We start from the raw sequence: 56923 nt of genomic DNA, 5'->3' as shown, positions 1-56923 counted from the left end.
CGCTCGACACCGTCGTGCCGAGAAAGAACGGCATGAACAGCGAGCGCACGATGTCAACGTTGATGGCATTCATGGCGGCGATGCCGGATGCCTGATCGATGCGGCCGAGCGCGGTCATGATGAAGGTCGAGAACGCGAAATAGAGCCCGCCAACGAGGCCACAGCCGATCGCCGAGAACCAGAGCAGCCCGGTCGTGAGAGCCTGTCGCATGCCGTACTCCAAAAATACGATAAGTCCTCGTATTTGATAAATGCGATAAACTCTCTTATTTCTGACGTCAAGAGCTCATCGGCGGGAACCAGGATGCGCGAACGGAATAATAAGACGAGCAAGGCGGCGAGCGAGGCCGGACGCCGAACTGCGTTGGTGCCCACCCAGGAGCGGAGCCGGGAACGCTTCGACCGGATTCTGTCCTGCGCGGCCGATATCCTCACCGACAAAGGCAGCGACGCCTTCCGCATGAGCGACATCGTCGAGCGCACGGGGATCGCGTTCGGCTCGCTCTACCAATATTTCCCGGACAAAAGCGCGATCATCGGAACGCTGGCCGAGCGCTACAACGCAATCGGGCGCGACTGCGTCCGGCGCGATCTTTCCGACATGACGGCCCTATCCGATCTCCACGCCGCGCTATGTCGCATCATTGACGGCTATGAGCAGATGTTCCGCGAGCATCCCGTGATGCATCACATCTGGCAGGCGACGCAAGCCGATCCGATCCTGCAGAAGATCGACGAGGAGGATGTCGCCTATCTCGCCGGCCTGCTCGGCGACGCACTACAGCGGATCGCGCCGAAGGTACCGATTGCCACCCTCACCTCGTTCTCGCAACTGACCATGGTGCTGATCGCAGCCGCGGTACGTCATGCGATCACCCTGCCGCCTTCGGAAGGCCGTCGGTCCCTCGCGTTGTTCAAGCAGATCCTGCCGCGCGATCTTTCCGCGGTGGAACAGCTCGCTGGGACCAGGGCCAGGCGCTGACATTTGCCCGTCAGGACAAGCTGTTGTTATGCTGCGCGCTGCCGGCAAACCTCCTCCCGTTCCGTGAATTGATGATGCAAAGCCCAAGACCCGTCCGAATCCGCAAACTCCTCGCCGACCTCGTCGCTTTCGACACCGTCAGCGATCGTTCCAACCTGCCCCTGATCGCACATATCGAGAGCTACCTTGCGGCCCTCGGCGTCAGCTTCGAGCGGATCGTCGATGACACCGGGCAGAAGGCCTCGCTGTGGGTCACGATCGGCCCCGCCGATCGCCCCGGCCTCGTGCTGTCCGGACACACCGACGTGGTCCCTGTCGTGGGCCAGGACTGGAGCCACGATCCGTTCAAGCTGGTCGAGCGCGATGGCAGGCTCTACGGCCGCGGCACCACCGACATGAAGGGATTTGTCGCGGTGTGCCTTGCCATGGTGCCGGAGATGCTGGAAGCCAAGCTGACAACACCGATCCATCTTGCGATCTCCTACGACGAGGAGATCGGCTGCGTCGGCGTGCGGCCGATGCTCGGCGGGGTCGCCAAGAAGAAGGTCAAGCCGCTTGGCTGCTTCGTCGGCGAACCGACGCAGATGCAGGTGATCATCGGCCACAAGGGCAAGCACGGCGTGCGCGCCACCTTCCGCGGCCTTGCGCGTCACTCCTCGATCGCGCCGGACGGCGTCAACGCGATCGAATACGCAGCCGAGCTGATCACCGAAATCCGCCGCCGCGCGGTAAAGCTTGCGAGCGATGGTGCGCGCGACGATCTCTACGACGTCCCGCACACCACGCTGCTCACCAGCATCGTGCACGGCGGCGCCGCGCTCAACATCGTGCCGGATCACTGCACGGTCGAGTTCGAATGCCGCGGCATCGGCATCACCGAGTCCAAGCAGGTGACGGACGCGATCATTGCCTGGGCGAGAGCCGAACTCGAGCCAGCGATGAAGAAGGCGCATCCGGAGTGCGGCATCGATTTCGAGGAGATCCTCGACTACCCCGCCCTCGACACCAGCGCCGACGCCGCGATCGTCACGCTAGCCAAGAGCCTCGCGGGCCGCAACGACCACGCCAAGGTCGCCTTCGGCACCGAGGCCGGCCTGTTCGTCAGCATGGCCGACGTGCCGTCAGTGGTGATCGGCCCAGGCTCGATCGCACAGGCGCATACGCCGGACGAGTTCGTGGAGATGGCGGAGCTGGAGAAGTGCGCGGGATTTGTCGAGAGGCTGATCGCAAAGTGCGCTGAGGGCGTCGCGTAAAACTCCGATGAGTTGGAACCAATCCGAAATTATTGGAGCGCGCTGGCAAATTCTTGAAACGGCAAAGCGCGTGTTGTCCGGAAAGGCTTCTACGATCGAGGGGGCGCGCATCATCGCGGGGTGTCGGTTCAAAGCGAAGCTCGAAGACGACGCCGACATTCTGCCGTTTGTCGGAATTGACTCGGAAACCGATGCACTCCCGCTCGGCCACGATCGAATCCACTGGCAGGCACAGGCACTGGCCGATTTGCAGCCCAAGATCGACGAAGCCCAAGCTTGGGCGCGCGACCTTGCAACCAGCCATTGTCAAAACCTTATAGCGCGCGAAGCGGCCCTTCTGCGTTGGCCAGATTAGACCGTCAGATGGCACAACGAGCCGTGCCCGACCTACGAAGCCTTGGTGTATGCAGTATCTCGTGTCCCGGACGCGGTGCGGCACGAAGTGACGCGCCGCAGAGCCGGGACCCAGAGGGATTGGCGGCACCGCCCAAATATGCAATCCTAGGTCGTGACGTTCGTCAACGCCGGTTGCATGGACATGCCCTTCTTCGTTTACATCCTCGCGAGCAAGCGAAATGGTACGCTTTATGTCGGCGTCACCAACGACCTTCCTCGCAGAATGGCGGAGCACAAGGCCAAACTCATACCCGGCTTCACGCGGCAGTACGACGTGACGTTGCTCGTCTATTTAGAGACCTTCGACTCGGTCCTTGAAGCTCGGGCGCGCGAACATTCGCTTAAGCGTTGGCGGCGCGCCTGGAAGCTCAAGCTGATTGAAGAGCTCAATCCTGATTGGCGCGATCTGACTGATGAGCTGAATTCCCTGGCGACGTGACTGGGTCCCGGCTCTGCGGAGCAGCACTTCGTGCTGCACCGCGTCCGGGACACGAGAGGCGCGTAACAAAAAAGCGCGGCCGCACCGGCCGCGCCCTCGCCTTCCCTTAAACCGCGCCCGCCTTTTGCGCGTATTCCCATGAGGCCTTCGACAGCGGCACGGTGCGCTTGGCGGATTCGAGGGCCTTGGCGTTGGCGGCGGTGCCGTCGCGGATGCGGCCGGCGATACCCTGGGTGATCCCCGCGAGCCGGAACAGATTGTAGGAGAAGTACCAGTTGAGATCCAGCACGTTCATCTTGGTGACGTTGCAGTAGATCTGCGCCGCTTCTTCCAGGCTCGGGATGTTGAGCGCCTTCAGGTCGACGCCATGCAGGCCCGGCATGATCCACTGCATCAACAGATAGGTGAAGTCGGCCATGGGATCGCCGAGCGTCGACAGCTCCCAGTCCAGTACGGCCTGCACGCGAGGTTCCGTCGCGTGGAAAATCATGTTGTCGAGGCGATAGTCGCCATGGACGATCGAGACGCGCGCCTGTTCCGGCACGGTCTTCGGCAGCCACTCGGCGACCTTCTCGAACTCCGGAATGTGCTGGGTCTCCGACGCCCGGTACTGCTTGGTCCAGCGGTCGATCTGGCGCGCGAAATAATTGCCGGGCTTGCCGAAGTCGCTAAGGCCGATCGCGTTGGGATCGAACATGTGAAGCTTCGCCAGGGTCTCGATCTTGCTGGTGAAAATCTTGCGCCGCGCATCCGGGTCCTGGCTGGGAAGAGCCGGATCCCAGAACACGCGGCCCTCCTCCATCGACATGATGTAGAAGGCAGCGCCAATGATGCTGTCGTCCTGACAGAGCGCATAGGCGTGCGCGACCGGAAAGCCTTGCTTGCCGAGCGCTGCGATCACGCGATATTCGCGGTCGACCGCATGCGCCGACGGCAGCAATTTGCCGAACGGCTTTCTGCGCATCACGTAGGACCGGTTCGGCGTGTTCAGCCGATAGGTCGGGTTGGACTGGCCGCCCTTGAACTGCAGGACGACCAGCGGGCCCTCATAGCCTTCGACGTTGTCGCGCATCCAGGCATCCAGGCGCAGCTCGTCGAAACGATGCCGCTCCTCGACCGGCTTGGTGCCCGAGAACTCCTCGTCTTTCCTGACGCCGTCAGCCACGATGACGCTCCCTCTTCGCTCGGTGCATGCTACCCGGTCACGCCTGACGCACTTGCGTCAAGCGGTCGCCGAAGCGGATCATGCCCTGTCGTTTCTTCAAGTCGGGAGCGCCAAAGGAGCTCTCCCTCCCAGAGATTCCGTTCCGACAAATCGGAACGGAATCTCTAGATTCTTGTTTTGACGCGTTTTCTTAGCGCGAACCGGTGTCCACTTCGCTGGAAAACGCTCTTAATGACCGGGAGAGTTTGCATACTTCCGGATTTCAAGTCTGGCAATGGCGCGATTGTGCACCTCGTCCGGACCATCGGCGAGCCGCAGCGTGCGGATGCCGGCATAGTCCTTGGCAAGCCCGGCCTCGTCGGAGACGCCGGCGCCGCCAAAGGCCTGAATCGCCTCGTCGATGATCTTCAGCGCCATATTGGGGGCTGCGACCTTGATCATCGCGATCTCAGCCTGCGCGGTCTTGTTGCCGACCTTATCCATCATGTCGGCCGCCTTGAGGCAGAGCAGACGCGTCATCTCGATGTTGGTACGGGCCTCGCCGATGCGCTGCTCCCACACGGAGTGCTCGACGATCTTCTTGCCGAAGGCGGTGCGCGACATCAGCCGCTTCACCATCTTCTCCAGCGCCTCCTCGGCCTTGCCGATGGTGCGCATGCAGTGATGGATGCGGCCCGGACCGAGGCGGCCCTGCGCGATCTCGAAGCCGCGGCCTTCGCCGAGCAGAATGTTGGACGCGGGAACGCGGACGTTCTCGAGCAGCACCTGGGCGTGGCCATGCGGCGCGTCATCGAAGCCGAACACGGGCAGCATCTTCTCGACCTTGATGCCGGGCGTGTCGAGCGGAACCAGGATCTGCGACTGCTGCTGATGCTTTGCGGCCTTCGGATCGGTCTTGCCCATCAGAATCGCGATCTTGCAGCGGGGATCGCCGACGCCCGACGACCACCATTTGCGGCCGTTGATGACATAATGATCGCCGTCGCGCTCGATGCGGGTCTCGATGTTGGTGGCGTCGGACGAAGCGACCGCGGGTTCCGTCATCAGGAACGCGGAGCGGATCTCGCCGTCCATCAGCGGGCGCAGCCATTTCCGCTTCTGCTCCTTGGTGCCGTAGCGGATGAACACTTCCATGTTGCCGGTGTCGGGCGCGGAACAGTTGAACACTTCGGAGGCCCAGGAGATGTGGCCCATCTGCTCCGACAGCAGCGCGTATTCAAGATTGGTCAATCCCGCGCCGCGGAATTCGTCGTCCTCATGCTCGGACGGCGGCATGAACATGTTCCACAGACCCTCGGCCTTCGCCTTCTTCTTCAAATCCTCGAGGATCGGGATCACCTTCCAGCGCTCGCCGCTGTGATCCTGCTCGTTGTAGATCGGAACCGCCGGGCGCACGTGCTTGGTCATGAACGACTGCACGCGATCGAGCCATTCCTTCTGCTTGGGCGACAGATCGAAATCCATGGGACGCTCCTCGTCTTTGTTTGCCAAGCGATTTTGCTTTGCAAAGCGGTTTTGCGCCGAACTGTCCTCCCGTCGCGCGCGCCCCGCAAGCCATTCGGCAAGTTGCAGATGCGAGGCGCGGAACCATCGCCGCGAGCGCGGCTCAATTCCATCAAGCGGATTGACTTTTCCCGGCCTTCAAACGATAGTTTCATACAACTGTTTGAATTGCAACTCCCTCCCGCGAGGGCAACCATGGCCAGCGATCACACAAGGACCGCCATTCTCGCCGCCGCCGAACGGCTCTATGCCGATCGCGGCTTCGGCGACGTCACGCTGCGCGACATCGTCGCGGACGCCAATGTCAACCTAGCTGCGGTGAACTATCATTTCGGCTCGAAGGACGAACTGATCGCGGAGTTGTTCGTGACGCGCTCGATCGCGACCAACCGCGAGCGCCTGCGCGAGCTGAAGGCGGCGGAGGAGCAAGGCGGCGGCAGCGCGCCGATCGAGGTGATCTTGCACGCACTCGTCGGCCCGACGCTGCGCGGCTGCCTTGGCCCTGAGAACCAGCGCTCGACCGCGGCGCGCTTCATGATCCGCGCCTCGATCGAATCCGTGCCGCCGATCCGCCGTATCAAGAACCGTGAGATCGACCATCTGCGGAAATTCGTCGGCGCGATGCGCAGGTCCCTTCCCGACCGCAGCGACGTCGAAATCTACTGGGGCCTGAATTTTGCGCTCGCGATGGCACACCACACCATCCGAGAGAGCGAGCGGCTGACGAAACTGTCGGAGGGCAAATGCGATCTCGACGACGTCGAGGACGTGATCGCGCGTGTGGTCAGCGTGGCAACGATGGCATTGACCGCCGGCAAGGTGGAGATGAAGGCCCCGGCGCGCGCGCTCGCACGCGACGCGCGCTAAAACCTCAGACCATCGCGATGCAGTCGATCTCGATGTCGAACGGCCCGGTCCATTCGGGGATACAGACGAAGATCCGCGCCGGCGGCTGCTCCGGGAAGTAGCGCGCATAGATCGCGTTGAAGACGGCGAAGTGTCGGGCCGAGGTGCAGTAGACGTTGCACTTCATGACGTTATCGAGCGAGGCGCCTGCCGTCTGAAGGCACATCTTCATCTGCTCCAGGATCAATTCGCTCTGCCGCTCGATCGGAACGGATGCGATCTCGCCCGTCTCGGGGTCGAACGGCGGCAGGCCGGAGACGAAGATCATGTTGCCGGCGCGCGTGACGGGCGAGGCCGGCGCCTTCCAGCGATCGAGATAGGTCGAGATCGGTTCGACGCGGAGCGCTTCGCGTTTCATGGGTGGCCACCCTCGGTTCAAGCGAGATGGCAACAGGCTACGTCGTCATGCAGCCGGCATGCTTCGCTTGAGCTCGAACTGTGGTCGCGCGCTGGGCTATACCCGCTGCGGCATCTCCTCGGCCTCTTCCTTTGCGAGCAGCAGCAGCATCTCGATGCCCATGTCGCCTTCCTGCGGCGAGCGGATGAACTCGATGGCGCTGGCGCTCTTCTGTAGCGCCGCGATAACGGCGACCGCCTGATTGGCCGTGGCTGCCTCCGTCGCGAGGACCGCCTTCTGGTTCTTGGCCTGGAACCCGATCGTGTAGGACATTCGTGACTTCCCCCCGAACGTTGATGCGAGAGACGACAAGATCGAATCAGAGTCTGGCGAAAAGTGGAAGCCGGGTCGACTACGGACCGGATTCATCTGGGGATTGCCGGCAAGCCTCACGCAAGCCCGAGTAGCGCCCGCGCATCCTGTGCGGTCGCAATGGAGGCACCGAGGCTTTTCAATATGCCTGCCGCATGTGTGACCAGTTCCGCGTTTGTCTTCGCCAGCACGCCCTTCGACATATAAAGATTGTCCTCCATGCCGACGCGGACGTGGCCGCCGAGTAGGTAAGCTTGCGCGACCATCGGGAACTCGGCGCGGCCGATGCCGAAACCGGACCAGATCGCGCCCGGCGGTAGCAGGCTGCGGGCGTAGAACATCGTCTCGGGCGTTGCGGAGAAGCCGTACTTCACCCCGAGCACGAGCGAGAACAGGCCCGGCCCCTTCAGCGTCCCGTCGGCAAAGAGGTCGCGCGCGAGGTGGCAATCGCCGGAATCGAACAGCTCGATCTCCGGCAACACGCCGGCCGCCTTCATGCGCTCGGCCATGATACGGACGTTCCGCGGGGTGTTGATCACGACTTCGCCGCCGGAGTTCATGGTGTTGAGGTCGAGCGTGCAGATGTCGGGCTTCAAGAGCTCGATATGCTCGACACGCTTTTCGGGCTGAAGCAGCGTGGTGCCGGGGCCGGCGACGCGGGGATCCTCGATCGACGGAACAAAGCGGCCGCCCGGGCCGGTCGTGAGATTGATGATGAGGCTCTTGTTGCGGGCGCGGATCTTCTCCATCACCTCGCGATAGAGATCGATCGACATCGAGGGACGGCCCGTCGCGGGATCGCGCACGTGGATGTGAGCGATGGCAGCGCCGGCTTCGGCTGCTTCCAGCGCGGATGTCGCGATCTGCTCGGGCGTGATCGGCAGGTATGGCGACTGCTCGGGCTTTGTGAGATTGCCGGTGATCGCGCAGGTGATGATGGTCTTGCCGGTGGTCATGCGATGTTGCCCCTTGTCCGTAGTTTTCGCAGGTCCCCTTCCCTTCGCCCTTGTGGGCGAAGGTGGCGCGGAGCGCCGGATGAGGGGTTCTCACCACGATCTCATTTTCGGAAGCAGACCCCTCACCCGTCTCGCCGCTATGCGGCGAGCCACCCTTTCCCACAGAGGGAGAGGGCAAAAGAGAGCCGCTAGATGATGCCCTGCTTTTTCAGCGCCTCGATCTTGCCGGCATCATAGCCGAGCTTGCCGCCGAGCACCTCCTGGGTGTGCTCGCCGAGCAGCGGCGGCGCGCGGTAGTCCGTGATCGGGGTCTCCGAGAAGGTCAGCGCGTTGCGGATCAGCGAAAGATCGGGCTCGAAGGGATGGTTGACCTTCACCCGCATGCCACGCGACTGCACGTGCGGATCGCTAAACACCTGCTCGAAATTGTTGATCGGACCTGACGGCACGCCGGCCTCCTCCAGCTTCTCCAGCCAATAGGCCACCGGCTTCGTCAGGAACAGGCCAGCGAAGATCGCCATGATCTCCTTGCCGTGCACGACGCGGTCGTTGTTCTTGATGAAGCGCTTGTCGCTCGCGAGTTCGGGCTCGCCGAGCACGGCGCAGGTGCGCTGGAACTGGCCGTCATTGCCGACCACCAGCATCAGTTCGCCATCGGTGCAGCGGAACACACCGGCCGGCATGCCACCATTGCCCCAGGTGCCGCGGCGCGGCGGTGTCTTGCCGTTGACGAGGTAGATCTGCAGCCAGTGCGACAACGATGCGATGACGGTATCGAACAGGCAGACGTCGATGTGCTGTCCTTCCCCGCCATTGGCGTCGCGATGGTAGAGCGCCGAGAGAAGTCCGATCGAGGTGTTCATGCCGGTCATGTAGTCGACGATCGACGGGCCGACCTTCATCGGGCCCTCGCCAGGCTCGCCGTCGATGTGACCGGTGACGCTCATCAGGCCGCCCATCGCCTGCAGGATAGCGTCATAGCCCGCGCGCGGCGCGTAGGGCCCGGTCTGACCGAAGCCGGTTACCGAGCAATAGATGATGCGGGGATTGATCGCCTTGATCGTCTCGTAGTCGAGGCCGTAGCGCTTAAGATCGCCGACCTTGTAGTTCTCCATGAAGACGTCGACGTCCTTTGCAAGCTGCCGGATGATCTCCTGCCCTTCGGGCTTGGCGATGTTGACGGTGACCGACTTCTTGTTGCGGTTGGCACAGAGGTAGAACGAATTGTTGTTGTTCGCCTTGCCCTCGGGGTCGGTCAGGTAAGGCGGGCCGAAGGCGCGCGCGTCATCGCCGGTGCCCGGCCGCTCGATCTTGATGATCTCCGCACCGAGATCGCCCAGCATCTGGGCCGACAAAGGCCCGGCGAGCACGCGCGTGAGATCAAGGATCTTGATGCCTGAAAGCGGCAAGGCCGACATGTAGGTTTCCTCCGGGAACTGATCTTGGCGCGGCAGCTGAAACCCTGGCCGCACTCTCTGCGGATACACCATTTTTGCGTCCCGAGCACTGCACTGGCGGCATACGACCATCCCCAGCCCGGCAGCCGAAGCGGCTCTCGCGGCGCCGAATTTCCGCGCCGCGAATATCGTGCCTGTGCGTCAGATCGCGGCTGCCGCAGCCATGCTCGGGCGCCGGCGACTGAGCAGGACAAGGATCAGCACCGTTGCACAGGAACAGGCAAAGGTGAGACCGAGCGCGCCGCGGCTGCCGAACTGGGTGAGCAAGCTGACGAGCACGGGCGGAGAGATGGCGGAGGCGAGATTGAGCGGCAGCGCGATCATCGACATCGCCTTGGCGAACTCGGCCTGGTCGTAGAACACGAGCGGGATCGTTGCCCGCGCCACCGCCATCGCGCCGCTGCCGGCGCCGTAAGGCAGGATGAAGATCGCCACCGCCCAGGTCGCCCCCTCGCTCACCATCAGCAGCAGCATCGCCACCGGGAGCGCCGTGCCTGCGACGAGCCCGGTCGTGATCCCGTCCCATCGTCCTCCTCCGAGGAAATCGAGCCCGCGGGCGCTGACCTGGATCACGCCGAGCATCGAACCGAAGGCAATGGCTTGCGCCGGCGCCAGCCCCTCCGCCCGAAGGAGCTCGATGAGAACGGCGCTCAGGCCGAAATTGACGAAGGCGTTGAGCGTGATCGCGGCGACGACGAGGCCGAAGGTGCTGCGGGGAATCGCAGGCGCATCGACGCCTTGTGTCGGCTCACCGCCGTTGTCCTTCGCGACGCTCCGGCGCGGGGCCGCGAAAGCATAGAGCGGCAGCGAAACGAGGATCAACATCGCGGCGTAGACGAGGCACGTCCCGCGCCAGCCGACGAGGCCGCTCAGAAACGAGGTGGTCGGCCAGAAGATGCTGCTGGACAATCCCGTCACCAGCATGAGCGCGCCGATGGCGCTCTTGGCCTGCCGTCCGGCGACCTCGTTCAGCATGATGTAGGTGCCGGTGGACAGCGTAGCACTGCCTGCCATGCCGAGGACGATCCAGGCCGCGAAATAGAGCATCGGCTCGCGCGCAAAGGACAGCAGAACGAAGCCGGGCGCTGCGACGACCGTTCCGGCCATCATCACCTTTCGCGCACCGTGCCGCGCAAAGGACTTGGCGAGCCAGGGGGCACAGAGCCCCATCGCGACATAAAGGACCGATGTGCCGGAGAAGACTGTCGGCAGGCTCATGCCGAGATCGGCTGCGAGATCGCGGCCCACGATCGCGGGAAGGCCTATCGTTCCCCATCCGATGAGTTGGGTGATCGCGAGCACCGACAGTGCGCCGATGAGCCCGCCGTCAGATTTCAAGAACCGCATTCCGCCAGTCGCCCGCCCCAAAGGTGCAGATCACGCCTATGAGGCATGTCTAACCGCAGACTCGGCGAACAGGAATATATCGGTTCCGAATGGCACCGCGGCGTTAGCCGCAGACCGGCTCCGCCGAGCGATGTCTCCTTCGGGACCGCTCAGGAGGTGTGGCCGGGATCGATGTGCCTGGGCGTCTTCTTGTCCCGCTGCGGGGTCATCTTGGCGGGATCCGGCGCACCGGGCACGCCACGCGGACCGAGCTGGTCCCGCTGAATGTCCTCTTCGGACCGGGCCGGCTCGACGCCATTCGGCTCGCGGGGCTTGGTCATCACGGCCTCCTACTGCACATCTCGGCGCACTAGCTGCCGAGCGCGTTCTCGCCTATTTCGCGGCCGGGCACGCTGACGTGAACCTCGTGTCCCTGGCGAAGCGCCAGCGAGGCAGCTGCCACCGCGGATTCGAACGCGGATTCCTTGGTTGCGTATTTGCCGTTGACGTTGCCGTCGTGCAGCACGCCCCATTCATCCTGGATCGGCACGACGGCGTATTGAGCGAGACCCATTGTCCAACTCCTGGCTTGGCTTTTGGACACAACAACGCCGCATCGGGCTTAACGTTGCGTGACCTGCGACTGCGCGGAGGTGACGCGCCACACGGTATTGCCGCTGTCGTCGGCGACCAGCAGCGCGCCGGTCTTGTCGATGGCGACGCCGACGGGGCGGCCGCGGGCCTGGTTGTCGCTGTTCAGGAAGCCGGTGACGACATCCTGCGCCGGCCCGCTCGGTTTGCCGTCGCTGAACGGCACGAACACGACCTTGTAGCCATTCAGCGCTTGCCGGTTCCAACTGCCGTGCTCGCCGACGAACGCGCCGCCGCGATAGGCGCCCGGTAGGCTGGTGCCGGTATAGAAGGCGAGGCCCAGCGGCGCGACATGCGAGCTCAGCGCGTAATCCGGCACGATCGCCCCGGCGACGAGGTCGGGCCGCTCCGGCTTGACACGGGGATCGACGTGTTGGCCGTAATAGCTGTAGGGCCAGCCGTAGAAGCCGCCCTCCTTCACCGACGTTATGTAGTCGGGAACGAGATCCGGACCGAGCTCATCGCGCTCGTTCACCACCGTCCACAGAGCGCCGCTTTGCGGCTCGAAACTCAGGCCGTTCGGATTGCGCAAGCCACTCGCAAAGATGCGCCAGCGACCGGTGGCACGATCGACCTGGAGGATCGCGGCGCGATTGTGCTCCGCCTCCATGCCGTTTTCGGTGATGTTGCTGTTGGAGCCGACACCGACATAGAGCGTCGAACCGTCCGGGCTCGCCACGAGACTCTTGGTCCAGTGATGATCGATCGGGCCGCCCGGAAGCTGAGTCAGCACCGTGCCGGGCGCGGTGATCTTGGTGTCACCCTCGGTGTAGGGATATCTGACGATCGCGTCGGTGTTGGCGACATAGAGATCATTGCCGACCAGCGCGACGCCGAACGGCGAATTGAGATGATCGAGAAACACGCTCTGCGTATCCGGTACGCCGTCGCCATTGCTGTCGCGCAGCAGCGTGATGCGGTTGCTGGGGCCGGTATCACCGCCGGAGGTCGCCCAGGACTCGACCCAGTTCATCACGATCTCCTTGGGCCGCTTGATCGCAGCGGCCTTCGGCGCCTTGGATTCCACCACCAGCACGTCGCCATTGGGGAGAACGTAGGGCACGCGCGGATGCTGCAGCCCCGTCGCAAACGGCTTGGCCTGCAAGCCCTGTGCGACGGTCGGCGCCTCGTCCTTCTTCCAACCGACGATGCGGGCGATGTGCATCGGCGGCAGCAGAAATTGCTGGATGTCCGGCAGGCTCGGATTGGCACCTATTTGCGCCTTGGGATCGCCGCTGCCGTCATTGCAGCCGGCGAGACACTGCAGCGAACCGCATAGCAATAAGCGGGCAAGTGTGGACGTCATTGCGCAACTCCCACGCCATGGCGATAGACCATCGCCCAGCCGAGCCAGCCGGTGACGGGCAGGATGAGGACGGTGAGGACCGACAGGATGAGCCCCAAAGGCCACACCGAAGTCCAGGCGTCACGCGTATGGATCAGCGAGTTGAAGAACGCCAGGATCAGCACCACGGCGTTGCCGATCAGATGTGGCCAGGCCGGGGTCTGTGCCCTGACCAGGCGATTGCCGAGGAAATCGGTCAGGCCCGCGATGGCCGCCAGCACGCCGAAGATAACGCCGACGAGCAGAAGCCAGGCGGAGAAATTCGCCCACATCATCTCGGCGGTGACGACATAGGCGATGTCCGTCAGCAGCGCGCCGATGAAGCATGCGATCGGAATCGGCACCAGCATCGGATGAATGGGATGGCCTGCGATCTGCGCCGTGGAGCGCACGCGCACAATTTCTTGCACGGTCAGCCTCGTGTGATGTCTCGCCCTCACGACCGGCCAACTCGTGCTCGTAGTGATGGTTCCTAAGCAGATCTGCTCCTCCAGATGCGGAGAGAGTCCGGGAACCCTTACTTCGTTCGATCCGCGCAGAATAGGAATCGCATTATCGTAATTGCGCGAACCGGCTGAGATTACGCGCAGAGTCGTTACTCGCGATAATCGCCGACGGGCCGCGACAAGTGGTGGCGAGGACGTTCTAACGCGAACCCGAATTTTCCAGCGGATTGACGAGCCCCGGAGGCAGCCTGAAATTGGCAGGCTGCGCGCCCGGCCCTCCTGGGCCTGCCGCCCGGTCGATCGGCGGGCTCATGTTGGCGGCAGACCGCGGCGTGCCTGGGGAAGGCGCAACCGGAACGGGCGACGGTCCCGCCGGCATGGGGCCACTCCGCGCCACACCCGCTTTCGTCTCCGGCGGTATATCCAGCACCGCAGTGTCGAGCCCATTTGCGAACTCCGCCTGACGCCGCTCCACGGCGCGAAGTATCCATCCCTTGTGGCTTTCTCCGGCCCTGAGCCGGACTACCGATTTGCTGGCCGAATCCATGAACAGGCCGATCTTCTCGCTGCCGACGACGGTGCCGAGCAGAGACAGTTGCGGCTTCTCGGGTTCAGGCGGCTTTTGCGGCGGAGCCGCCTGCACGGGGGCAGGCATTGCCACCGCAGCGGGCGCAGGCGGACGCCGTGTCGGCGCAAACAGCGGCCGTTCGCGGCTCGCGGTCAGACGCCCGAGCGGAATCGCCCACAGCGGATTATCGCTGACCGCCCCGGGCGCGGATGCAGGAACCGGTGGCCGCTCGACTTGAGGCGGCGGTGATACGACGGTCGGCGCCGGAGCGACCGGCTTGGATTCAAACAAGTCGTCGGGCGAGCCCGCGGGAAGCCGATCCATCGACCCGGCCGCGCTGACCGCGAAAGCCCGGACAGTTCCCATGGCAAGGACGCTGGCGAGCAAAGCAACGAAAACGCGCATCGACATGGCACCGGCCGCCTCTGATCGACCCCGAGCGATAGCCATCGTACTTATCAGAGATGTGACAAGTGCGGCGCGAGCCCTGCAAGGCTACTGCGCGGGAACCGGTGCGCCGGCCAGAAAGGCCTCATAGGCCCGCTTCAAACCGTCTTCGAGCGAGATCGTCGCGCGCCAGCCGAGCCTTTCGAGACGGCTGACGTCGAGCAGCTTTTGCGGTGTGCCGTCGGGGCGCGCGGTATCGAAAGTGATCTCGCCGCGATAGCCGATGATATCGGCGACCATGCCGGCGAAGTCGGCGATGGTGATGTCCTCGCCGGTGCCGATATTGATCAGCTCCGCGCCGGAATAGGTCTTCATCAGGTGCACGCAGGCGTCCGCCATGTCGTCGGCATGGAGGAACTCGCGCCGCGGCGTGCCGGTGCCCCAGACCGCGACAGTCTTCGCGCCGGCGATCTTCGCCTCGTGAAAGCGCCGGATCAGCGCGGCGACCACGTGGCTGTACTCGGGATGATAATTGTCGCCGGGGCCGTAGAGGTTGGTCGGCATCACGCTGATGAAGTCGCTGCCGTACTGGCTGCGATAGGCCTCCGCCATCTTGATGCCGGCGATCTTGGCAATCGCATAGGGCTCGTTGGTCGGCTCGAGCGGGCCGGTCAGCATCGAGTCCTCGCGCAGCGGCTGGGCCGCGAGCTTCGGATAGATGCAGGAAGAGCCGAGGAACATCAGCTTCTCGGCGCCGCTTTGATGCGCGGCGTGGATCACGTTGGCCGCGATCGCGAGGTTGTCGTAGATGAACTCGGCGCGCAGCGTGGCGTTGGCGGCGATGCCGCCGACCTTGGCCGCGGCGAGGAACACCACCTGCGGCCGCATTTTCGCGAACCAGTCGAACACGGCGGCCTGGTTGCAGAGATCGACCTCATGCCGGTCCACCGTGACGAGCCTGACGTCCTCGCGTGCCAGCCGGCGCAGCAGTGCGCTGCCGACCATGCCGCGATGGCCGGCGACATAGACGCTCTTGCCCCTCAGCTCAAACGGTACGATTGCCATGTGCGATGTCCCGCTTGGCCTCGGCCAGATCGCTCGCCATCATCTCCTCGACCAGTTGGGCAAACGTCCGCTTCGGCTTCCAGCCGAGCTTGTCTCGCGCCTTGCTGGCGTCACCGATGAGAAGCTCGACCTCGGTGGGGCGGAAGTAGGTCGGATCGACCCGCACCACCGTCTTGCCACTCTTGACATCGACGCCGGTCTCCTCGACGCCCTTGCCGCGCCATTCGATGCGGCGGCCGACCTGCGCGAAGGAAAGCTCGACCATCTCGCGCACCGAGCGCATCTCGCCGGTGGCGAGCACGAAGTCGTCAGGCGCATCAGCCTGCAGGATCATGTGCATGCCCTCGACATAGTCCTTGGCATGGCCCCAGTCGCGCTTGGCCTCGAGATTGCCGAGATAGAGGGTCTGCTCGAGCCCGACCTCGATGCGGGCGACGCCGCGGGTGATCTTGCGCGTGACGAAGGTCTCGCCGCGGATCGGACTCTCGTGATTGAACAGGATGCCGTTGCTGGCGAACATGCCGTAGGCTTCGCGATAGTTCACCGTGATCCAATAGCCGTAGAGCTTGGCCACGCCATAGGGCGAGCGCGGATAGAACGGCGTGGTCTCCTTCTGCGGGATCTCCTGCACGAGGCCGTAGAGCTCGGAGGTCGAGGCCTGGTAGAACCGCGTCTCCTTCTCCATCCCGAGGATGCGGATCGCCTCCAGCAGGCGCAGCACGCCGACGGCATCGGCATTGGCGGTGTATTCGGGGCTCTCGAAGCTGACGGCGACGTGGCTCTGGGCGGCGAGATTGTAGATCTCGGTCGGCCGGATCTGCTGCACCAGGCGGATCAGGTTGGTCGAGTCCGTCATGTCGCCGTAATGCATCAGGAACGGCACGTTGCCGACATGCGGATCCTGATACAGATGATCGACGCGCGCGGTGTTGAACGACGACGAGCGCCGCTTGATGCCATGCACGACATAGCCGAGCGACAGCAGGTACTCGGCGAGATAGGCACCGTCCTGTCCGGTCACGCCGGTGATCAAAGCAACGCGCTCACCCATATACAGTACTTGCTCCCACGACAGCTCTCCGACGGGAGCTGTCTTCTACTTGCAAATCAAAGCCTTGCCCTTCTTTGACATATCGACCGCCGGGGTCAACCCAATACGGCAATACGATCGGGAATTTTTCCGAAGGACGCGGCGGCGGGACGGCTCAGCCCACGAAAACCGCGCGCGGGCCCTGCCAAATGCCGATCGCCACGCATCGGATGCTTCAAACTGGAAGTAAGACATTCGGAATGTTCGAATATTTTGAACAGCACTCGCATCGGTGAAGGCCGTTCGCTTGCCACCGATCGCGAGGTCCCGGCGCCCGCCAATTCAGTCCGAAACCCAAGGCGAATCGATGGACGCAGCACTGGATCCAAAAGGTGCGGCGCCAGCGATCCAGCCGCGACAGACAGCTACTTCGTATTCTGTCGTTGCGCCGAGATGCCGAGCACGAGGCGCAGCTTGCTATTGTCGGCGCTCCCTGCGGTCGGCTGGACCACGAGCTCGTCGATGAACAGGAACGGCATGCCGGCTTCCAGATCGTAAAGGAGCGGCTGAAGGGATGTGGCGGCGAGTTCGATATTGAACGTCGCCGAGACGAAGCCGGATTTGGCGAGCGGCCCCTGGACATCGACCTGCGAGGACAAGGTGTTTCCATTGACGCGCTTGGTCGCCCCGAGCACTCTTTGCAGCAGCATGGCGCTCGCGACCGACACCGTTTGTCCTTCGAGGAAGGGCGATCCCGTCGGCACGCTGACGTCGCTTCGGGCCGCAGAACGCTGCACGGGATGCCGGGCTTCCAGGGTTTGCAGTATCTCCGCAGCCGACACCGCGGAGTCGCGACTGCTCAGTATCTCGACCACGGTCTGCACCGTCGTGAAAGCGAACAGCACGACCATCGCCACGTAAGCCGCGACTGCGGCGATTGGAAACCGGGCAAGATATCCCTCGAACTTCTGCATGCTCATCATGTGCCCGATCCGAACTGCGGCTTGATCCGGGCCTCGATGTGGAAGCGCTCGCCGGGCTCGTTGGCGGCGCGCGTCGTCGGCGCAAAGAAGCCCGCGCTGGCGAAATGCGGCGACTGCTCCAGGATCTGGATCAGGGACGGTGCATCATGGGTCAGGCCCGAGATCTGGAGCTTGTCGCCCTCCATTCTCAGCTCGGTCGCGTAGGTGTGGTCGGGCAGCAGGCCGGACAATTCCTCCAGTGTGACCACGGCGGACGGCATTGTGTGCTTGCGGCGCGCGAGCAGCTCCAGCGCGGAGCCGCCGGGACCGCCCTGGCTGCCGCGCGCGATTGCTCGTCGCTCCGCGATCCGGCGCTGGATCTGCTGTTGCTGGGAGTCATATGAATCCGAGATGATCCCGCCGAGCCCGATCGACAGCATGGTCAGCACGCCGGTCGTCGCCAGTACCGCAATCAGCGCAAACCGTAACCGGCTGGAGCCGGCTTGCCCACCGAGGCGCTGGTCGTAGACCGCAATCCGCTCCACATTGGGAGCCACGGTCGAAATCTCGACCGCGGCAGCACCCAGATCGAGAACGGCCTGCCCAAGCGACGTGACCGCGGCGCGCGCCGTCGCAACCACGGTCAGCTCGACATGATCGTCGGCGGTCGCCTGCGGCGATGTCCAGTGAAACACGGCATCGCCCGGCGACCATGGCGTGAGCCGATCGATCTGGGCGCGAATGATGCCGTCGAGGAATTCGACCGCGCGGCCGGGCAGTTCCAGCGGCCGAAACACAAAGCGCGATGGCCTCAGCGCGAGATCGACCATCGCCCCTTTCATGGCCGCGGACCATTCCGCCGACAACGGCTCGCCGATCGTGCCTTCGACCAGGGGAATGCGGCAGGACGGCAGATCGGCATCCTTACTCGCTTTGGAGACGAGCCGCAGGGTGAGGACACCTTCATCATCCTCGCTGATCGCAATCTGCCGCGCGCCGCGCGCGCGGTCGAGCCTCGCAGTCACCGTGCGTGCAACCGTGTCGATCCACAGGGATAGCGCGGTTGCGATCTGATTGGGAATACTCATCGGCTCTCCATCGGCTTTGGCCGCCCTGCTCGTTCCGGATCGATCTCGTCCGTCCACGCCAGCATCCGGAATGCCTGCTTCTCGCCCGGCGCCGGAATCTGGATCACCGCTTCCGGCGTCCGCTGCCGGCCATCGGCAAGCGTGATCCGGATGCGGATCCGGTAGGCGTCGCTCGCGGAGACGGTCGCACCCGGCTGCTTTCCGCCAAGCGCACCGATCACGAATTCCGGATTGTCGGGCGGAAGGTCCGCGCGCTGCTTGAGGAAGGCGTCGAGCTTTGCCGGCGTCATGCCCGGCAGCGCGGCGATCACTTCCGGCTGTGCATCCAGCACGTTGATCTCCGCCATGCCGCTATAGACCGTGACGAAGGGCATCGCCCGCTCGACGAGCGCGACCGGCAGGCCAAGCACAAGCCAGAGTTCGTCCACGCTGCTGAACGGCCCCTGCCGCGGGACGTAGCTCACGCCAGAGGCGCCATAGAGCGCCTGCTCCGTATCCTGCCCGTCCTGCTTCGGCGTGCGCCGCCAGGCGACGACCCGCTCGGCATAGCCGTCGGCCGCCTCAGCCTCTGCACCGAGCGCCTGGAACAGGCCAGCGATCATCGGGCGCGGCGCCATGTTGAGATTGATGCGCGCGGCCTCCGACATGTACTCGACGCGTACGGTGGAATTCGTCAGGTGAAAGCCAAATCCGCCGTGGGTCGGACGGCGAGCCGTGGCGGGCGCAGACAGCTCGTAGGCGGCGAGCTCGACGCCGGCCGAGCCGAACATGTCCCATTGCGTCGCCACGTCGAGCGCCGCGATCGCATGTGCCGATTGCGCAATATAGATGGACGCGACCGTGGCAAGCGTCGCCAGCCCGGCGAGCAGCCACAAGGTGGCGACGACAATGAAGCCGTTTTGCGACCACGATTTGCCCTCATGTCGAGACCTCGTACCGCTCATCATGTCGGCCCCTTACCCGGCTGCGGCTGCGTGGCTTCCTGCTGCTGGCCCGACGGATCGGGCCGCGGCACGCCGGTCTCGATACGAATCCGCGCTGCGCTCGAAATCACGGTTCCGCGCGCGACATCCCTGATGTCGAAGCGCACCGAGGTCGGCAATTCCCCCGAACTGGGCCATGCGCTGAACCATTTACCATCTACCGCAGCATAGGCGAAGTTGATGCGGTAGGGCGCACGCAGCAGCACGACAGGATCGGCGAAGGGGATCAGATCAGTCTTGGGATCGCCGGGCGGCAGCAGCATGAAAGGTGCTCGCATGCGGACCAGTGCCGGACCGCGGCTGTCCGCCACCTCGGAGATGCGGACGAACTCCAGTCCCGGTCGGCCGTTCGGGCCAAGCACCGAACGGACGAAAACCACACCCTGCTCCGTGCCGCGGAACAGCGGCATGTTATCCGAGCGCGTCACATAGTCGGCCGCCGACAGATCCGCCGCGAGCCGATCCAGCGCGACCGCGACCTGCTCATTGCGCTGGGCGCGGATGATGCCGCGGTTCCAGTTTCGCAGCCATTGCCCCGTGACCGAGGCCAGCGCGCCGAGGATCAGTCCCATGAGCGCCAGCGAGACGAGCGCCTCGATCAGAGTGAAGCCGTGCTCCGCACGGCGCTGCCCGACGTATCGCAGGATCATCGATCCCCGCTCCTCGCCTGCAGGCGCACCGTCTCCAGCGACAGGACGGCGCCACTCGGCGATTGCACGCGCAGCTCGACGAGCTGCGGGACGAAGCGCGAGTCCGGCACGACCGGGACGTCGTCAAGGAACGGCGTCACGCGCATCTGCCAGCGATGTCCGGCGACGTGTCCGCGCAAATCCTCGGGCATCGGCGCGCCGGCGCTCGGCAGCGTGGATGCGACCAGGCGCGCGGTATCAACCAAGGCAACGCGCTGCTCGAGTTTCCAAGCGCCGCGCGCGTTGGTCGCAACCAGCGTCCCGATCGCGGCAAGCACGATCGTCACCAGCGCGAGCGCAACCACGGCCTCGATCATGGTGAAGCCCGCCTCAGTGCGTCGTCTAGAGAACCTGTTGCGCGACAATTTCGACGCCTCCCGTCAACCAGTTCACGCGCACCTCGACCGCATTGCCGAGCCGCGTCAGGCGTATCGTGCCGCCACATGACATGCCGCTCGAAAAGAAGCTGATGGTCGACAGCGCCGGCCTGCCGTTGCAGCGCTCCGGCAGCAGCGCATCGAACACCACGTCCTGCGGAACCTGGATGATCCAGGGACTCGAGCCCGACCTAACGCTGCGGGCCTGTGCATCCACCACCGCGTTCACCGCGTCGTAACGCGACAGTGCCGCGTTGCGGTCGGCCTTGAGCAGGGCCGCGAGCTCGATCGCATAGGCCTCGAGCCGCGCCCGCGACGTTGCCGAGGGAAAGCGCGGTAACAGGACGGCCGCGATCATCGCGACGATGGCGAGCACGCAGACCATTTCGATCAGGGTGAAGCCGGCTTCGCCCGCGTCAATTCTGTCCGGAGACGAGATCAGCAGAGGTTCCCGTGCCACCTTCCTGTCCGTCGGAGCCAAGCGAGCGGATTTCGTAGGGCGCGCGTTCTGCGGGCTGCTTGTAGACATAAGGGTTGCCCCATGGATCGTTGGGAACATTGCCGCCCTTCAGGTATGGGCCGTTCCACGACGCCACACCACTGACCGGACGCGCGAGCGCATCGAGCCCTTCCGAGCTGGTCGGAAAGCGACCCGCGTCGAGGTAGAACAGATCGAGCGCACTGCTGAAACTCTGGATCTGGATCTTCGCGGCCTTCACACGGGACTCGCTGAGATAGTTCAGCACCCGGGGGCCGACCAGCGCCATGATCATGCCGATGATGGTGATGACCACCAGCATCTCCACCAGCGTGAAGCCGTCCTCGCCGTGGCGCCGTCGGCGCCGGTTGCGTGGCACTTTCCTTGAAAAGCCGACCATGACCTGCCCTTCCCCTTTCATCCGACAACCTGTGTCACCGACAGCAGCGCCGTCATGACCGACACGATCAATCCACCGACGACAACACTGATGAGGATGATCGCCGCCGGGCCGATGATGGCCACGACGCGATCGAGCTGCCGCTGCAGCTTCTCCTCATAGAATTCCGCGACGCGGCCCGACAGCGTCGGCAACTGGCCGGTCTCCTCGCCGAGCCGCAGCATGCGCACCGCGACCGGCGGCAGCACGGCTGAGGCCGCAAGCGCGTCGGCGAGCCGGCCGCCATGACGGACACGGTCGGCCATCGCCGCCCAGGCGGCCACGTTACCAGTCGCGGTCATGATGTCGATCAGGATCCGCAGCGTCGCCGTCAGCGTCACGCCGCTGCCTAGAAGAATGCCGAGGTTGCGCGAGAATAGTGCCGCCCGATGAAATTCCACCACGGTCGAGATGACCGGCAGCCGCGCGAGCTGGGTCACGATGCTCGCGCGCACGGCGGGCCTTCGCCAGGCCAGCCAGCTTCCGATGACTGCGACGGCGACCAGGGCGCCGACCTCGAAGCCGTGACCGCGCAGCACATCCGAGAGCGTGAGGAAGATTTCGATGACCGGATCGGTTTTCGCGTTGAAGTCGCGCAGCACCGCCGAGAACTGCGGCAGCACGAACGTGACGAAGAAGATCAGCACGCCGCCGGCCGCGAGCAGCACAAAGGCCGGATATTGCAAGGCACCAGTCACCTTGCGCCGCAACGCCTCGGCCCGCGTGCGCTCGATCCCGATCGTCTCCAGAATGTGGTCGAGCGTACCGGACATCTCCCCGACCCGGACCAGTGCGACATACATGGCCGGAAACAGCGCCGGTTCGCGTCCGAGCGCTTCAGCGAAGCTCTCTCCGGACAGGATCGCCGTCTTGATGTCGTTGACGACCGGGCGCAGCCGGCCGACATCCATGTCGTTGGCAAGGAGCTCGAGCGCGTCGTTGAGACGGGCACCGGCCTTCAGCAGCAAGGCGAGGTCGCGAGTGAAGATGGTGACATCCGCCGGCCCGGGTTTCGACAGCGTCAGCGACGCCAGCGACCAGCCCTTGGCTTCCTCCTCGGGGCCCGCATCGATCGTGACCAATCCGAGATATTCGATGCGCTGCGCCACCTCGGCGAGGTCAGCGGCCGTGATCGAACCCGAGACCACCTCTCCCTTCTGCGTCAGCGCGCGATAACGGAAATTCGGCATCTCGTCACCGTACGGTGGTCACGCGAAGAATTTCCGCCGCCGACGTCATGCCGGACAGGCATTTGGCCAGACCGTCCTCGATCATCGTCGTCATGCCGTTGCGGATGGCGACCTTGTCGATGGATTCCCAGTCAGACTGTTCCTCGACGAGCGCGCGGACGTCCTCGTTCATCTCCAGAATCTCGAACACACCGATACGTCCGCGATAGCCGACGCCGCCGCAGCGCTCGCAGCCAACCGGCTCGAAGACGATGTTGCCGACCGCGAGGCCCACCGCCGCATAGCGCGGGTCGGCATCGATATCCGCGTGAGTCAGCGGCCGGCTGGTCTTGCAGCGGTCGCAGAGCTGGCGGACCAGGCGCTGCGCGATTACCGCGCGCAAGGTCGAGCGCAGCAGGAATGCCTCGATCCCGAGATCGAGGAGGCGCGGCACCGCGGCGGCCGCGGTTTCGGTATGCAGCGTCGTCAGTACGAGGTGACCGGTGAGCGCGGCATGGACCGCCACATGGGCGGTCTCGGAGTCGCGGACCTCGCCGACCATGATGACGTCAGGGTCTTGACGGACGAAGGCGCGCAGCGCGGTGGCGAAGGTCAGGCCGATCGACGGCTTGGCCTGGGACTGGCAGACGCCGGGAATTTCGTATTCGACGGGGTCTTCGATCGTCAAAATCTTCCGGGTCGGCTCGTTGAGCAGCGACAGGACCGTTGCGAGCGTCGTCGTCTTGCCGCTGCCGGTCGGGCCGGTGACGATGACCATGCCATGCGGAAGCGCCAGCATGCGCTTCAATTTGCTCTGGTCGCCGGCAAGGAAGCCGAGCTTGTCGATTGACAGCAACGCGCGATCGCGCGGCAGCAGGCGGATGACGGCGGACTCGCCATATTGCGTCGGCATGATCGCGACGCGCACGTCGATCTCCGCGCGCGCGGCCCGCACCCGCGCGCCGCCGTCCTGCGGCAGGCGACGCTCGGCAATGTTGAGGCCGGCCAGGATCTTGATGCGGGAGATGACGGCCTGCGGTGGAACGCCGTTCGGCGTCTGAACATTGCGCAGCAATCCGTCGATGCGCATCCGCACCACCAGCGACGAGCGGCCCGGCTCGATGTGAATATCGCTGGCGCGGAGTTCGACGGCGATTTCAAACATGTCGTTGACGGCCCGGACGACCGGGGCGCCGCTGGCGAGATCGCGCAGATTGTCGATGTCGTCGTCCTGCACGCCGCCCCTGACGGCGTTCTCGACGTCGGCGCTCTCCTCCTCGCCGAGCCGCTGGTCGAGTGCGATGGCGATGTCTTCGAATGAGGCGACCTTGATCGCCGGCGTCGTCCCCAGCACGATCGCGGCGGCCTGAATGGAGGCGCGGTCGGTCGGGTCGGCGAGCATCAGGGCCGGCGATCCGCCTGCGGGTTGGCACGGAAACACCGCCATCTCCCGCAGAAACCGGCGCGAAAACTGCTGCACCCGGGATTCCGCCGCCATCATCTCCTGAAGCGTGACACGCGGGAGCTCGAAGAAGCCGGCGACCTCGTCGGCAAACTCGTTCGCCGACAATTCGCTCATCTCCCACAGCTTGCGCAGACCGCCTTCGGCGGGGCCCGTCCCGTTCAGCCTGCCGAGCTTGTCCACTTCCGTCTTCAGGCCGGCCTTCTGGCTGAAACGAGCCGCAAACTCGTGCGCATTCGGAGAAGCCATGGACGTCGACCGGAGAACTCTGATGGCCGCAGCGCGGCGAGCGCGCCGTTTACCTTAGTTCTCCGATTGGAAATGTGACGCAATTGCCAAGCCGGCTGCGGACCGCACTGCGTGGCTTCATGACAGAGATAAAACAGCGTTGAGATTCCAGAGCTAATCGCGCCACGCGGCATCGGAACAACAATTCCGTTCGCGCGCCGGAAGGCGTCTCACAGCATTCGTAACACACGACTGTCACATGAGGCGGTTAAGCAAACGGCCTTCGGCCCGACCCGGATTGACGGGGACAACAATGGGCGGCGCGTGAGTGGGGCAGACAGTGAGCCGAGCAGCGTTCCGGATCGGCTTGGTTGTGCAATGCGCGATGGTCTGCGCCCTGCTCGGATCGTGCAACACGGTGAGCGGCATTGCGGACGCCGACACCAAGGATCCGGACGTTTTCGACAAGGTCCGGTCGATCGACCTCATGCCGCGCTATCCGAACCAGTTGCCGCAGCGCGAGCTCAGCACGGGCCCGCGCGCCAAAAATGCAGTTTATGCCGCCATTCCCGGCGATGATGCTCCGCCAGCTACCTCGTCGCAGCAAGCCGCGGTCAGCAGCGACCGGTTCGAGCTCAATTTCGACAATTCGCCGGTCGCCTCCGTCGCCAAGGTCGTGCTCGGCGACATCCTCGGCGTCGGCTACGTCATCGATCCGCGCGTCCAGGGCAATATCAGCCTCTCCTCGGGACGGCCGATCCCGAAATCGGACGTGGTCTTCGCGCTCGAAAACGCGCTTCGGATCGGCGGTGTCGCATTGGTGCGGGACGATACCGGCTACCGGCTGATGCCCCAGGGCGATGCGGTCGGCGTCGGGGCAGCGGATGCCTCGGATCGCATGACCCCGGGCTACGGCGTGACGGTTGTGCCATTACAATATGTCTCCGCGCAGACCGTCATCAAGCTCGTCGACAGCTTTGCCACCCGGCCCGGCATGATCCGCGCCGACCCCAATCGCAACCTGATCCTGATTCAGGGCTCGGGCAGCGAGCGGCGCAATGCGGTCGATCTCGTGCTGAGCTTTGACGCGGACTTCATGAAGGGGCAGTCGGTCGGGATCTTCCCGGTGCAGAACAGCAATCCCGGACCGATCATCGCCGAGCTCGAGAAGATCGTGGATTCCGGCGAAGGCGGCATGACGCAGAATCTGATCAAGTTCCAGTCGATCGCCCGAATGAACGCGGTGCTCGCGGTGACGCGCAAGCCGGAGCTGCTGCAGCGGATCGAGACCTGGATTCGTCGCCTCGACACCACCAATACCGGCCGCTCCGCCGTCCACGTCTATCGTGTGAAGTTCGGCGACGCCAAGCAGATTGCGCGCGTGCTCAATGACGTCTTCGGCGCCGGCAATTCGGGTGGCTCGACCTCCTCCCCGCTCGACAGCCCGAGCGGACAGGTTGCGCCGGGATCGGGCCTGTCGTCCAGCTCGAGCGGCGGCTCCGCGCTCAGCCGCCTGTCGGCTGCGCCCAATCAATCGACCGGAGGATTCGGATCGAGCGGACGGACCACAGGCAGCGGCGGCGCGACGGATTCGTCCGCCGGCAATCAGGCCAGTTACGGTTCATCGTCCGGCTCGCAGGGCGGCGGCAGCCTGTTCGACAATTCCGGCACGGGGCAGAACTCCGGACGGGGCGGCGCGGGTCCCGGCAACGTGCTTGATGGCGTCCGCATCACCGCCGACACCGTCAACAACACGCTTCTGATCTATGCAAGCCAGGAGCAGTACCGGATCATCGAGCAGACCATCAAGGAGATCGACCAGCCGCAGCTTCAGGTCGCCATCGACGCCACCATCGCCGAGGTGACCCTGACCGACGATCTCCAATACGGCGTCCAGTCCTACATCATGAGCCGCGACCTTGGCCTCAAGCCCGACACCGGCTCCGTCGGCTACAACGGCGCGAGCGCGCTGCTCAGCGCGGCGACCGATGTCGCGCTCCAGCGCGCGATCCCGGGCTTCAACTTCCTCGTCGGCTCCGCCTCGACGCCGAGGGCGGTGCTCAACGCCTTGCACGCGATCACCGACGTCAAGGTCCTGTCGAACCCGTCCGTCGTGGTGATCGACAACCAGATCGCCACCCTCCAGGTCGGCGACGAGATCCCGATTCAGACCGGGAGCGCGACCGTCTTGACCGGCAGCAATACGATCGCCAACACCACCGATTATCGGAGCACCGGCATCATCCTGCGCGTGGTGCCTCGGATCAACGCCAACGGAAACGTCAGGCTCGATGTCGAGCAGGAGATCTCCAATCCCGTCAGCAACTCGTCGTCGGGTTCCTCTTCGACCTCGACCAACTCGCTGACGCCGACAGTGTCGACCCGCAAGGTGCGCAGCTCTGTTGCAGTCGCCAGCGGGCAGACGGTGCTACTGGCAGGTCTGATCAGCGACAGCCAGACCAGGGCCCGCTCGGGCATCCCGGGCCTCGATCAGATCCCTGGCCTCGGCGAGGTCGTGTTCGGGCAGACCGACAAGCAGATCAAGCGCACCGAGCTCATCATCTTCATCCGTCCACAGATCATCCGCGACGGCGCAGACGCGCATTTCGTCGCCGAAGAGCTGCGGACCAAGCTACGCGGCACCATCAACGCGGTCGGACCGAAGCCGGGCGCGCCGTCGAGCTACCGCTGAGCCGCAACCGGCGCAGGAGCGTAACCATGATCAGGCCGACTGCCCTCCTCATCGTCGCCACGGTCCTGGGAATGGCCGCAACAGGCGCTGCCCGTGCCGACGGCGCAGGAAGCGCCGCGTTCACGCGCGGCGATTACAACAGCGCCGCACGCCTCTTGCTGCCGCAGGCGGAGCGTGGGAATGCCCGCGCCCAGGCCATGGTCGGATTCATGTACGCGACGGGGCAAGGCCTTCCGCAGTCCTATGATGCGGCGGGCTATTGGTACAGGCTCGCGGCCGAGCGAGGCGACACCACGGCGCAATATCTGCTCGGCCTCGCCTACGACAAGGGCCAGGGCGTACCGCAAGACGACGTCGCCGCCTATAAATGGCTCAACCTCGCGGCCGCGCATGCCCCAAAGCGAACGCGCGAGAACTTTGCCAAGCTGCGCAATGCGGTGGCCTCCAAGATGAGCCGCGGCCAGATCGCAGCCGGACAATGGCATGCTCTGCGGTGGCCCGAGGAATCGCCGTTCTGACAGCTCTGCGAACAGCGAAAGCCGCCCCTCACCAGCCGCTCGGCAACGTCGTCTGAAGCAGCCAGCAGATCCAGATCGCCGGCGCGAAGAACAGTCCGAACGGCAAACGCGTGCTCGGCCGCAGCCTGTGGCGCAGCGCATAACGGCGCACCGCGTAGGTCGCGAGCGCCGAGAGAGCGGCGATCTCGATCGCGATCGGCACGATTGGCCAGTCGAGCCAGATGCCGGCCACCGCTGCGAGCTTGACGTCGCCCAGACCAATGCCACGCCGCCGGCGCAGCCGAAGATAGGCGAGATGCAGGGCGAGGAACGCGCCGGCAAAGAAGACGGCACGCAGCACGGCCTCCGCCATCACGGCGAGATCGCCCTGCCCCAGAACCGCTGCATTGGCGAGGCCGAGCATGACCGCGGCGAGGTTGAGAGGATCCGGAATCAGGAATGACCTGGCGTCCGTGATGGCGATCGCCAGCATGATCAGCGCCAGCCCGCCGCCAAGAACGCCCGCCGTCCCCGCACCGACCATGACACTGGCCGCAACGGCGAGGACGCCGATCGCAGCGGCCGTGACCTTGAGGCCCAGGCCGGATCCGCCTTCGACATCGGGTTGGGAATTGTTCGCCGGCGGCGCGTCGGCAACCTGGCCGGATACTGTCTGCCCGAACATCACATCGTCCGCCGCTGTCAACTCTCCGTCCGAAACGCGATCCCGCACGGTCGCATCGAGGATCAGCTAGCACCGCGGAGCATTTCAAGAATGTGACACAACAGCGAGGTCTTAACGGAAATCACACCATGGCCGCCGCAGGGACGACCGCCACCGCGAAGATCGATGCAATTTGAAGCAATTGCCTAGGTGGGTCGCGAACGTCTCTGCCACCGACCCCATAAGGAGCATTGGGGGGCAACCTATAGAAGCTATAGAAGCTAGTAATACTTGTATGATGGAATTTCCGAGAACCTTCCAGCTTAAGATGCGGTTTTTGGGCTTCAAGTGACATTTCAAGAAACAGTCGCCGACATCGGGTCACGGGACGCAAGAGAGAATTCCTTTCCTCGCGAGCACGGTGACATCCAGACGGCAGTCGTGAACCTTGTCGACCGCGTGGCGCCGGTCGTTCCCGTCGCGCGTCAGCCGGATGTTGCGCGAGACATCGCAAGTGTGATCGCAAGCATGCCCAGCTCGATGGGCAACAACATGTTCGTCCGTCAAAGCATCATTCGCCGTACCACCGCGACCCATGATCATGTGGTCGACGGTTTGGCCGCGTGGGTCACTGTCCTCTTCGATCTCGCCAATTTGCAGCAGGATCGGGACAGGGCAATGGACCTCAAGACCGGGATCTCCGACGAAGCGCTCGACCGTCTTGCTCAGGCTCTTTCGAAATCGCGCAACGGCTGCATCCTTGCGGTGCCCCACATTGGAAGCCTCGAACTGTTCGCGGCACACCTCAAAGACCGCGGATTCGGCGTCGGCTTCGTGTATTCGATCGGCAACAAGCCAACACCGACCGAACAATGGATCTATCGAGGTCGGAGTGCCACGCGCGCCACACCGATTGCATTCGCGCGAAGGAACACCGGGGCCGAGATCTCCAGGGTGCTTCAGAACAACGGCGTCGTGTTCATGGTCGTGGATGTCTATCCCAGCGCCAAATACGCGGGAATAACCGTCAAGACCCATGACGCCGACTTCCGCTATCCGCCTGGGCCGGCGCGCTATGCGCGCGCAGGAACGCTGGTCCTTCCCGCCTTTGCATCACGCCGTGACGCCGAAGGTTTTTCGATGAACATCCTGGACCCCGTCGATTACCGCGCGGCGATGCCCGTTCGGGACGCGGCTTCCGACTTCACGCAAAGGGTCGCCGTTTCTGTTGACGGGTTCACGGCCGAGCTGCCTACGGCCTATTGGCTCTGGCACCCGATCCCCAATGATCCCTACCTTGCGATCGCACAACGTCAGCGACCGGACCTCCTGTCCGCGACGGTGCTCGGGGATGACGAAGCCGTGGCTCTGGCGGTGGAAGAGGCGGGCTTGAAGTGGACGTTATCTGGCATCGCCGATCACCTTCGGCGGGATGCCCCGCTCCATTCATCGCCCGCGCTCGCGGAAAGTCTCGTCTGACACGCGGTCGTGCGCATGCAGCAAGCCGGTGCACCCTGACAAGCCGCAAACACCCTTGACCGAGCAAAGCCCATGAGCCGGCCGCTTGTCGCGATCCTCGCCTGCACCGCGCTCGAGGCCGCAGGCATCGCGCTGATCTTCCCGATCCTGCCGAACCTGCTGCGCTCCATGGCTGGCGCGGACAACGTGTCCACGCTGTACGGGGTGCTGCTGGCGCTGCACGCACTCACGCAATTCGCCGTCACGCCGGTGCTTGGCGTCCTGTCGGATCGTTTTGGCCGCCGGCCGGTGCTGCTCCTTGCCCTTGCCGGCTCGACCATCGACTATCTGGTCATGACCTTCACGCCATACCTGTGGCTGTTGTTCGCAAGCCGGACGATCGCCGGGCTGACGGCCGCGAACGTGGCGATGATCACCGCCTACATCGCGGACATCACGCCGGAGATGATGCGCGCACGCCGCTTCGGCCTGTTCCAGGCCTGCTTTGGCGCCGGCTTCGTCATCGGCCCGGTCATCGGCGGCATGCTCGGCGACATTTCGCTGCGCGCCCCTTTCCTTGCCGCCGCAGCGTCGAGCGGCGTGAACCTCTTCATTGCCCTGTTCATTCTGCCTGAATCGCATCCAGCTGAGCGCATGCCGTTCGATTGGCGGTCGCTGAACCCGCTCGCACCGCTGCGTTGGGCGCTCACGTTTCGCGCGCTCATCCCGCCAGTGGCTGTCTTCCTGCTGATCAGTCTCGTCGGCCAGACCTACAGCACGGTCTGGGTGCTCTTCGTCACGGATCGCTTCCACTGGCGAGGGACCGATATCGGTCTTTCGCTGGGCATTTTCGGGCTGCTCGTGGCCGTGACCCAGGCCTTCGCCGTTGGTCCGGTCACACGATGGCTCGGCGAGCGCGGCACGCTCCTCCTCGGCATGGCCTGCGAAGCCGCCGCTCTCCTCACCCTCGCCTTCGCGAAAGTGAGCTGGATCGCCTTCGCCCTGATCCCACTGATCGCATTCGGCGGAATCAGCGCGCCGGCGCTGCGATCGCTGCAGTCGCAGGCGGTCGATCGCGAGCGCCAGGGGCAATTGCAGGGCGTCGTCGCCAGCTTCGTCAGCCTCGCCGCGATCTTCGGCCCACTCATCTTCGGTTGGATCTACGCCCTGTCGCGACCGGACTGGACCGGGCTCGTGTGGATCGTCGGAGTCGCGATATTCGCCCTCGCAGTGCCGATCGTCCTCACCGTGCCGAAGAGTGTTGGCCAGCGGACATAGCGGTCAGTATCACCCAGATACGTCGCCTCGAATACGCAACAGTTCGTCGCGACGCCTTGCCATGTCGCGCAGGTGACATAGGCCCATCTGCGCCATCTGGAGGTCCAATTCCGTGGCAATCAGCTCGATCACACGTGCGACCCCGCGCTCGCCGTCCGCGGCAAGACCATAGGCGTAGGCGCGGCCAAGCAGCACTCCGCGCGCGCCGAGCGCAAGGGCCTTCAGAACATCGGACCCGCGCCTGATACCGCCGTCCAACAGCACCTCGATATCAGACCCGACCGCGTCGGCGATGCGAGGCAGCGCCGCAATCGTGGACGACGCGCAATCGAGTTGGCGTCCGCCGTGATTGGAGACGACAATGGCATCCGCACCGACGCGGACGGCCTCGGACGCATCGATCGCATTCAGGATTCCCTTCAGTACGAGCTTTCGCGGCCAAAGCTTCCGAATCCACGCGATGCTCTCCCAGGTCATTGAGGCATCGATATGCGCCGCCAGCCGCGCGGCTTGTTCGAGCGCGTTGCTGCCATACTCCGGCAGGCCGGCCAGATTGCCGATCTCAGGGATTCCACGGCGCAGAATCCGCGCGCACCACATCGGCTTGCGCGCCAAGGCGAGAGCGAGACGCGGCGTGACCTTCGTCAGACTTCGGAATCCGTTGCGCACGTCCTTTTCGCGCAAGCCGCCCACGGGCGTATCGACGGTCACGCACAGCGCCTCGACGTCAGCAGCAATCGCAGTTTCGATCATCCGCCGGGCAAGCTCGCGCTCCCTGAGCACATAGAGCTGGAACCAGAGCGTGCCGCGAGTTGCAGCCCGCAGCTCCTCGAGGGACGTGATCGCGAAGCTCGACAGGCAGTAGGGGATGCCGGCCGCGTGGGCAGCCCGTGCAGCCTTGATCTCGCCGCGTTCGGAGAAAAGGCCGGAGAAGCCGACCGGGCCAAGCGCGATCGGCAGCGCCCGGCGCCGGCCGAGATAATCGACCTGCAGATCGCGGCGCGAGACGTCAATGAGCACGCGCTGCTGCAGCTCGATGCGCCGGAAGTCCGCGACGTTGCGACGTGCCGTCTCCTCACTGAAGGCCGCACCGTCGATATATTCGAAGAATACTTTTGGCAGCCGTCGCGCGGCCATCGCCCTCACATCATCGAGATTTGCAACGGCCATATCAGCGCGCGGCTGCAATTCTTGCGCGGAAGTCTGCCTGCCCCTGCATGATCTTGTCGATGAGCGCGTCCAGTGCCCAGAACCGCTCACGAATATCGAAGTCCACGGCCCGGCTCCGGATGCATGAAAACGTGCCGAGCCTCTGATGATACAGCTTTGCCAGCTTGGGATATCCCATCGGCTCAGCCATCGCGGCGAGCGCGAGGTAGACCGAGAGATCGTCCGCCAGGGCCGGATGCTCGGAGCTGTGCGTCAGCAGCCACTTGTAGAGATCGGGGTGAAAATTCGTGAACACCCCAGTGAAACCGGCAGATCCGCACCTCATGGCGTCAAAGGCAATCGCTGCATTGGCGTTGACGATGGCGAGGGAGGAATTCTTGGTCAGCGCCACGCGGCGTTTCACGGTCGCAAGGTCGCACGACACATCCTTGAGGATCGCAAAGCGCCCACTCTCGGCGCAGAACGCCAGTTCTTCATCGGTCAGGAGCCGGCGGAAGGGCGCCGGGCATTCGTAAAGTCCGAGCGGAAGATCGGCGGGCAGCGCATCGAGCAAGCTGCGCAGATTGTCCATGAATACTGTGCCGCCCTGCCCCTTGGGATCGAATCTGTTCGTCACCAGGACCAATCCGTCGACGCCGGTTGCGGCAATGGAGGTCAGCTCGGTCGATTGATCGTCACGCGATTCACTGACGTGGCCGGAGGCTATGACCGGCACCCTGCCTGCCGCTTTTCGGACAACGAAACGAGCCAGCTCGATACGCTCTTCGAGGCTCAGGAATTGCATCTCGCTCGACTGAGCCACGGCGAACAGCGCATCGGCGCCATTTGCAATGTACCATTCGATGAGGTTTTCAAGTCCCGAATAGTCGATTGCATCCGCTTCGGTGAACGGCGTCAGCATCACCGGAATGATGCCCTGGATGGTTGCAGTCACGAGCTAGCTCCAAATAGGTTGAAATCGGTGAAATCGAAAAGCCTCTCACGGAAAGACAAATGCGCAACTCCGCCGGCGCCGCTCACGACAGAGCCTCGGCGGTCGGCATGCCTTTTTGCGCGCCGTGCTCCAGGCATGCCAGGGAGGCGCCGCGACAGGCGCGCGCGAGCACCTCGCTCCAGTCGCGGCCCTCGTCGAGCCCTGCCGCCAGAATGCCGACGAACGTGTCGCCCGCGCCTGTCGTATCAACGGGTCGTATCCGGTCCGCCGCGACCGCCTGGCGCGCACCGTCCGGATGGAAGGCGCACGCGCCTCGCGCTCCCGCCGTCACGATGCAGGTCACGCCGCCGGTGGATGCGAGAAAGGCCGTGGCCTCCTCAAAGCTGTCACCGGCCCACCCCAATCGCGCTGCCGCGGCGCAGGCCTCGTGCTCGTTCACGACAAGAACGCTTGTCGCGTCAAGCAGCGCGCGCAGCTCCGCCGCGCCCAGGCGGTCCGGCACTGGCGCGAGATTCCAGATCACGCGGCCCCCTTTTGCGCGGACGCGTTGCGCAACGGTAAGCGAAGCCGCAAACGGGACCTCCATTTGAAGGACGAGCGTCGTCGCCGCGGAAAACTCGGCCGCAGGGATCGCGTCGGCTGAGAGAGATGCGTTGGCTCCACTCGCAACCGTGATGGCGTTCTCGCCAGCAGCGCTGACAGTGATGAAGGCACACCCGGTCGGCTCCGCACCTACTCTGACGCGATCGACCATGACCCCGTTTGCCGCAAGGTTGTCCATGCACAGCCCGCCGAACGCATCCTCTCCGATCCGGCCGACCATGACCACCCGTCCCGCCGATGACACGCGCGCGGCGGCGACCGCCTGGTTCGCGCCCTTGCCGCCGCAGATCGTTGCATAGCCAGATGCCAGCACGGTCTCGCCGGGTCTCGGAATCGTGTCGACGCGCGCGACGAGGTCGACGTTGATCGAGCCGAAGACGGTGATCAGAGACATGGACTCACGATCTCCACGGTTCGTCATTCCGGGTGCGCCCGGTTGGGCGCGAGGCCGGCATTCATTGAGGAAAGGATCTTGTGGCTGGATGGATTCCGGGTTCGATGTTCCGGGCCACGCGTAGCGTGGTCCCGTCGCATCGCCCCGGAATGACGGCGGAGATGAAGGTCAGAGCCTTCTGCCCGCCCCACCCGGTCAGTTGCGGGCCACTTCCTTGATGCGCGCGATCATGTCGTCGACGGCCTTTTCGACCGGCACCTTGTTGGTGACGATGGCGTTCACGGCCTTCATCCAGACGTTCTCGTTGTTGAGGGTGGTGAACTTGTAGTTCTTGCTCATCTCGTAGCTGCCGACGCCAGCGAAAAACTGGTCGCGCACGGCGCGGCGATGAACGTCGCCATCCCAGAAGGCGGACTTCTGCGCCGCGGTCTTGACCGGGAACCAGCGGCCGAGCGCGCCTTCGACATAGGGCTGCAGGTTCTCATCGCGCAGCAGGAACGAGACGAACTCCTTGGCCCGCTCCTTGTTCTTGGCCTGCTCGAAGATCAGGCCGACCACCACGGAGGCGCGGGTGTGGACCGGCGTGCCATCCGGCTTGTTGGGCCAGACAATAGTGCGGATGCGGTCGTAATAGTTCTTCTTCGCCTCATCGCGCTGCTCGGCGGTGAGCGTCTCGTTGCTGGCGTCGTCCAGCCATTTGCCGGGGAGCGAGACCGTCGAATTGTGCGTCATGATCGTCGTCTTGTTGTGGAAGGCGACGTTGTTGTCGGGATCCTTCCAGCTCGTCGCCGATTGCGGCGTGCAGCCCTTCGCGGCGATCTCGACATAGTCCTTCATGGCGGCAACGAGACCCGCCTTCACCTTGGGATCGTCGACCAGGAGCTTGCCGTTGTCGTCAACGAGCACGACGTTGTAGGCATCCATGAACACCAGGAACGAGATGAAGCTGTCGGTGGCGTCGACGCCCATGGGATGGCCGATGCCGTAGATGCGCTTGCCGGACGCCTTGCGCACGGCCGGCTGCGCCTTGTCGCACCAGAACGACCAGAAGCCCTTCCAGTCCTTCGGGATGTCGGTCTCCTTGAGACCTCCCTCTTCGAGCATGTCCTTCCAATAGTGCAGATGCAGCGTCGCCTGCTTCAACGGAAAGGCGTAGTAGGCCTTCGCCTTGGTCTTGTCGTTGTACAGCATGACCGTTTCGAGCGCCTGCGGGGAGAACTCGCCCTTGATCGGCGCGAGGACCGGGCCGAGGTCGACCAGCTTGCCTTCGGAGGCCCACTTGCCGGCGCCCTGAAAATGATAGGTGTCCGCATAGCTGACGTCGGGCGGACCACCGGCATCGAGCGCCGCTACCAGCTTCGGCATCATGTCCTGCGTCGCGTATTGCGACAGCTCGACCTTGACCCCGGTCTTGGCCTCGAACTTCTTGATGACGTCGAGCAGCGCGTCTTCCTCGGCCTTGTAGTAGCCCTTGTTCCACCAGACGACGAGCTTCTCCTCAGCGGCTGCGGGGCTCGCCGTCCCCATCACGGGCAAGAGTAGCGAAACCGCCATCGAACAGTTTCTGACCCACTGAAAAAGGCTATTCCGCATTGTTGTTTCCTCTCTGTCCCATCCCGGCGATGGGACCGCCGGTTGCTTCCATGGCTTTCAAAGCCGACGCATGTAAGCGCTTACATTCGGACTGTCAAGCGACCCTCGTCCGGAGAATTTGCGCGGTTATCGAAGAGATGGCGCTGGCCGTTGCCGTTCGCGGTTCAGCGGCCCCGCGCCTCGCCGGCACTCTCCCGGATCTTCAGAACAGGCATGATTTCCTGGGATTGCGCCTGCCCTTGCGTGCCCGCGATCACAGCGAGGAGCTCGTTGGCCGCCAGCACGCCGATCTGCTGGTTGTCGACCTTCATTGTCGTGAGCGTGGGAGAGAAACGCGATGAAATCGCGAGATCGTCGAAGCCGGTAATTGAAAAATCCCTGGGCGCTTCAAGGCCGCATTCCTTCGCGGCCATCAATGCGCCGAGCGCCAGATTATCGTTGCCACAGACAATTGCAGTCGGCCGGGCGTCGTCCGCCTGCGCCATCAATCTTGCAAAGCTTGCCGCCCCGAATTCCAGCGTCGAAGGGCCCATCATCAAATCCTGCGCGGCAATCTCCAGACTCTCGGCCGCGAGCGCTTCGCGTACGCCGCGAAGCCTTTCCCTCACGCGATCATTGTTGGTGTCGGGCTGAAAAATAGCGGCAAACCGACGATGGCCCAAGGACAGCAGGTGGCCCGTCATTCGATTGAAGGCGGCACGATTGTCGAAGCCGATGCACGGGTGCGGCGACAGCTTGTTGTAGGAATATGTCACGACGTAGGGAATGCCCCTCGAGCTGAGCGCGTCGAAGAGCTCGGGGGGATGATTCTCACCGACCACGGCGAGCGCTTCCACGCCCCGCGCCAGCATTGCATCGGCCTGCCGCAAGCCCTCGTTCGGATCGTAGTTCGAGCAGCCCAGGAACAGCGTGAAGCCCCGTGCACTGAAGACGGTTTGCATGCCGCTGATCTGGTGGGCAAAGATCTCGTTGTCGAGCGTCGGTATGATGGCGCCGGCAATATGTGTCCTGCGCGAGGCCAGCGCCCGTCCGGCAGCATTCGGAATCCAGTTCAGGGCGCGCGCTGCTTCCTTGACCCGCTGCTTGACCTCTTCAGAGACCTTGTCGGGCTCGTTGAAGGCACGCGATACGGTCGCGGTCGAGACGTTGGCCTTGCGGGCGACCTCCTCAAGCTTGACGCGGCCGCTGCCTCCGCGCGCTCTCTTTGAACCAGCCACCATCCCGGTCACGTCGGTCGCATGCTTGTCTCATCAATGCTTCGCCATGGTATTGATGACCACGGCAGTCCTCAACGAAAATCTCTAACCGCTCTTCAGGGCCGTCTCGCTCAGCACGCGCGCGATCTTCAGCACTTCGGGCAGACCAGTCCTTTCGAACGACTTGATGTCCATGCGATTGGCATCGACGGTCAGGCTGATGCCCGCGACCACCGACCGGCCCTTGTCGAACACCGGCGCGGCGATGGTCCGCAAACCGTAGGCGTTCTCGCCGTCCGACACCGCAAAACCCTGCTTGCGGACTTGCTCCAGCCGCGCGAGCAGCGGCTTGAGCCCCGTCACGGTCCGCTCGGACAGCTTGATCCGTTCGCTTGCCTCGAGCCGCTCGACCTGCTCCTCCTTCGGCAGCCCGGCCAGCATCACATGCCCCAATGCCGAAGCGTAGGCCTTGATCCGGCTGCCCGGCCGGCGATCGATCTTGTGCCGGTCGAGGCCTGCGGTCACGCGTGCAAGATAGACGACGTCGCTGCCGTCGAGCACGCCGAGGGAAGCGGCATCGCCGAAGGCAGGCACCAGCTCGCGCAGCAGCGGCTCGGCCTGCCCGCGCAGATTGCCGGCGGAGAGCGCCGTGTAGCCGAGATCGAGGCAAGCCAGGCTCAGCCGGTAGCGGCGCGTCTCTTCGATCGCATGGAGATAGCCGAGCTTGACCAGCGTCTGCACCAGGCGGAACGTCGTGCCGCGATCCATGCCGGCGCGCGATGCAATCTCGGTGATGGTGAGCTCGAACTCCTCGGGCGTGAAGCTCTTGAGGACCGCAAAGGCCTTGCCGACCGAATTGACGAAGTTCTTGGGATTGTCGGCCGGAGCCGCGGACTTGGCCAATTCTGCAAACTCGCGTTGTTCGGGCGGAGCGCTGAAGCCAGGCGCCGCGCTCCCGCCGCGGCGGGCATTGGTAGCAGACGCAACGATTCCTGAGAAACGGAATTCTCCCCCTCGCTTGACGCAAGGGCGCAATCGCCCTACAAACCATGAAATCAACAACAAATGTTCGCATTCCGATCAATAGACGGAAGCGGCTCATTGGAGGAGCCTCGTGGAGCTTCAGCCCAAAGGCGTATTCTGCGCGGCGCTGACGCCGCTCAATGCGGATCTGACCCCGGACCTCGGCGCTTTCGCCGGTCATTGCCGCTATCTGCTCGACCAAGGGTGCGACGGCATCGCGTTGCTCGGCACCACCGGCGAGGCGAATTCGTTCTCCGGCGCAGAACGGCGGGCGCTGCTCGAAAGCGCCATCAAGAGCGGCGTCGCGCCCTCGCAACTGCTGCCGGGGACCGGCGTCACGGCGCTGACAGAGACCATCGAACTGACCCGACACGCCTTGTCGCTCGGGGTCACCACCGTCGTGATGCTGCCGCCCTTCTACTACAAGGACATTTCCGACGACGGCGTCTACGCCTCCTACAGCGAGATCGTGCAGCGCATCGCCGATCCGCGGCTCAAGGTCGTGCTCTATCACATTCCGCAGATGTCCCATCAGCCGATCTCGCACGCCGTGATCGCGCGCCTGCGCGCGCAGTATCCGGCGGTGTTCGTCGGCATCAAGGACTCCTCCGGTGACTTCGCCAACATGACGGCGATGATCGAGAAGTTCCCGGGTCTTGCGGTCCTCGCGGGTGCCGATCCGCTGCTGCTGCCGCTACTCAAGAAGGGTGGCGCAGGCTGCATTACCGCCACCTCGAACCTGGTCGCGCGCGACCTCGCCTACGTGTTCCGTCATTTCAACGACGGCGATGCAACACTCGAAGCCGCGCAAAACCGCATCATCAAGGCGCGCGAGCGTGCATCGCTGTTCCCGCAAATCGCATCACTCAAGGTGCTCCTTGGCCATCAGACCGGCCGAGACGGATGGCGCCGGGTGCGGCCGCCGCTACTGCCTCTGCCGCAGGAGAATATCGACAAGCTGCTCGCGACCGGTCCCGCGCTCAAGGAAACCGCCTGATGGATATGGCCGATGATCGCTTGCTGGATGATCTCGCAGCGGTGGTCGGCGACCGTCACGTCATCGCGCCCGGCCACGACCAGGACTCCTATCTCGTCGACTGGCGCGGCCGCTATCGTGGCAAGGCCCGCGCCGTGGTCAAGCCCGGCTCGACGCAGGAAGTCGCCGGTGTCGTGAAACTTTGCGCCGAGCGCGGCGTCGCCATCGTCCCGCAGGGCGGCAACACCGGCATGTGCGGCGCCGCGACGCCGGATTCCGGCCCGCGAAACATCGTGATCAGGCTCGACCGGATGCGCCGCATCCGCAACGTCAGCCCGCTCGCCAATTCCATCACGGTCGAGGCCGGCTGCATTCTTGCGGAGATCCAGGCCGCAGCGGCCGCGACCGACCGCTACTTTCCCTTGAGCCTTGGTGCGGAAGGCAGTTGCCAGATCGGTGGTAACATCTCGACCAATGCCGGCGGCACCGCGGTGCTGCGCTATGGCCCGACCCGCGAGCTGGTGCTCGGGCTCGAGACCGTGCTGCCCGACGGCCGCGTCTTCAACGGCCTGCGCGCGCTGCGCAAGGACAATACCGGATACGACCTCAAGCAGCTCTTCATCGGCGCGGAAGGCACCCTCGGCATCATCACCGCAGCCGTGCTGAAACTGTTCGCGCCGCGGCGCAGCTCGGCGCTGGCGCTTTTGAAGTTGCAGGACGTCGAACAGGCGTTGCAGGTGATGCAGCGCCTGCGGGGCACCGTCGGTGACCGGCTCGGCAGCCTCGAGATCATGTCGCGCAGCCAGATCGAGGTGATCGCCGAGACCGTGCCTGACGTCGCGATCCCGTTCGCGCTCGACACGCCCTGGTATCTCATCATCGAACTCACGGACGCGCTTGCCGGCGTCAACCTGCAAGCGCCGCTGGAGGCTGTTCTGGCGCAGGCTTTCGAGGATGGCTTGGTCCAGGATGCCATCGTGGCGTCGAGCGAGGCGCAGGCCAAGGCGATCTGGGCCGTGCGCCACAGCGTCTCCGAGGGCAATAAGCGCAGCGGCTATGTGGTGTCGCACGACAGCGCCGTTCCGCTGGAACGGCAGGCCGCGTTTGCCACCAATGTCGAGCGGCGGATCATGGCGGCGGTGCCGCACGCCCGCGTCGTCATGCACGGCCATATCGGCGACGGCAACATCCACATCGTCGCGATCCTCGATCGCGCCCGCTCCGAGGACACTGACGAGACCGCGGCGCTGGTGCGCGAGATCAACGAGATCGTCGACGACGAGACCGCCGCGCAAGGCGGTGCGATCAGCGCCGAGCACGGCATCGGCATCACCAATCGCGGCCGGCTCGCGCGGGTGACCGATCCCCTCGAGATCAAGCTGATGAAAGAGATCAAGACCCTGCTCGATCCCGCTGGCATCATGAACCCTGGCAAGATATTCGCGGACGGTTAGACTACAGATGTCGGAACCGCTCATGTCGTCCAACATGACATCCTTACGCCTCCTTGCCGACGATCTCACCGGCGCGCTGGATACGGCCGCCGAGTTCGTCGGCCTGTGCGGGCCGTTCGATGTGGTTTGGGACGCGGCGGTGCCGAGCGAGGCGACCTCGTGCCTTGCGATCGACAGCGGAACCCGCGAGCGCAGCCCTGCCGACAGCGTCGCCGTCGTCGAGGGGCTCGCGCCCCTGCTCGGCGGCGCCGGGATCGCCTACAAGAAGGTCGATAGCCTGTTGCGCGGCGCATGGGTGGCCGAGCTCGCCGCAACCTTGCGCGCTGGACGCTGGAAAGCCTGCATCGTTGCGCCCGCCTTCGCCTACCAGGGGCGACGAACCCGCAACGGCCAGCAATACGCACTGGAACAGGACGGCCGCTGGTCGCCCGTCGGCGACACGCTGCTGGCGCAGCTTGCGGCGCACGGCTTGGAGGCTCGCACCGGACGGCTGGATATGCCGCTGACGGAAGGCATCCATGTCTTCGACGCCGAGAGCGACGCCGATCTCGAGCGTGTGGTCGGGATCGGCCGGCAGGCGCCCTTCCCGATCCTCTGGTGCGGCAGCGGCGGCCTTGCCGGCGCGCTCACGCGCGGCCATTCCGCCATCGCCCCGCAGATACTGCGCACGCCGGTGCTGGGATTGTTCGGCTCGGATCAGGCCGCGACCGCGGCGCAGCTCGAAGCCTGCGCTCCCGCCGTCGTGACGCTGCAGGACCAGGACGCCGGAAATGCCGGCATCGTCCGCCGCAAGCTGACGCATGACCGTGTCGCCATGGTGCGGTTCGACCTTGCGCAGGGTCTCTCCCGCGGCGAAGCGGCGCAGCGGATCGCGCGCGAGCTCACCTCGCTGACCTCAGCGCTCGACCCACCCGGCACGCTGATCGTGGCGGGTGGCGAGACCTTGAAGGCAGCCTGCCTTGCGCTCGGCGCCAACGCGCTCAGGATCACCGGACGCATCGTGCCCGGTCTTCCCCGCTCGGTGCTTCAAGGCGGACGCTGGGACGGCGTCGAGGTGATATCGAAATCAGGCGCCTTCGGCGCACAAGACCTCTGGCGCCATCTGCTCCAGGAAAATCATCTGCTCATCGAGAGACACGCCTCATGACCGCCGCTCGCCATCTCGCCATCACCATGGGCGATCCCGCCGGGATCGGACCGGAAATCATCATCAAGGCCTGCCAGCGCTTGCGCGCGCGCATCGATGCCGGCGACCTGCGCCTCATCGTTATCGGCAGCGGCGGCGCGCTGAAGAATGCGGCCGCGCATCTGCACGCTGGCATCGACATTCCCGAGGTCCGTGCCGATGACGCGGCCTGGCCCAATCTCTGCTTCCTCCAGGCCGATGCCGAGGGCGAGCCGATCCGCCCCGGCGTGCTGTCGGCGGATGGCGGCCGTTTTGCATTCAAGGCGGTCGAGCACGGCGTGCGGTTTGCGCAGGCCGGGCGCATCGGCGGTATCGTTACGGCGCCGCTGAACAAGGAAGCGCTCAACAAGGCCGGCTATCACTATCCCGGTCACACCGAGATGCTGGCCGAGCTGACCGGCGTGAAGGGCTCGGTGATGATGCTGGCCCACGGCAACATGCGCGTCAGCCATGTCTCCACCCACGTCGCGTTGCAGGACGTACCGAAGCGGCTGACGCCGGAGCGCTTACGCTACGTCATCGATCTCACCGACAAGGCGCTGCGCGGCCTTGGCCTGAAGCAGCCGAAGATCGCCGTCGCCGCGCTCAATCCGCACGCCGGCGAAGGCGGGCTGTTCGGCCGGCAGGACATCGACGTCTCCGAGCCGACCATCGCGAAGGCCAACGCCGACGGGCTCAACGTGCTCGGGCCCGTTCCCGGCGACACCGTCTTCGTCAAGCTGCGCGCCGGCCAGTATGATGCCGTGATCGCGATGTATCACGACCAGGGCCACATCCCGGTCAAGCTGCTCGGCTTCGAGGTGGATCCCGCCACGGGCCGCTGGCAGGAATTGTCCGGCGTCAACATCACGCTCGGCCTGCCGATCATCCGCACCTCCGTCGATCACGGCACCGCCTTCGATATTGCCGGCAAGGGCATCGCCAACGAGCGCAGCCTGATCGAGGCCATCGAATATGCCGAGCGGCTTGCCGCCGGCGCTGCGCAGGCGTGATCGCACCAAGCCACCACCACACCTTCGAAACGAGACACCATGACCACCCTTGCCGCCCCCATCGAACTCATCCAGCCCGAGATCGTCGCGTTCGGCTCTGGAACAATCGCGCGCGTGGCGCAGTTCGCGCGTGAGAAGGGCGCCAAGCGTCCGCTGGTCGTCGCTGACGCCTTCAACGCAGCGCGTGTCGACCTGCTCGGCCTGCCCGGAGATGTCGTCGTATTCGGTGAAGTCAAGCCGGAGCCGGACATTCCGAATCTGGAGAAGGCGCTGGCGGTCGCGAAGACGGCCAACCCCGATCTCGTGGTCGGTTTCGGCGGCGGCAGTGCCATGGACCTTGCCAAACTCGTCGCCGTGCTCGGAGGCGGCCGGCAGAAGCTCCACGACGTCGTCGGCCCCGACAAGGTCGCTTCCCGCGAAGTGTTGCTGGTGCAGGTGCCGACCACGTCGGGCACCGGCAGCGAAGGCGGCATCCGTGCCCTCGTCACCGACCCCGCCACCGAGAACAAGCTTGCGGTGCAAAGCCGCTTCATGCTTGCCGATCTCGCGGTGGTCGATCCGGACCTCACCATGACCGTCCCGCCGCAGGTCACCGCGGCGACCGGCGTCGATGCGCTTGCCCATTGCGTCGAGGCGTTCACCAGCCGCAAGGCGCATCCCGCCATCGATCTCTATGCCATCGAAGGCATCCGCCTCGTCGGCCGCTATCTCCGCCGCGCCGTCGCGGACGGCTCGGATCGCGAGGCGCGCGCCGGTCTGTCGCTGGCCTCGCTCTATGGCGGCTTCTGCCTCGGTCCGGTGAACACCACTGCCGGACACGCCGTCGCCTACCCGCTCGGGACGCGCCACCACATCGCCCATGGCCTCGCCTGCGCGCTGATCTTTCCGCATACCCTTGCCTTCAACATGCCGGCGGTGCGCGACAAGACGCGCGAGGTGCTGAAGGCGCTCGGGCTGGAGGCAACCGACAATCCGCGCGCAGCGTTTGACGCCACCTACCGCTATTGCGCGGACCTCGGCGTCGAGATGCGGCTCTCCGCGCTCGGCGTGCCACGCGAGGGTCTTGCGACGATGGCAAACGAAGCGCACGCCATTCGCCGCCTGCTCGACAACAATCCGCGCGATCTCGGCAAGGACGAAATCCTTGCCATGTACGAAGCCGCGTTCTGAACGGCGGCGCGTACGAGCTTTCCAACTATCAAGACAAGGGAGAGACGATGAAACGCAGAGCTTTTCTGGCGGCAGTGTCGCTATGTGTGATGACGGCGATTGCACCGGTGCAGGCGCAGGAGAGTTATCCGAGCAAGCCGGTCTCGGTCATCGTGCCGTTTTCCGCGGGCGGGACCGCCGACATCTTCGCGCGGATGGTGTCAGCCCATCTGCAGAAGACCTGGGGCGGCACGTTCGTGGTCGAGAATGTCGGCGGCGCCGGAAGCATTTTGGGCGTGACCCGGCTGGCGCGCGCGGCACCTGACGGCGCGACGATCGGCCTTGCCAGCACCTCGGCGCTGTCGATCAACCCGACGCTGTATGGCGAGAAGCTGTCGTACCGGCCCGACAAGGACCTGATCCCGGTCGCGCAGATCAGCGTCGTGCCGAACGTTCTCGTCGTCAATCCGGCCAAGCTCAAGGTGAAGTCGGTGCCGGAATTGATCGCCTATCTCAAGGCCAATCCGAACAAGGTCTCGTTCGGTTCGGCCGGAGTCGGCACTTCGCAGCATCTCGCCGGCGAGCTGTTCCAGCAGATGACGGGAACGCAGATGGTTCACGTGCCCTACAAGGGATCGAGCCAGATGCTGACTGACCTGCTGAGCGGTCAGATCGACGTTGCCTTCGACAACGTGCCGCTGTTGCTGCCGCAGGCGAAAGAAGGACATCTCGTGATGCTGGCGACCGCAACACCGGAGCGCGCCGCCTTCGATCCGCAGCTGCCGGCGATGAGCGAATTCCTGCCAGGCTTCGAGGCCGTGGCCTGGCACGGCTTCCTGGTGCCCGCTGGCACGCCGAAGCCGATCGTCGACAAGCTCGCGGACGAAATCCGCGCCTTCATGAAGCAGCCGGAGACAGTGCAAAAGATGGCCGAGCTCGGCGCCATCGCGGTCGCGAAGGACCCGCAGGAATTCTCCGCCTACATCGCCTCGGAAACGACGCGTTGGAAGGGCGTGATCGAGAAGGCCGCGATCAAGGTCGATTGAGCGGAACGGGCTCGACCGAATCGTGCAGCGGCGCTTAGCCCGGCACGGACCAACACACGCACGCGGCGCCTCAAGCGCCGCGTGCGGTTTCTTACCGCTCACGACTTTGCTTTGAGCGGCGCTTCGGAGCCTGGAGCGGCGAGCGCCGCCCTGCGATCATGGATCAGGTTCTCAAGCCGGTGGGCTGCGACATTGAGGGTCGCGGCATCAAGAGCGTGTTCTTCTTCGTCCGCCCTCTTGCGTTGCGCGCGCAGCACCTCGTCGATCTGATTTTCGATCTCCGACAACTCCGTTTCGTTTTCGGCGTGCCTTATTCTTCGTCCCAAGGCATAGAGTGAATCCAGCGCCGGCTCGCTCGACTTGAACTCGCCGGATCGAAGAAACTTCCAGGCCGCCGCGAGGACCGTGGCAAGTGCGCCAAGCGCCATTGGCGTCAGGAAGATCGCGTTGCTCCACTTATCCAGGAACGTTTGTTGGTTACCATTGTAGAACTCTGCCGCGCCGGGATGAACGGGAAGATAGGCGCCGGCGTCGGTATCGGGCGCCTTGAACTGCGCAAGAATCGGAAATTCGGCCGAAATGTCTCTGCGGGCGCTCGTTATGGCTTGTGTGAAGCCGGCAATCAGGTCGTTGTCGAGGCTCTTCTTGCCGACCAGGTAGAAGGAAACCTGCAGCGTGGTCACATCATCGTCGGGAACGGGAGGGGATCCGCGCAACGTACCCTTGGGGATGTCGAAGCTTTCGTAAGCGTGCTCCTTCTCAGCAATCGCCCCGGCATTCTCGATCGGGATCAGAATCGGAGCGGTCTTTGCATTCTGGGGGAATAGCCCTCGCACCAGCGACAGGTATTTGTCGCTCAGTGGCATGACGAAGAGGACGGCACGTATCTCCTTGGTTTCGAGCGCATGGCGGACCTGGTCGAGCGCAACGTTCTTGAATACGACGTTGGCGCGATCAAGGTCGTATGCCGCTCTCAAAACGGCGACGATCTTCTCATTGGTGTCGCCTCCGACGACCCCCACCGTCGTGCGTTTCAGGCCAGCCATGTCCGTAATCGCCGATCCCGGCGGTGCGACGAGGAGGGCCACGGCCTGGGCCAGGACGACGATGGCTTGCGCCTGCGACAGGTCGCCGACGTCTCCGCGGATGACGGCAAGGTCCGTCTTGCCCGATGAAAAGGCCGCCGCGGATTCGATGGGGCCGGAGGTCTCAACCAGCTTTAGTCGCACCGGCGCATTGTTCAGCGCAAGCCTGCTTGCAAGCGCCGATACAATCTTGGGGGCATCGCCGTCGAAGGATCCGACCGCAATCGAAAGCGTCACCGGCCGGAGGTACCAGCGGTACGCGAACAGGCTTGCACCTGCGCCAAGGACAACCACGGCCGCGACTACTGCGATGCGAAGCCACATCGGCAGCTTGACGGCATCCTTCCTTATTCCCGACCATTGATCCATGGCGCCGAATTTCGAGGCATGCCAACCGTGATCTCATGATGGCGCGCGGCTGGGCGCGTAGCTTGACATGGATCAAGCCTTTTCCGTCAGGACAACCTGCAGGGCATTCTTGAGCCATGCCAGGAGCCGCTCTCCCCGCCAAAGGCGATTAGCCCTTCGGCTCCGGGGGGGATGCCCCTCAGACCGTATCGGCGCCGATATCCTGATGCTAGATTCCGCGACGGCAGGAAGCACCTGCTTCCTGCTTCATACCGGACAGGAGAACGACATGCCTGACAGCGTCTACAAGGTCATTGAACTGGTCGGTACCAGCAGCGACTCTTGGGAAAAGGCCGCCGCCAATGCGGTCGAGCAAGCTGCAAAATCTCTCCGAGATCTTCGCGTTGCAGAGGTCGTCAAACTCGATCTGCAACTGGATGCCAAGGGAAAAATAGAGGCCTATCGCGCCAAGCTCAACGTATCGTTCAAGTTCGAGGGCTCCTGAGCCTCAGCACCTCGCCCCGCTTGCGGGGCGAGGATCGCTCATTGGGCCGGTCCCGAACACGAGCTGGCCCCATCGCTCGTGACCCGTCTCGGAAGTAGGCCCTAGTCCAGCAGGGATCCGATGTGCTTTGATGCGTGGGGACAGGAACTTTGACGCGTGGTGGCCTCATGTACATGGTCATTCGCAAGTACACCAGGGTTCGTTCGGTTGCTGACGCTGCTCGCCGCGCCAAGAGCGGCATCGGACAGATCCTACGCCAATCGCCCGGGTTCAGATCTTACTACGTGCTGGATGGGGGCGACGGCGTTGGCGTCGCCGTGATGATATTCGAGGACCGCGAAAGCGCCAGCGCGGCGAACGCCAAGGTCCTGGAGTTCGTTCAAGCAAGCCTGCATGACCTCGATCTTGGAGATCCCGAAATCATTGCCGGCGAAATTCTGGTCAACATCGAACGTGATGCCTCCTCTGGCATGAGGTGCCCGTAGACGCCGCCGGTTACGTGGGATGCCGCCCCTTTGCTCATGCAGACGACCCGATCGCCGTCGCATTGGAGCGATTTTTCGAGGAGCAACGACATGAAGCAACACACCTCCGAAACATTTTCCACCGCACCGATCGACTGGACGTCGCTCGTGCTCATGGGCAACGCGATGCCGCCCCGCGATCCTGATGAAGACGAGGAGGACGAAGAGGAGGAAGAGGAGGATGACGCCGACGAACCGGCGGTCGTGCGCGAGCCGGACGAAGACTAGACTAGCGTGAGCCTTGCAGTCGGCGCTATAATGTCTGCCATGGGTTGGGATGCGGAAGACGTAGCACTGCTCAAAAGACTCTGGGCCGCAGGACAGAGCGCGGCGCAGATCGCGCGTCGTCTCGGGTGTAGCCGCAACGCGGTCTGCGGCATGCTGACCCGTTCGGGCCTGAAGCGAGGCCACAAGCCACCAACAGCGCGACCCAAGATAAGGCCGGCCCCGAAGCTGAGGCCGGCATTGTCGGCTGCCTGCGACCACCCAGTGGCAAAGAAGGTGTCGCGAAAGGTGACAGAGAGACAGCAGCCTCAGGAACTCAGCAAACGGCAGCTTTACGCCATTCTGGCTGAGGCGGTCAGGAACACCGGTTAAGAGTTTACCCGCGACGGTCGTTGCGCTCCGCCTCGATACCTGGTCGAACGGGTTCGGCTGTTATGGACAATCCCCGAGTCTTGATCCGCTTTGCCCCCGATTGCGCACATCGGGTCGCGCAGCGCGATGGGCCGATAGATTGATCTATCTCAAGGTTGTATCCGGAACGTCGGCCCAACCTGGCTTCGAAGGGCAGCGATACGTCCGGACAATCGGGAGGTGAAGCATGTACCGGCATATTCTCATTCCGACAGATGGGTCTGAGCTGGCGGAGCACGGGGTGACGCACGGGTTGGCGTTGGCGAAATCCCTCGGCGCCAAGGTATCTGTCATCTTCGTTGTGGAACCGTTTGCAGAATTGTCGGGGCGGTTCCTTGAAGCAGTCGCAACATATGCCGAGCTGCGCAAGGAGCAGGCCGAGAGCGTGTTGGATCGCGCGGCAAATGCAGCCAAGGCGGCCGGGGTCTCCTGTGAGACGATTCAAGCGGAGAGCGGGCAACCTCATCAAGCCATCATCGCGGCAGCCGAGGACAAAGGCTGCGATCTCATTGTGATGTCATCGCACGGACGCAGCGGACTTTCCATGCTGCTGATCGGCAGCGTGACGAACAAGGTCCTGACGCAGGCGAAAACCCCCGTACTGGTCTGTCAGTAAGTTTGCAGACCGCCCGATCGGTCGAAGAGCTGTGCGGAGGAGCCGATGTGGGTGCTGATGTACGTCTTCTCCTACTCGGTCAGTCCTGCCGCTGCGAGCGATCGCGCGGAATGGAGGCTTCTCCCGACCGTGGTGTTTCAGGAATTCTCCAATGAAGAGCGGTGCAAGAAGGCCAAGGCAACGCTCGAAGCTAGCTTGAGCGAGGCGGGAGCCAAGCTGAGAAGTGGTCTGGAAGACCTCAAAAGCATCGGTAAGGGAGACCCAGCGCAGATCATTATTGCGTACAACGTGGAATGCCTTCCGAAATGAAGTGACGATGCCGTCCGGTCAATGCGGCACGCTGATCGGCCGACAAAAGCCCGCCTGTCCGAATGAAAATACCAAGTGCCTGAAATGATTGGAGCGGGTGAAGGGAATCGAACCCTCGTATTCAGCTTGGAAGTCTTCGAATTTCCGTTGCGCTATCAACGCGGATTCTGACAATTCACAGCCCTTTCGTTTGTTGAGATCGTTACAGAATTTTCTTTTGTCAGAATGGCGTTCGAGTCGGCGACAAGACGAACAGTCAACTTACTTAGTGGTTTTCCAGTTGGCAAAGGTCAACCGCTTCTGCCCCACTTGAAGCGGCCTATTCAACATCGCGATCAGGATTAGCATCGAGGCCGTCATAAACTTCTGGCGCGGCTTCCCGTCTTTGTCACGGTCAGGAACCGAAAGGTTATTACAGAGATCATTCACCCTGCCGTTGTCGAACGTCACTTCAACCTGATGCGCAAACTCATTGCGCACTTTCCGCAAAATCGTGATTTGCCCAGCTTCGTGGTCGCTAATGAGACCTAACGCGTGGCAAGCCGCAATCGTCGCGCTGAGCGTGCCTAGTGGTGCGTTGAAACCCGCTTGCAATTCTTTAGCGCTTGCGTTGTCGATCAAGAACGCCGCGAGAGTGTCCTTTAGCAGCTTGTCGAGAAAGGATGTAGCGACAAGAGCGACACCTCGATCAGTCTCAGCATTCAGCTCCTGGAGTGCGGCATAGAAGCCGCGGTAATAGGGGTCTTTCTCCCAGACTTCATCTCGAAATTCCGCATACTGCTGGAGGAAACTGTTTTCCGTCACGGCACGTCCCCGCTCTTTCGCCTGCCACCAATCCTTGCGCCGGACATCCTCAAGGGCAGTCAGGAAGGGAGAAGGCTCATGAATATCTCTTTCCGCTGCCGTCCGACCTGGACGCTTCACCGCGGGTGAAGCCTATGTCCGGCAGGCACCGCCTCCCGAGCCGAATTGTGGAAGAATTTTATCCACCAACTCGCGAGATGTCAAAAATTTGTCCACAGTAGATCCCTATATCCTTGATGAAGACACTAATGTCCCCTATAGTGACACCCATTCGCTTTTTGGGAGGCTGAGATGCTCGGACTTACAGGTGAACAGGTCCGCGCAGGTCGAGCGCTATTGGGCTGGGAACAGGCCGAGCTGGCCGAAAGGGCAAACATCTCTGTCAAAACCGTAAAACGCCTTGAAGCCACCAATGGCCAGGTCGACGCTCGTTCGGAGTGGGCGGTCAAGAAAGCGCTGGAGTTGGCCGGTATTGAACTCATCGGTGAACACGACTGGCGCGAGCGAACGGATGGCGTTCGCTTCGCCAAAGACAAAACAGCAAGGTTGCGGGAAGAGCTGGTCGAAGATGTTTCCCGCTCCCTATTGATCGACCTCAAGATTGCATGTGACGACGATCCTGATTTCTTCGAACGCCCCCCTAATGACGTTGCCGCATTCGTCACGGAGAAGCTGCGCGACTCCGTCAAAGAGAAGGTCGGGCATCTTCTAAACAAACCCAAATAGGCACCAGCGGCTGGCCTTTTCGGAGAGATGCCCGCGTTTCTAGGGCGCGATCGCGGCCGATCATGTTCATGAGATCCATTGAGAGACGCCGGACGCCCCTTACAGTTCAAGAGGCGAGTTGAACGCTTCTGAATGCTTCGGTCTGCTCTAAGGCCGCGCTGCGTCGATCGCCGAGATCAACCAGCGCATCGAGGACATGGAGGAGTTGCTGCGCCTGCTCCAGACGGAGAGGATAGTTGCCGTCGGCAAGACGCTGAACGACGCCAGCCGTCCGCGCTGGAAGCGTTGTCCCTGCCCAACTCGCCTTCGCGTTCGCCAGCGATGCCAGAACGGCTTTCGCTTGGAGGCAGAAGTCGTAGAGCGGATAGCTAGCCCCAGCACGCTCGCAAAGCGTTAGGAATTTTTGCATAACGAAGGATGACCATCCGACGGCAGAGACAAGTTTCGTGACAAGCGGCATAACGAGACTTAACTCAGACCAATCTCCGTTTGCAAACCGTGCGGCGCCTGGCGCGTGCTCCACTCCGACAAACAAGAGCGCACTAACAAGCGTCGGCATATCGTAGCCGTGCACTTCGCCCGCCCGATAACTTTTCGGGTTAAACATCGGATCGCTCAGAACGCGCTCGGCGCAGTCATCGAGAAGCGTAAGGGTGTTAGCCGGTACGGTCGATGCGTCCACTATATGACGTATGACCGTCTTATCGGCAAATTCGGCGAGCACGCGGAGTAAATTATCGTCGTTGGTCAGAAACGGTGCAAGAAAATGCTGGCGTACCCAGTCCGCTTCAAAGAATGGCGCCGCGCGCGCCAGCAGATCGCCAAGCGCGCGGCTCCACTCATGAAGATAGGTCTCGCGATCCCGCCGATCCTTTGCATCCCGCCATGATGGTCTCAATCGTTCGGCGGTCCATGTCACCCATTGGATAAGCGCGGTCTGCACCATGGGGCGGTAGGTGTCCAACTGACACCACGCCTCAATGGGAAACTGGGAAAATATCTTAGCGGCGAACTGTCCATTAAACATTGGGTCGGGGTCACCCCAGATCCCCTCCTGATCAGACTCCGCTTCCCAGCCGCGGCGGGAGGTCTTGACCCACGCTGGCGGTAAATCGGATAGAGGGGTTTCCGCGTCGCCCGCAAGGCGCGCGAGTGCGCGGGAGAGGCTTTCTGCGCGCCATGTGCGATCTGCAGAGTCATCGCGTCCCTGGCCCGGCGCAAATACAGGCCGACGATAGAGCGACCAGTCTACGGCAAGCTGAGCGCTAACCCAACGGACATGCTCATCATTGTCCCTGAAAAGTCCCTGAAAGGCGAGTTGCGATACGTCGTCGAGCGGATGCGCGGTGAGCTCAAGAAGGCGTTCGGCAGAATCCGTCCGTGGCGAGGCGGAGCGCCGGTCATGAACCAGCGTGACGATGAGGTGCAGTGAGGGATGCCAAGGAATTCGGGAGCCGGAGAAACGCTCTGGCTCCGCCATGCGGCCTACCCGGCCCATGATATCCCATGCCCATGTCCGGTCGGAGCTGGCGGCCGCGTCAAAACGAATGATGCAGGCAGCGATGGCAGATACGGCGCTCTGGACCGCATGGCCTCCGACGTCGCGCCGGACATCGAACAGGGTATCGGTGTCTCGCGCTTTGGCAAAAGCGATGGCATCGACCAGTGTCCATCCTCCCGTGGGCTTGTTCTCGGACAGTGATTTGGTGGCCCAACCGAGGGCGTTTTGCTCCTGCAGATAGGTCGTCGTTTCGGCGAGCCGGTGTTCCTGCTCAGGCGTCAAAGGCGTTGGCGGCTCGTAGGTAATCATCACGGCATCGTCGCTCACGGGCGACTGCTGGTAGTTGCGCCGATCGCCGAGACCGGACCATCGTTCCGCGTTCTCCATGAAGTGCTCGGTCGCTCCGGGATTGGACCGCTGCTCTTCAAATTCGTAAGGAAGATCGGCCGGGAAACGCTCAAGTGCCGCCCTAAAAGCTTCGCGCAGGGTCTCGTTTCCGCTCAAAGCGAAGCACATGGCTAGTTGCCGTACATCACGCGAGCGGCACTTGCGTTGGTCCAGATATTCCTTCGCTTGCTGCTTGGTGCCGGTGAGGCGCGATAAGAAGCCATAGCCAAGCAGATCGATATTCTTGGTCGGTTCGTGCACCAGACGGGCCATGTCGTGATGCCAGAGCCGCTGGCATGATGCGATCGGTAGCGTGACGTCCGAGACCTCCAGCACCTCAAGGGCAAGAACCAGCGCGAGACCAAGCGTCGCGTAGCAATCGTTACCTTCTATGATCCTACTTATGACTTCGCTTGCCGAACGGCCGTTCTCGATCTCCTTAAAGGCCCAGTAGCTCAAGGCAAGATAAGCGCATTCGAGCGGCTGCGGCGCGAGTTGCCCTTGAGACCAACTATAGACGTGCCAATCACCCCAGAACTGTTGTTCCCCCCGCGGAAACGCGATGCTCACGGGCAGCGGCGTGCCCATCTGGCCGCGGTTGAGATCATGGATTTGTTTCCAACCCCTCACCGCCTGGTTGGAAAGATCACGCACAAGCCGAAGGGCATGCTCCGGCGCTTTGGTGAAAAGGCTCGCAAAGGGCTCATGCAGAGCCGATGGTGGGAAATAGTAGTTGTGGTGGCGATCGATGCCGATGTCATCCAAATCGAACCTGTCGGCGCCAATTGGGAAGAAGGGTGGCGACGCAAGCGCCTGGCGCTGCTGGGGCGTGCGCTGTGTCTCCGGTATGGCACGCAATTCTTTCAACCATGCACGCCGATCCCTTTCTTCCTGACGCTGACGGTCAAACTTTTCTTGCGGCAATTCCTCCATGAGTTCGGCTTCGGCGACCGCGACAACCGCCTCGGGCGCAACCACCGCCATGATTGGGGTGAATCCCATCAGATCGCTGTAGGCAGCGCGGCGCATGCGCTCGTTCGTGACGGCGCGCTCGAACAGTGCTCGCGCTGGTTCCGGGTAGCTCCGCGCTGCCCGAAGGATTGCCATGCGGAGCGAGCCTGCAACGCTCGAGAGCGCCTTACTTCCGAGTTCCCGCCATTTGCCGTCTCGCTCGAATGGTCGCTCAGAATATTCGGACACTTCGAGCTCGATGAGCCACTTTTGGCAAAGATCGACAATGGCTGCCGAGCGCGCATTGGGGAGATCGGCAAGCGCGTTTTGCCAAACGTCAAAGAGTTCGAGCAGAGACGGGAGAAGACGGAGCGGCAATGTCGGCGCAAGCGGCAGCAGCCAATCGAGCAAACGTCCCCAACTTTGAAAGTCAGACGGCCAACCCAAAAGGTCGGCGATACGGATGTTGTCTACACCTTCTACAGCGTTGTTGATGCTCCCAAGAACGATCGGGCTTGGCACCGTGTGTTGCGCTTGAAACCAGACGAGTAGCTTCTGCAACAACACAAAATCCTGGTCGCTAACGATGGCGTGGAATTCGGCCTGAGCGCTGATGAAAGATGGTGTGAAGGGCGGCGCAGTCAGCCATTCCCGCCGCCATTGCGGCCGCAAGGGCTGGGCCTCTAAGGCCCGGTATCCGGCTGTCCATTGGCCCGCCGTGGTCAACCGGCTCTGCGCAAGCAAGGCAATGACTCGACCGAGGAGCGGCGGCTCGCCAGCGGCGATTAAAGCGCGATGCCATTCCGGCCCCAGCTCAATCAGGAGGCGGAAGAACGTCCACTCGAAGAAAATATCGTGCGTAAACGAATACGAAGCATTGTGGTCCTGTTCTCGGACAATCAGGTCCGCCTTGAGCGAAGCTATCTGCGTGAACGTTGCATCTTTAAGTGCTCGTGTTGAGATGCTTTTGCCGAGATTGCCCACGCCGGTTTCTGCGAGATCCAAAAGCGCCCGCTGTCGCAGTGGCACGGCCTCCGGCAATGCATCATGCCCTGCCCGCGCCCACCAAGCTGCAATAAGGTCGATTTCTGTTTGTGGCGATGCGTCGGTGTTGGCCAAGCTCCGGGCCAAGACCGCGGCAAAGAATGGCCGTCTGGCGATTTCCCTGACAGCCGGCGAGCCAAATAGCAGCGATCGCAGGTTAGGCTTTTGCTCTGCCAAGACTTCGGCTTCGTCGTCCGAGAAGGGATTGACGGACACGTTGCCGATTCCGCTACCGCGATAAAAGCTTGGTGGAAACCAAGCGCGATAGGCCTCAAGACCCTGGTCGCGCGAGCTGGCGAGCGCCCTCCAGTGGGCCAAGCCGGGGTCGGTCTCGATGACGCGCAGGAGATCGGAAATGATTCCTTTTTGGTCCGGACGGATGCGGTCGATGCCGTCGATGAACACAATAGGAGTTCCAGCCGCGCTAATTTCCGCCAAAAGCTCCGCGGCCGTGTGTTGAAGGCCCAGAGTTGAGGCGAAAGTTGACCAGCCATTCCCTATGAGGCGGTCCGATTTCAGAAAAAGAATGGGTCCCTTCGCCGCTGCATCGGTGGCAAACCGCTTCAGAACCGCAGACTTGCCGCATCCGGGTAAACCGCTGATATTTACCAACCGGTTCTCGGCCAAGCGCTCCGCAATGTTGCCTTGCAAAGCAGGACGAGCGACGTGGAAATCGTCGATCGTCTCCAGAACGTCAGTGAGGCCTTCAGATGAGAACGCTCGAAGCGTATCAAGGTCGCGGGCATAGCTTGGTGCAATACGAAGGCGGACCACCCCGCGCAATTGACCCAGCAGCGTGGCCCGTGTCCATTTGCGCGCTTGGCCGGCCCCGTCGCGAACAATTCGGCACAGACGGTCAAACAGGAGAATGTCTTGGCCGTCTTCGTTTTCCGCGACAAGTTCTTGCAGCCGATTGACGATCTCGGCGCGAAGCAGTCCACCCTCGCTTAATCCATCAACGTGCAAAGCAACGAAGTGCCGGTAAAAGTCGGCCTCGGCGTCGACCGTCGTTGCACCCGTGAGCGGCTGAAGTTCGCTACGAAGTTCGCGCTCTGCGGATGCTGCTGCGCCCCCTTCAAAAAATCGACGCTCGTAGTCTTCACCGGTCGGGCTTGCCCTAGCCCAGTCGATCAGTCGCCCGATGGTCCGCATCGGCCCCACTGCAACATGCTCAACCACGAAGCCATAGGCATCTCTTGTGGGTTGAAAGCTGCTAAGGGCCCGCGTCGCGCGAGATGCCGCCATGATGCTGCTGAAATCTTCGTTGGCGGCGCTAACGCGAAGTTGGCGCTTCACCTGCAAGCCCAGAATCCGTGGCTCGGCAGCATCCTTAAATTCAACAATGATGTCGTCCATCGGTTGGTCGTGGCCGGCTTGCTGCACGGCGACTGAAATCACCACTCCATCCTGTCCGGCGGCGCGCTCTTCTCGCAGAAGAGCGGCTAGATAATAGGCAACAACCGTATCCTCGTAGGTGAAACCTGAGCCGCCCGTAAGCTCGGTGGACGGCGCTTGGACTCGGGTGCTTTCCGTTGCACCCAACTCCATCTTGAGTTCTAGTCCAAGGATCCGAGCAGCGCGTTGGAGGCTTTCGATAGTGGCGTTGCCACTCTCAGGGTCGAGAATGCGGTCAAGTTGCGCCCGGCTCGTACTCATCAATTCCGCCATACGCTTCTTGGTGAGGCGCTTCTTTTTCATCTCGGCTACGATCTGGTGTGTGATCACCGACTTGATCGCCGCAACCGTGACTTCCTCTTTGAGACCAGCTTCTTCTAGCCAGCTATCAAAGCTCGACCCGACTTGCGGGTTCTTGTTTCTTTTTCTCATGATCGCAACTCCTTCAGACGCCGCCGCGCCAATGACAGATCTCTCGCTGGCGTCTTCAGCGTCTTCTTGATGAAGGCATGCAGGGCTATCAGCACGCCCTCATGAAACCCAAACAGGACCCTCCCCTCGCGCCGGCTGCTTAAAGAGGATCGAACCTCCCAAAGGCCGCCGTCCAGAGGGCGGCAGACCGGCATGCCGATTGGCCAACCCAACTGCACCTTCGCGAGATCACGGCCAATGGTTCGCTGGTCCTCACGCGGCAAGCCGCTTAGCCACTCCCGCACCGGCTCGCGCCCGGCAGAGGACCTCCAAAAGCGCAGGGAGACCGAGTGAAGCATGTGTACCATATATGATACAAAACAGCAATAGTGTCAAGAATCCAATCTGATGCGAAGGACCTGCCTATGGACTGGCGCCCGCCAAAGTTGGTCGAGGGAAAAACTCGTGACGTGGCCAAGGCGCACGGGCGGACCTAGCCAAAGGTGGAAAATGGCGGCTCGCAGCAGCTGGCTGCCTCGAACGTGCCCGCGATTTCGGAGTAAGTCCTGCTCTATTGGTCCAGCGTCGACGCCTTGACGGGGGATGTCCCGGGTTCTGTTGAATTTCTGAAGAGGTCGGCGTTGCCCACCTTGAGCCGGTAGGCTCGGGGTGCTGATTCCACAAAGGAGAGCAACGCCATGACGAGAGATATCACACCGGCTGGTTCGCCGGCGACTGGGGCTGTGGACGAAGCGTTTGCAGAAGTGCGGGCGAGCTTTGATCGGTTCTGCCTTGCGGCGGGGATCGAGGCGCTCGGCACGATGATGGAGGCGGATGTCACGGCGGCCTGCGGGCCGCGCCACGGTCGCGATGCGGCGCGGCGGGCGCACCGTTGGGGCCGAACGCGGGGACGGATC

The 56923-nt window shown here is 63.3% G+C and carries 57 protein-coding genes and 1 pseudogene (1 of these 58 cut by a window edge); 23 read left to right on the top strand and 35 right to left on the bottom strand.

From position 1 onward, the window contains the following. Positions 1-211: the start of a DUF1772 domain-containing protein gene (locus K289_RS0125445; RefSeq protein ID WP_027554135.1), read on the bottom strand. It extends 275 nt beyond the left edge of the window; only the first 211 of its 486 coding nucleotides appear in the window; its start codon is at positions 209-211; the stop codon falls past the left edge of the window. A 93-nt stretch (positions 212-304) separates the two neighbouring features. On the opposite strand from K289_RS0125445, the gene K289_RS0125440 reads away from it, so the two are divergent. The 4 genes from K289_RS0125440 to K289_RS0125425 all read left to right on the top strand — a co-directional run bounded on the left by K289_RS0125440 (position 305) and on the right by K289_RS0125425 (position 3070). Beyond that, positions 305-982, top strand: a complete 678-nt coding sequence (locus K289_RS0125440) for a TetR/AcrR family transcriptional regulator (RefSeq protein ID WP_027554134.1) — start codon at positions 305-307, stop codon at positions 980-982. Positions 983-1056: 74 nt separating this feature from the next. Further along, positions 1057-2235, top strand: coding sequence for an acetylornithine deacetylase (argE, locus tag K289_RS0125435; RefSeq protein ID WP_027554133.1), 1179 nt, complete (start codon positions 1057-1059; stop codon positions 2233-2235). Between the two features lie 7 nt (positions 2236-2242). Then, positions 2243-2590: a hypothetical protein gene (locus K289_RS0125430; protein WP_035685695.1), complete on the top strand. Its 348-nt coding sequence runs from the start codon at positions 2243-2245 to the stop codon at positions 2588-2590. A 177-nt stretch (positions 2591-2767) separates the two neighbouring features. After that, a complete protein-coding gene (locus K289_RS0125425; RefSeq protein ID WP_027554131.1) occupies positions 2768-3070 on the top strand; it encodes a GIY-YIG nuclease family protein in 303 nt (100 codons plus the stop codon). 106 nt (positions 3071-3176) lie between these two features. Here K289_RS0125425 and K289_RS0125420 read toward each other — a convergent pair whose 3' ends face one another. Further along, positions 3177-4235, bottom strand: coding sequence for a phosphotransferase family protein (locus tag K289_RS0125420; RefSeq protein ID WP_027554130.1), 1059 nt, complete (start codon positions 4233-4235; stop codon positions 3177-3179). 228 nt (positions 4236-4463) lie between these two features. Continuing rightward, a complete protein-coding gene (locus tag K289_RS0125415; RefSeq protein ID WP_027554129.1) occupies positions 4464-5699 on the bottom strand; it encodes an acyl-CoA dehydrogenase family protein in 1236 nt (411 codons plus the stop codon). Positions 5700-5933: 234 nt separating this feature from the next. On the opposite strand from K289_RS0125415, the gene K289_RS0125410 reads away from it, so the two are divergent. Then, the gene (locus K289_RS0125410) at positions 5934-6605 is read left to right on the top strand and encodes a TetR/AcrR family transcriptional regulator (protein WP_027554128.1); all 672 of its coding nucleotides are present in this window, start codon (positions 5934-5936) and stop codon (positions 6603-6605) included. Between the two features lie 4 nt (positions 6606-6609). On the opposite strand, the gene K289_RS0125405 is transcribed toward K289_RS0125410, so the two are convergent. The 21 genes from K289_RS0125405 to K289_RS0125310 form a co-directional block, all read right to left on the bottom strand. After that, a complete protein-coding gene (locus K289_RS0125405) occupies positions 6610-7002 on the bottom strand; it encodes a RidA family protein (RefSeq protein ID WP_027554127.1) in 393 nt (130 codons plus the stop codon). 96 nt (positions 7003-7098) lie between these two features. Further along, positions 7099-7314: a hypothetical protein gene (locus tag K289_RS0125400; protein WP_027554126.1), complete on the bottom strand. Its 216-nt coding sequence runs from the start codon at positions 7312-7314 to the stop codon at positions 7099-7101. A 116-nt stretch (positions 7315-7430) separates the two neighbouring features. After that, positions 7431-8309, bottom strand: a complete 879-nt coding sequence (locus K289_RS0125395; RefSeq protein WP_027554125.1) for a 3-keto-5-aminohexanoate cleavage protein — start codon at positions 8307-8309, stop codon at positions 7431-7433. Positions 8310-8497: 188 nt separating this feature from the next. After that, positions 8498-9727, bottom strand: a complete 1230-nt coding sequence (locus K289_RS0125390; RefSeq protein ID WP_027554124.1) for a CaiB/BaiF CoA-transferase family protein — start codon at positions 9725-9727, stop codon at positions 8498-8500. A 180-nt stretch (positions 9728-9907) separates the two neighbouring features. Then, the gene (locus tag K289_RS0125385; RefSeq protein WP_027554123.1) at positions 9908-11113 is read right to left on the bottom strand and encodes an MFS transporter; all 1206 of its coding nucleotides are present in this window, start codon (positions 11111-11113) and stop codon (positions 9908-9910) included. 149 nt (positions 11114-11262) lie between these two features. Further along, complete coding sequence (locus K289_RS51715; RefSeq protein ID WP_198024761.1) at positions 11263-11433, bottom strand: hypothetical protein; 171 nt, start codon at positions 11431-11433, stop codon at positions 11263-11265. Positions 11434-11462: 29 nt separating this feature from the next. Continuing rightward, entirely contained in the window at positions 11463-11666 is a 204-nt protein-coding gene (locus K289_RS0125375) for a hypothetical protein (protein WP_027554122.1), read from the bottom strand. A gap of 48 nt (positions 11667-11714) precedes the next feature. Next, positions 11715-13049 carry a sorbosone dehydrogenase family protein gene (locus K289_RS0125370; protein WP_027554121.1) on the bottom strand — a complete coding sequence of 445 codons (1335 nt, stop codon included), beginning with the start codon at positions 13047-13049 and terminating at the stop codon, positions 11715-11717. Further along, entirely contained in the window at positions 13046-13498 is a 453-nt protein-coding gene (locus K289_RS0125365) for a DUF2231 domain-containing protein (RefSeq protein ID WP_027554120.1), read from the bottom strand. Before K289_RS0125365 ends, K289_RS0125370 begins: the two co-directional genes overlap by 4 nt. 235 nt (positions 13499-13733) lie before the next feature. Then, positions 13734-14513, bottom strand: a complete 780-nt coding sequence (locus tag K289_RS45030; RefSeq protein ID WP_051310773.1) for a hypothetical protein — start codon at positions 14511-14513, stop codon at positions 13734-13736. A gap of 84 nt (positions 14514-14597) precedes the next feature. Then, a complete protein-coding gene (locus tag K289_RS0125355) occupies positions 14598-15554 on the bottom strand; it encodes a GDP-L-fucose synthase (protein WP_027554119.1) in 957 nt (318 codons plus the stop codon). Then, complete coding sequence (gene gmd / locus K289_RS0125350) at positions 15535-16605, bottom strand: GDP-mannose 4,6-dehydratase (protein ID WP_027554118.1); 1071 nt, start codon at positions 16603-16605, stop codon at positions 15535-15537. Before gmd ends, K289_RS0125355 begins: the two co-directional genes overlap by 20 nt. Before the next feature lie 404 nt (positions 16606-17009). Further along, a complete protein-coding gene (gene gspM / locus K289_RS0125345; protein WP_084788701.1) occupies positions 17010-17567 on the bottom strand; it encodes a type II secretion system protein GspM in 558 nt (185 codons plus the stop codon). Further along, positions 17564-18634, bottom strand: a complete 1071-nt coding sequence (locus tag K289_RS0125340) for a PilN domain-containing protein (RefSeq protein WP_027554116.1) — start codon at positions 18632-18634, stop codon at positions 17564-17566. Before K289_RS0125340 ends, gspM begins: the two co-directional genes overlap by 4 nt. Then, on the bottom strand, positions 18631-19578 hold the full coding sequence (locus K289_RS0125335; protein ID WP_027554115.1) for a general secretion pathway protein GspK: 948 nt from the start codon (positions 19576-19578) through the stop codon (positions 18631-18633). The genes K289_RS0125340 and K289_RS0125335 overlap by 4 nt, the downstream gene beginning before the upstream one ends. Continuing rightward, the gene (locus K289_RS45025) at positions 19578-20267 is read right to left on the bottom strand and encodes a type II secretion system protein J (protein WP_035685690.1); all 690 of its coding nucleotides are present in this window, start codon (positions 20265-20267) and stop codon (positions 19578-19580) included. Before K289_RS45025 ends, K289_RS0125335 begins: the two co-directional genes overlap by 1 nt. After that, on the bottom strand, positions 20264-20671 hold the full coding sequence (locus tag K289_RS0125325) for a prepilin-type N-terminal cleavage/methylation domain-containing protein (RefSeq protein WP_027554114.1): 408 nt from the start codon (positions 20669-20671) through the stop codon (positions 20264-20266). Before K289_RS0125325 ends, K289_RS45025 begins: the two co-directional genes overlap by 4 nt. Next, on the bottom strand, positions 20649-21143 hold the full coding sequence (locus K289_RS0125320; protein ID WP_256380013.1) for a prepilin-type N-terminal cleavage/methylation domain-containing protein: 495 nt from the start codon (positions 21141-21143) through the stop codon (positions 20649-20651). The genes K289_RS0125325 and K289_RS0125320 overlap by 23 nt, the downstream gene beginning before the upstream one ends. Beyond that, a complete protein-coding gene (gene gspG, locus K289_RS45020; protein ID WP_035685728.1) occupies positions 21100-21561 on the bottom strand; it encodes a type II secretion system major pseudopilin GspG in 462 nt (153 codons plus the stop codon). The genes K289_RS0125320 and gspG overlap by 44 nt, the downstream gene beginning before the upstream one ends. 17 nt (positions 21562-21578) lie before the next feature. Beyond that, on the bottom strand, positions 21579-22790 hold the full coding sequence (locus tag K289_RS0125315; protein ID WP_027554112.1) for a type II secretion system F family protein: 1212 nt from the start codon (positions 22788-22790) through the stop codon (positions 21579-21581). Positions 22791-22794: 4 nt separating this feature from the next. Then, positions 22795-24480, bottom strand: coding sequence for a GspE/PulE family protein (locus K289_RS0125310; RefSeq protein WP_027554111.1), 1686 nt, complete (start codon positions 24478-24480; stop codon positions 22795-22797). 364 nt (positions 24481-24844) lie between these two features. Here K289_RS0125310 and gspD point away from each other — a divergent pair, with 364 nt between their 5' ends. Then, positions 24845-27151 carry a type II secretion system secretin GspD gene (gene gspD, locus K289_RS0125305; protein WP_051310769.1) on the top strand — a complete coding sequence of 769 codons (2307 nt, stop codon included), beginning with the start codon at positions 24845-24847 and terminating at the stop codon, positions 27149-27151. 26 nt (positions 27152-27177) lie between these two features. Then, positions 27178-27669, top strand: coding sequence for a tetratricopeptide repeat protein (locus K289_RS0125300; protein ID WP_027554109.1), 492 nt, complete (start codon positions 27178-27180; stop codon positions 27667-27669). A gap of 28 nt (positions 27670-27697) precedes the next feature. On the opposite strand, the gene K289_RS0125295 is transcribed toward K289_RS0125300, so the two are convergent. Next, entirely contained in the window at positions 27698-28333 is a 636-nt protein-coding gene (locus tag K289_RS0125295; RefSeq protein WP_245283991.1) for an A24 family peptidase, read from the bottom strand. Positions 28334-28753: 420 nt separating this feature from the next. Between K289_RS0125295 and K289_RS0125290 the strand changes: the two genes are divergently transcribed. Then, positions 28754-29791 carry a hypothetical protein gene (locus K289_RS0125290; protein WP_027554107.1) on the top strand — a complete coding sequence of 346 codons (1038 nt, stop codon included), beginning with the start codon at positions 28754-28756 and terminating at the stop codon, positions 29789-29791. A gap of 72 nt (positions 29792-29863) precedes the next feature. Beyond that, positions 29864-31048 (top strand): TCR/Tet family MFS transporter, encoded by a 1185-nt coding sequence (locus K289_RS0125285; RefSeq protein ID WP_027554106.1) that lies wholly within the window; start codon positions 29864-29866, stop codon positions 31046-31048. A 9-nt stretch (positions 31049-31057) separates the two neighbouring features. On the opposite strand, the gene K289_RS45015 is transcribed toward K289_RS0125285, so the two are convergent. From K289_RS45015 to K289_RS0125255, 6 genes are all read right to left on the bottom strand, one after another. Then, on the bottom strand, positions 31058-32218 hold the full coding sequence (locus K289_RS45015) for an alpha-hydroxy acid oxidase (RefSeq protein WP_035685683.1): 1161 nt from the start codon (positions 32216-32218) through the stop codon (positions 31058-31060). 1 nt (position 32219) lies between these two features. Further along, positions 32220-33152 (bottom strand): dihydrodipicolinate synthase family protein, encoded by a 933-nt coding sequence (locus K289_RS0125275; protein WP_027554105.1) that lies wholly within the window; start codon positions 33150-33152, stop codon positions 32220-32222. A gap of 82 nt (positions 33153-33234) precedes the next feature. Beyond that, positions 33235-34149 carry a ribokinase gene (locus K289_RS0125270; RefSeq protein ID WP_371260850.1) on the bottom strand — a complete coding sequence of 305 codons (915 nt, stop codon included), beginning with the start codon at positions 34147-34149 and terminating at the stop codon, positions 33235-33237. A 195-nt stretch (positions 34150-34344) separates the two neighbouring features. Beyond that, positions 34345-35703 (bottom strand): ABC transporter substrate-binding protein, encoded by a 1359-nt coding sequence (locus K289_RS0125265; protein ID WP_027554103.1) that lies wholly within the window; start codon positions 35701-35703, stop codon positions 34345-34347. A 203-nt stretch (positions 35704-35906) separates the two neighbouring features. After that, complete coding sequence (locus tag K289_RS0125260) at positions 35907-36962, bottom strand: LacI family DNA-binding transcriptional regulator (RefSeq protein WP_035685680.1); 1056 nt, start codon at positions 36960-36962, stop codon at positions 35907-35909. Between the two features lie 81 nt (positions 36963-37043). Then, positions 37044-37841 (bottom strand): IclR family transcriptional regulator, encoded by a 798-nt coding sequence (locus tag K289_RS0125255; protein ID WP_027554101.1) that lies wholly within the window; start codon positions 37839-37841, stop codon positions 37044-37046. A 211-nt stretch (positions 37842-38052) separates the two neighbouring features. Here K289_RS0125255 and K289_RS0125250 point away from each other — a divergent pair, with 211 nt between their 5' ends. From K289_RS0125250 to K289_RS0125225, 6 genes are read left to right on the top strand one after another with little or no spacing between them, the layout of a single operon-like run. Next, on the top strand, positions 38053-38958 hold the full coding sequence (locus K289_RS0125250) for a dihydrodipicolinate synthase family protein (RefSeq protein ID WP_027554100.1): 906 nt from the start codon (positions 38053-38055) through the stop codon (positions 38956-38958). Then, positions 38958-40391 (top strand): FAD-binding oxidoreductase, encoded by a 1434-nt coding sequence (locus K289_RS0125245; protein ID WP_027554099.1) that lies wholly within the window; start codon positions 38958-38960, stop codon positions 40389-40391. Before K289_RS0125250 ends, K289_RS0125245 begins: the two co-directional genes overlap by 1 nt. 34 nt (positions 40392-40425) lie before the next feature. Beyond that, positions 40426-41538, top strand: coding sequence for a four-carbon acid sugar kinase family protein (locus tag K289_RS0125240; protein ID WP_027554098.1), 1113 nt, complete (start codon positions 40426-40428; stop codon positions 41536-41538). Beyond that, positions 41535-42569, top strand: a complete 1035-nt coding sequence (pdxA, locus tag K289_RS0125235; RefSeq protein ID WP_027554097.1) for a 4-hydroxythreonine-4-phosphate dehydrogenase PdxA — start codon at positions 41535-41537, stop codon at positions 42567-42569. The genes K289_RS0125240 and pdxA overlap by 4 nt, the downstream gene beginning before the upstream one ends. Before the next feature lie 39 nt (positions 42570-42608). Beyond that, positions 42609-43739, top strand: a complete 1131-nt coding sequence (locus tag K289_RS0125230; protein WP_027554096.1) for an iron-containing alcohol dehydrogenase — start codon at positions 42609-42611, stop codon at positions 43737-43739. A 47-nt stretch (positions 43740-43786) separates the two neighbouring features. Beyond that, positions 43787-44764 (top strand): tripartite tricarboxylate transporter substrate binding protein, encoded by a 978-nt coding sequence (locus tag K289_RS0125225; protein ID WP_027554095.1) that lies wholly within the window; start codon positions 43787-43789, stop codon positions 44762-44764. A gap of 98 nt (positions 44765-44862) precedes the next feature. Here the strand turns inward: K289_RS0125225 and K289_RS0125220 are convergent, their stop codons facing one another. Next, entirely contained in the window at positions 44863-46218 is a 1356-nt protein-coding gene (locus K289_RS0125220) for a TAXI family TRAP transporter solute-binding subunit (RefSeq protein ID WP_027554094.1), read from the bottom strand. Between the two features lie 268 nt (positions 46219-46486). On the opposite strand from K289_RS0125220, the gene K289_RS0125215 reads away from it, so the two are divergent. The 6 genes from K289_RS0125215 to K289_RS0125190 all read left to right on the top strand — a co-directional run bounded on the left by K289_RS0125215 (position 46487) and on the right by K289_RS0125190 (position 48787). Continuing rightward, on the top strand, positions 46487-46702 hold the full coding sequence (locus K289_RS0125215) for a dodecin family protein (protein WP_027554093.1): 216 nt from the start codon (positions 46487-46489) through the stop codon (positions 46700-46702). Between the two features lie 167 nt (positions 46703-46869). Continuing rightward, positions 46870-47187 carry a hypothetical protein gene (locus tag K289_RS0125210; RefSeq protein WP_027554092.1) on the top strand — a complete coding sequence of 106 codons (318 nt, stop codon included), beginning with the start codon at positions 46870-46872 and terminating at the stop codon, positions 47185-47187. Between the two features lie 90 nt (positions 47188-47277). Next, the gene (locus K289_RS51710; RefSeq protein WP_198024760.1) at positions 47278-47454 is read left to right on the top strand and encodes a hypothetical protein; all 177 of its coding nucleotides are present in this window, start codon (positions 47278-47280) and stop codon (positions 47452-47454) included. 30 nt (positions 47455-47484) lie between these two features. Continuing rightward, positions 47485-47823, top strand: a complete 339-nt coding sequence (locus K289_RS0125200; RefSeq protein ID WP_371260852.1) for a GcrA family cell cycle regulator — start codon at positions 47485-47487, stop codon at positions 47821-47823. Between the two features lie 226 nt (positions 47824-48049). Continuing rightward, positions 48050-48478: a universal stress protein gene (locus K289_RS0125195; protein ID WP_027554090.1), complete on the top strand. Its 429-nt coding sequence runs from the start codon at positions 48050-48052 to the stop codon at positions 48476-48478. Positions 48479-48523: 45 nt separating this feature from the next. Beyond that, complete coding sequence (locus K289_RS0125190) at positions 48524-48787, top strand: hypothetical protein (protein WP_027554089.1); 264 nt, start codon at positions 48524-48526, stop codon at positions 48785-48787. 261 nt (positions 48788-49048) lie between these two features. Here K289_RS0125190 and K289_RS45005 read toward each other — a convergent pair whose 3' ends face one another. Next, positions 49049-49711 carry a transcriptional regulator gene (locus tag K289_RS45005; protein WP_156918180.1) on the bottom strand — a complete coding sequence of 221 codons (663 nt, stop codon included), beginning with the start codon at positions 49709-49711 and terminating at the stop codon, positions 49049-49051. A 171-nt stretch (positions 49712-49882) separates the two neighbouring features. Between K289_RS45005 and K289_RS51705 the strand changes: the two genes are divergently transcribed. Then, entirely contained in the window at positions 49883-50317 is a 435-nt protein-coding gene (locus K289_RS51705; protein WP_051310763.1) for a helix-turn-helix transcriptional regulator, read from the top strand. A 106-nt stretch (positions 50318-50423) separates the two neighbouring features. On the opposite strand, the gene K289_RS0125175 is transcribed toward K289_RS51705, so the two are convergent. Further along, positions 50424-56027 (bottom strand): AAA family ATPase, encoded by a 5604-nt coding sequence (locus tag K289_RS0125175; protein ID WP_198024759.1) that lies wholly within the window; start codon positions 56025-56027, stop codon positions 50424-50426. Further along, positions 56024-56365 (bottom strand): type II toxin-antitoxin system RelE/ParE family toxin, encoded by a 342-nt coding sequence (locus K289_RS0125170; RefSeq protein ID WP_156918179.1) that lies wholly within the window; start codon positions 56363-56365, stop codon positions 56024-56026. Before K289_RS0125170 ends, K289_RS0125175 begins: the two co-directional genes overlap by 4 nt. 339 nt (positions 56366-56704) lie before the next feature. Between K289_RS0125170 and K289_RS48910 the strand changes: the two are divergent. Beyond that, positions 56705-56923: pseudogene (locus K289_RS48910) on the top strand (IS256 family transposase); the annotation flags it as partial.

Source organism: Bradyrhizobium sp. Cp5.3 (assembly GCF_000426265.1).
Classification (GTDB): Bacteria; Pseudomonadota; Alphaproteobacteria; order Rhizobiales; family Xanthobacteraceae; genus Bradyrhizobium; species Bradyrhizobium neotropicale.
The sequence above is the reverse complement of the archived record's forward strand: the minus strand, read 5'-3'. Positions and strand labels throughout refer to the sequence as shown.

Coding starts and splice junctions, on each gene's coding strand:
- K289_RS51710 (WP_198024760.1), top strand. CDS start 47,278: ATGAAGCAACACACCTCCGAAACATTTTCCACCGCACCGATCGACTGG.
- K289_RS0125170 (WP_156918179.1), bottom strand. CDS start 56,365: ATGCTTCACTCGGTCTCCCTGCGCTTTTGGAGGTCCTCTGCCGGGCGC.
- K289_RS0125210 (WP_027554092.1), top strand. CDS start 46,870: ATGTACATGGTCATTCGCAAGTACACCAGGGTTCGTTCGGTTGCTGAC.
- K289_RS45025 (WP_035685690.1), bottom strand. CDS start 20,267: ATGATCCTGCGATACGTCGGGCAGCGCCGTGCGGAGCACGGCTTCACT.
- K289_RS0125295 (WP_245283991.1), bottom strand. CDS start 28,333: ATGTTCGGGCAGACAGTATCCGGCCAGGTTGCCGACGCGCCGCCGGCG.
- K289_RS0125245 (WP_027554099.1), top strand. CDS start 38,958: ATGGATATGGCCGATGATCGCTTGCTGGATGATCTCGCAGCGGTGGTC.
- K289_RS0125220 (WP_027554094.1), bottom strand. CDS start 46,218: ATGGATCAATGGTCGGGAATAAGGAAGGATGCCGTCAAGCTGCCGATG.
- K289_RS0125410 (WP_027554128.1), top strand. CDS start 5,934: ATGGCCAGCGATCACACAAGGACCGCCATTCTCGCCGCCGCCGAACGG.
- K289_RS0125315 (WP_027554112.1), bottom strand. CDS start 22,790: ATGCCGAATTTCCGTTATCGCGCGCTGACGCAGAAGGGAGAGGTGGTC.
- K289_RS51715 (WP_198024761.1), bottom strand. CDS start 11,433: ATGACCAAGCCCCGCGAGCCGAATGGCGTCGAGCCGGCCCGGTCCGAA.
- K289_RS0125200 (WP_371260852.1), top strand. CDS start 47,485: ATGTCTGCCATGGGTTGGGATGCGGAAGACGTAGCACTGCTCAAAAGA.
- K289_RS0125215 (WP_027554093.1), top strand. CDS start 46,487: ATGCCTGACAGCGTCTACAAGGTCATTGAACTGGTCGGTACCAGCAGC.
- gspM (WP_084788701.1), bottom strand. CDS start 17,567: ATGATGAGCATGCAGAAGTTCGAGGGATATCTTGCCCGGTTTCCAATC.
- K289_RS51705 (WP_051310763.1), top strand. CDS start 49,883: ATGCTCGGACTTACAGGTGAACAGGTCCGCGCAGGTCGAGCGCTATTG.
- gspD (WP_051310769.1), top strand. CDS start 24,845: ATGGTCTGCGCCCTGCTCGGATCGTGCAACACGGTGAGCGGCATTGCG.
- K289_RS0125265 (WP_027554103.1), bottom strand. CDS start 35,703: ATGGCGGTTTCGCTACTCTTGCCCGTGATGGGGACGGCGAGCCCCGCA.
- K289_RS0125395 (WP_027554125.1), bottom strand. CDS start 8,309: ATGACCACCGGCAAGACCATCATCACCTGCGCGATCACCGGCAATCTC.
- K289_RS0125285 (WP_027554106.1), top strand. CDS start 29,864: ATGAGCCGGCCGCTTGTCGCGATCCTCGCCTGCACCGCGCTCGAGGCC.
- K289_RS45030 (WP_051310773.1), bottom strand. CDS start 14,513: ATGTCGATGCGCGTTTTCGTTGCTTTGCTCGCCAGCGTCCTTGCCATG.
- K289_RS0125340 (WP_027554116.1), bottom strand. CDS start 18,634: ATGAGTATTCCCAATCAGATCGCAACCGCGCTATCCCTGTGGATCGAC.
- K289_RS0125405 (WP_027554127.1), bottom strand. CDS start 7,002: ATGAAACGCGAAGCGCTCCGCGTCGAACCGATCTCGACCTATCTCGAT.
- K289_RS0125190 (WP_027554089.1), top strand. CDS start 48,524: ATGTGGGTGCTGATGTACGTCTTCTCCTACTCGGTCAGTCCTGCCGCT.
- gspG (WP_035685728.1), bottom strand. CDS start 21,561: ATGGTCGGCTTTTCAAGGAAAGTGCCACGCAACCGGCGCCGACGGCGC.
- K289_RS0125225 (WP_027554095.1), top strand. CDS start 43,787: ATGAAACGCAGAGCTTTTCTGGCGGCAGTGTCGCTATGTGTGATGACG.
- K289_RS0125390 (WP_027554124.1), bottom strand. CDS start 9,727: ATGTCGGCCTTGCCGCTTTCAGGCATCAAGATCCTTGATCTCACGCGC.
- pdxA (WP_027554097.1), top strand. CDS start 41,535: ATGACCGCCGCTCGCCATCTCGCCATCACCATGGGCGATCCCGCCGGG.
- K289_RS0125300 (WP_027554109.1), top strand. CDS start 27,178: ATGATCAGGCCGACTGCCCTCCTCATCGTCGCCACGGTCCTGGGAATG.
- gmd (WP_027554118.1), bottom strand. CDS start 16,605: ATGGGTGAGCGCGTTGCTTTGATCACCGGCGTGACCGGACAGGACGGT.
- K289_RS0125375 (WP_027554122.1), bottom strand. CDS start 11,666: ATGGGTCTCGCTCAATACGCCGTCGTGCCGATCCAGGATGAATGGGGC.
- K289_RS0125310 (WP_027554111.1), bottom strand. CDS start 24,480: ATGGCTTCTCCGAATGCGCACGAGTTTGCGGCTCGTTTCAGCCAGAAG.
- argE (WP_027554133.1), top strand. CDS start 1,057: ATGCAAAGCCCAAGACCCGTCCGAATCCGCAAACTCCTCGCCGACCTC.
- K289_RS0125355 (WP_027554119.1), bottom strand. CDS start 15,554: ATGGCAATCGTACCGTTTGAGCTGAGGGGCAAGAGCGTCTATGTCGCC.
- K289_RS0125400 (WP_027554126.1), bottom strand. CDS start 7,314: ATGTCCTACACGATCGGGTTCCAGGCCAAGAACCAGAAGGCGGTCCTC.
- K289_RS0125335 (WP_027554115.1), bottom strand. CDS start 19,578: ATGAGCGGTACGAGGTCTCGACATGAGGGCAAATCGTGGTCGCAAAAC.
- K289_RS0125440 (WP_027554134.1), top strand. CDS start 305: ATGCGCGAACGGAATAATAAGACGAGCAAGGCGGCGAGCGAGGCCGGA.
- K289_RS0125175 (WP_198024759.1), bottom strand. CDS start 56,027: ATGAGAAAAAGAAACAAGAACCCGCAAGTCGGGTCGAGCTTTGATAGC.
- K289_RS0125230 (WP_027554096.1), top strand. CDS start 42,609: ATGACCACCCTTGCCGCCCCCATCGAACTCATCCAGCCCGAGATCGTC.
- K289_RS0125430 (WP_035685695.1), top strand. CDS start 2,243: ATGAGTTGGAACCAATCCGAAATTATTGGAGCGCGCTGGCAAATTCTT.
- K289_RS0125240 (WP_027554098.1), top strand. CDS start 40,426: ATGACATCCTTACGCCTCCTTGCCGACGATCTCACCGGCGCGCTGGAT.
- K289_RS0125425 (WP_027554131.1), top strand. CDS start 2,768: ATGGACATGCCCTTCTTCGTTTACATCCTCGCGAGCAAGCGAAATGGT.
- K289_RS0125385 (WP_027554123.1), bottom strand. CDS start 11,113: ATGCGGTTCTTGAAATCTGACGGCGGGCTCATCGGCGCACTGTCGGTG.
- K289_RS0125260 (WP_035685680.1), bottom strand. CDS start 36,962: ATGGTGGCTGGTTCAAAGAGAGCGCGCGGAGGCAGCGGCCGCGTCAAG.
- K289_RS0125270 (WP_371260850.1), bottom strand. CDS start 34,149: ATGTCTCTGATCACCGTCTTCGGCTCGATCAACGTCGACCTCGTCGCG.
- K289_RS0125195 (WP_027554090.1), top strand. CDS start 48,050: ATGTACCGGCATATTCTCATTCCGACAGATGGGTCTGAGCTGGCGGAG.
- K289_RS0125415 (WP_027554129.1), bottom strand. CDS start 5,699: ATGGATTTCGATCTGTCGCCCAAGCAGAAGGAATGGCTCGATCGCGTG.
- K289_RS45015 (WP_035685683.1), bottom strand. CDS start 32,218: ATGGCCGTTGCAAATCTCGATGATGTGAGGGCGATGGCCGCGCGACGG.
- K289_RS0125370 (WP_027554121.1), bottom strand. CDS start 13,049: ATGACGTCCACACTTGCCCGCTTATTGCTATGCGGTTCGCTGCAGTGT.